Annotated in this window: 39 protein-coding genes, 1 rRNA gene, 1 pseudogene and 1 riboswitch; of the genes and pseudogenes, 36 read left to right on the top strand and 5 right to left on the bottom strand. The window is 42.6% G+C overall.

From position 1 onward, the window contains the following. The 16 genes from rrf to thiE all read left to right on the top strand — a co-directional run. Positions 1 to 101: ribosomal RNA gene (gene rrf / locus IEW82_RS17120) — 5S ribosomal RNA — on the top strand; the annotation flags it as partial. Positions 102 to 1,028: 927 nt separating this feature from the next. Then, the gene (gene gap, locus IEW82_RS17115; RefSeq protein ID WP_229672736.1) at positions 1,029 to 2,069 is read left to right on the top strand and encodes a type I glyceraldehyde-3-phosphate dehydrogenase; all 1,041 of its coding nucleotides are present in this window, start codon (positions 1,029 to 1,031) and stop codon (positions 2,067 to 2,069) included. Further along, positions 2,044 to 2,211: a GapA-binding peptide SR1P gene (locus IEW82_RS17110; RefSeq protein ID WP_229672727.1), complete on the top strand. Its 168-nt coding sequence runs from the start codon at positions 2,044 to 2,046 to the stop codon at positions 2,209 to 2,211. The genes gap and IEW82_RS17110 overlap by 26 nt, the downstream gene beginning before the upstream one ends. Further along, entirely contained in the window at positions 2,208 to 3,794 is a 1,587-nt protein-coding gene (pckA, locus tag IEW82_RS17105) for a phosphoenolpyruvate carboxykinase (ATP) (RefSeq protein ID WP_188697489.1), read from the top strand. The genes IEW82_RS17110 and pckA overlap by 4 nt, the downstream gene beginning before the upstream one ends. Positions 3,795 to 4,147: 353 nt before the next feature. Continuing rightward, entirely contained in the window at positions 4,148 to 5,935 is a 1,788-nt protein-coding gene (locus IEW82_RS17100; RefSeq protein ID WP_188697484.1) for a sigma-54-dependent Fis family transcriptional regulator, read from the top strand. Between the two features lie 156 nt (positions 5,936 to 6,091). After that, the gene (locus tag IEW82_RS17095) at positions 6,092 to 7,075 is read left to right on the top strand and encodes a 2-keto-3-deoxygluconate permease (protein ID WP_188697481.1); all 984 of its coding nucleotides are present in this window, start codon (positions 6,092 to 6,094) and stop codon (positions 7,073 to 7,075) included. Between the two features lie 29 nt (positions 7,076 to 7,104). Then, positions 7,105 to 8,394, top strand: a complete 1,290-nt coding sequence (locus IEW82_RS17090) for a four-carbon acid sugar kinase family protein (protein ID WP_188697478.1) — start codon at positions 7,105 to 7,107, stop codon at positions 8,392 to 8,394. 1 nt (position 8,395) lies between these two features. Continuing rightward, positions 8,396 to 9,391: a 4-hydroxythreonine-4-phosphate dehydrogenase PdxA gene (pdxA, locus tag IEW82_RS17085; RefSeq protein WP_188697475.1), complete on the top strand. Its 996-nt coding sequence runs from the start codon at positions 8,396 to 8,398 to the stop codon at positions 9,389 to 9,391. A 695-nt stretch (positions 9,392 to 10,086) separates the two neighbouring features. Next, a complete protein-coding gene (locus IEW82_RS17080) occupies positions 10,087 to 10,803 on the top strand; it encodes a FadR/GntR family transcriptional regulator (protein ID WP_188697473.1) in 717 nt (238 codons plus the stop codon). A gap of 123 nt (positions 10,804 to 10,926) precedes the next feature. Next, positions 10,927 to 11,694: a (Fe-S)-binding protein gene (locus IEW82_RS17075; RefSeq protein ID WP_188697470.1), complete on the top strand. Its 768-nt coding sequence runs from the start codon at positions 10,927 to 10,929 to the stop codon at positions 11,692 to 11,694. Next, positions 11,660 to 13,102, top strand: a complete 1,443-nt coding sequence (locus tag IEW82_RS17070) for a LutB/LldF family L-lactate oxidation iron-sulfur protein (protein WP_188697466.1) — start codon at positions 11,660 to 11,662, stop codon at positions 13,100 to 13,102. Before IEW82_RS17075 ends, IEW82_RS17070 begins: the two co-directional genes overlap by 35 nt. Next, positions 13,102 to 13,800: a LutC/YkgG family protein gene (locus IEW82_RS17065; RefSeq protein ID WP_373285734.1), complete on the top strand. Its 699-nt coding sequence runs from the start codon at positions 13,102 to 13,104 to the stop codon at positions 13,798 to 13,800. The genes IEW82_RS17070 and IEW82_RS17065 overlap by 1 nt, the downstream gene beginning before the upstream one ends. A 66-nt stretch (positions 13,801 to 13,866) precedes the next feature. After that, positions 13,867 to 13,979: riboswitch (TPP riboswitch) on the top strand. Positions 13,980 to 14,325: 346 nt separating this feature from the next. Further along, the gene (gene thiW / locus IEW82_RS17060) at positions 14,326 to 14,835 is read left to right on the top strand and encodes an energy coupling factor transporter S component ThiW (RefSeq protein WP_188697460.1); all 510 of its coding nucleotides are present in this window, start codon (positions 14,326 to 14,328) and stop codon (positions 14,833 to 14,835) included. Then, positions 14,832 to 15,635 (top strand): bifunctional hydroxymethylpyrimidine kinase/phosphomethylpyrimidine kinase, encoded by an 804-nt coding sequence (gene thiD, locus IEW82_RS17055; RefSeq protein ID WP_188697457.1) that lies wholly within the window; start codon positions 14,832 to 14,834, stop codon positions 15,633 to 15,635. Before thiW ends, thiD begins: the two co-directional genes overlap by 4 nt. Positions 15,636 to 15,707: 72 nt before the next feature. Then, complete coding sequence (thiM, locus tag IEW82_RS17050; RefSeq protein ID WP_188697452.1) at positions 15,708 to 16,523, top strand: hydroxyethylthiazole kinase; 816 nt, start codon at positions 15,708 to 15,710, stop codon at positions 16,521 to 16,523. After that, a complete protein-coding gene (thiE, locus tag IEW82_RS17045; protein ID WP_188697449.1) occupies positions 16,510 to 17,154 on the top strand; it encodes a thiamine phosphate synthase in 645 nt (214 codons plus the stop codon). The genes thiM and thiE overlap by 14 nt, the downstream gene beginning before the upstream one ends. A gap of 111 nt (positions 17,155 to 17,265) precedes the next feature. On the opposite strand, the gene IEW82_RS17040 is transcribed toward thiE, so the two are convergent. Further along, positions 17,266 to 17,583: a winged helix-turn-helix transcriptional regulator gene (locus IEW82_RS17040; protein WP_188697446.1), complete on the bottom strand. Its 318-nt coding sequence runs from the start codon at positions 17,581 to 17,583 to the stop codon at positions 17,266 to 17,268. Positions 17,584 to 17,750: 167 nt separating this feature from the next. Between IEW82_RS17040 and IEW82_RS17035 the strand changes: the two genes are divergently transcribed. The 4 genes from IEW82_RS17035 to IEW82_RS17020 all read left to right on the top strand — a co-directional run bounded on the left by IEW82_RS17035 (position 17,751) and on the right by IEW82_RS17020 (position 23,423). Continuing rightward, the gene (locus IEW82_RS17035; protein ID WP_188697443.1) at positions 17,751 to 18,611 is read left to right on the top strand and encodes an NAD-dependent epimerase/dehydratase family protein; all 861 of its coding nucleotides are present in this window, start codon (positions 17,751 to 17,753) and stop codon (positions 18,609 to 18,611) included. Between the two features lie 52 nt (positions 18,612 to 18,663). Then, entirely contained in the window at positions 18,664 to 19,641 is a 978-nt protein-coding gene (locus tag IEW82_RS17030) for an aldo/keto reductase family protein (protein WP_188697440.1), read from the top strand. A 609-nt stretch (positions 19,642 to 20,250) separates the two neighbouring features. Further along, a complete protein-coding gene (locus IEW82_RS17025) occupies positions 20,251 to 21,723 on the top strand; it encodes an MDR family MFS transporter (RefSeq protein WP_188697437.1) in 1,473 nt (490 codons plus the stop codon). Positions 21,724 to 21,938: 215 nt separating this feature from the next. After that, positions 21,939 to 23,423 (top strand): aldehyde dehydrogenase family protein, encoded by a 1,485-nt coding sequence (locus IEW82_RS17020; RefSeq protein WP_188697433.1) that lies wholly within the window; start codon positions 21,939 to 21,941, stop codon positions 23,421 to 23,423. Positions 23,424 to 23,541: 118 nt separating this feature from the next. On the opposite strand, the gene IEW82_RS17015 is transcribed toward IEW82_RS17020, so the two are convergent. After that, a complete protein-coding gene (locus IEW82_RS17015) occupies positions 23,542 to 24,789 on the bottom strand; it encodes a YeeE/YedE family protein (protein WP_188697429.1) in 1,248 nt (415 codons plus the stop codon). A 266-nt stretch (positions 24,790 to 25,055) separates the two neighbouring features. Here IEW82_RS17015 and IEW82_RS17010 point away from each other — a divergent pair, with 266 nt between their 5' ends. Then, positions 25,056 to 26,459 (top strand): DHA2 family efflux MFS transporter permease subunit, encoded by a 1,404-nt coding sequence (locus IEW82_RS17010; protein WP_188697426.1) that lies wholly within the window; start codon positions 25,056 to 25,058, stop codon positions 26,457 to 26,459. Positions 26,460 to 26,830: 371 nt separating this feature from the next. Here the strand turns inward: IEW82_RS17010 and IEW82_RS17005 are convergent. Together IEW82_RS17005 and IEW82_RS20455 are read right to left on the bottom strand one after the other, a co-directional pair. After that, a pseudogene (locus IEW82_RS17005) lies at positions 26,831 to 27,409 on the bottom strand (transposase). Beyond that, complete coding sequence (locus IEW82_RS20455) at positions 27,348 to 27,584, bottom strand: transposase (RefSeq protein WP_373285733.1); 237 nt, start codon at positions 27,582 to 27,584, stop codon at positions 27,348 to 27,350. Before IEW82_RS20455 ends, IEW82_RS17005 begins: the two are co-directional and overlap by 62 nt. Before the next feature lie 1,403 nt (positions 27,585 to 28,987). On the opposite strand from IEW82_RS20455, the gene corA reads away from it, so the two are divergent. Then, on the top strand, positions 28,988 to 29,926 hold the full coding sequence (gene corA / locus IEW82_RS17000) for a magnesium/cobalt transporter CorA (RefSeq protein WP_229672743.1): 939 nt from the start codon (positions 28,988 to 28,990) through the stop codon (positions 29,924 to 29,926). A 68-nt stretch (positions 29,927 to 29,994) separates the two neighbouring features. On the opposite strand, the gene IEW82_RS16995 is transcribed toward corA, so the two are convergent. Next, positions 29,995 to 32,673, bottom strand: coding sequence for an alpha-L-rhamnosidase (locus tag IEW82_RS16995; protein WP_188697421.1), 2,679 nt, complete (start codon positions 32,671 to 32,673; stop codon positions 29,995 to 29,997). Positions 32,674 to 32,894: 221 nt separating this feature from the next. On the opposite strand from IEW82_RS16995, the gene IEW82_RS16990 reads away from it, so the two are divergent. The 14 genes from IEW82_RS16990 to IEW82_RS16925 all read left to right on the top strand — a co-directional run bounded on the left by IEW82_RS16990 (position 32,895) and on the right by IEW82_RS16925 (position 55,010). Beyond that, on the top strand, positions 32,895 to 36,710 hold the full coding sequence (locus tag IEW82_RS16990) for a hypothetical protein (RefSeq protein ID WP_188697417.1): 3,816 nt from the start codon (positions 32,895 to 32,897) through the stop codon (positions 36,708 to 36,710). 13 nt (positions 36,711 to 36,723) lie between these two features. After that, positions 36,724 to 38,781 carry a beta-galactosidase gene (locus IEW82_RS16985; RefSeq protein WP_188697414.1) on the top strand — a complete coding sequence of 686 codons (2,058 nt, stop codon included), beginning with the start codon at positions 36,724 to 36,726 and terminating at the stop codon, positions 38,779 to 38,781. Between the two features lie 13 nt (positions 38,782 to 38,794). Next, positions 38,795 to 40,054: a ribulose-bisphosphate carboxylase large subunit family protein gene (locus tag IEW82_RS16980; RefSeq protein WP_188697410.1), complete on the top strand. Its 1,260-nt coding sequence runs from the start codon at positions 38,795 to 38,797 to the stop codon at positions 40,052 to 40,054. A 148-nt stretch (positions 40,055 to 40,202) separates the two neighbouring features. Beyond that, positions 40,203 to 41,186 carry an ABC transporter permease gene (locus IEW82_RS16975; RefSeq protein ID WP_229672721.1) on the top strand — a complete coding sequence of 328 codons (984 nt, stop codon included), beginning with the start codon at positions 40,203 to 40,205 and terminating at the stop codon, positions 41,184 to 41,186. Between the two features lie 21 nt (positions 41,187 to 41,207). Then, positions 41,208 to 42,095 (top strand): carbohydrate ABC transporter permease, encoded by an 888-nt coding sequence (locus IEW82_RS16970; protein ID WP_188697407.1) that lies wholly within the window; start codon positions 41,208 to 41,210, stop codon positions 42,093 to 42,095. Positions 42,096 to 42,185: 90 nt separating this feature from the next. Then, the gene (locus tag IEW82_RS16965) at positions 42,186 to 43,763 is read left to right on the top strand and encodes an extracellular solute-binding protein (RefSeq protein ID WP_188697404.1); all 1,578 of its coding nucleotides are present in this window, start codon (positions 42,186 to 42,188) and stop codon (positions 43,761 to 43,763) included. Between the two features lie 172 nt (positions 43,764 to 43,935). Continuing rightward, complete coding sequence (locus tag IEW82_RS16960) at positions 43,936 to 45,738, top strand: sensor histidine kinase (protein ID WP_229672719.1); 1,803 nt, start codon at positions 43,936 to 43,938, stop codon at positions 45,736 to 45,738. Beyond that, on the top strand, positions 45,713 to 46,498 hold the full coding sequence (locus IEW82_RS16955) for a response regulator transcription factor (RefSeq protein ID WP_188697388.1): 786 nt from the start codon (positions 45,713 to 45,715) through the stop codon (positions 46,496 to 46,498). Before IEW82_RS16960 ends, IEW82_RS16955 begins: the two co-directional genes overlap by 26 nt. Before the next feature lie 32 nt (positions 46,499 to 46,530). Then, entirely contained in the window at positions 46,531 to 48,894 is a 2,364-nt protein-coding gene (locus tag IEW82_RS16950) for a glycoside hydrolase family 95 protein (RefSeq protein WP_188697385.1), read from the top strand. A gap of 134 nt (positions 48,895 to 49,028) precedes the next feature. After that, on the top strand, positions 49,029 to 50,456 hold the full coding sequence (locus IEW82_RS16945; RefSeq protein WP_188697382.1) for a four-carbon acid sugar kinase family protein: 1,428 nt from the start codon (positions 49,029 to 49,031) through the stop codon (positions 50,454 to 50,456). Next, positions 50,456 to 51,127: an aspartate/glutamate racemase family protein gene (locus IEW82_RS16940; protein ID WP_188697381.1), complete on the top strand. Its 672-nt coding sequence runs from the start codon at positions 50,456 to 50,458 to the stop codon at positions 51,125 to 51,127. Before IEW82_RS16945 ends, IEW82_RS16940 begins: the two co-directional genes overlap by 1 nt. A 20-nt stretch (positions 51,128 to 51,147) precedes the next feature. Next, entirely contained in the window at positions 51,148 to 53,193 is a 2,046-nt protein-coding gene (locus IEW82_RS16935) for a beta-galactosidase (RefSeq protein WP_188697493.1), read from the top strand. A 70-nt stretch (positions 53,194 to 53,263) separates the two neighbouring features. Further along, entirely contained in the window at positions 53,264 to 53,962 is a 699-nt protein-coding gene (locus tag IEW82_RS16930; RefSeq protein ID WP_188697378.1) for a GDSL-type esterase/lipase family protein, read from the top strand. A 31-nt stretch (positions 53,963 to 53,993) separates the two neighbouring features. Then, the gene (locus tag IEW82_RS16925; RefSeq protein ID WP_188697375.1) at positions 53,994 to 55,010 is read left to right on the top strand and encodes a family 43 glycosylhydrolase; all 1,017 of its coding nucleotides are present in this window, start codon (positions 53,994 to 53,996) and stop codon (positions 55,008 to 55,010) included. The last annotated feature ends 133 nt before the right edge of the window (positions 55,011 to 55,143 follow it).

Here is a 55,143-nt window from a genome sequence, read left to right as displayed (position 1 = left end):
GAAGAGGTCACACCCGTTCCCATCCCGAACACGGCCGTTAAGCTCTTCTGCGCCGATGGTAATTGGGGGCTTCCCCCTGTGAGAGTAGGACGTTGCCGGGCACTAAAAAACACAGTCAGAAATGGCTGTGTTTTTTTTTGATGATGTTGTTTTCCGCTCCAGACTACAGCAGTTTAAATGATAATTAAAATAACGAGGTTGTGTGTCTGAATAGGGGTTAAAGCGTAACAAGTGAAGAGGACAAGCAACATATGCCGTTTTTAAGATAACAAATGGTAAGGAAAGGTTAACAAAACAAAAAAACATCCAACTTAACAAATAGAGAACAAATCACAGGGAGTAGTTTTCAAATCAAGGACTGGGCGCAACAAAAAGGAGGGTAAATAAACAAAAACTACCCTCAAAATAAGAGGTATGACCATTTTAACAAAAGCCCTCCTCAAAATAACAAAAAACTTGTCCTGAATCTCTCTTTATTTTGTTTAAAGCGCTAGCTATGCAATGAATAAATTGCTCTTACATGTGACTTGGATGTATAAAGATAACGAAGAGATCTGTAGTTCAGAGAAGTGGGAAGTTAATAGGAAGGGCTGTAAAGGTTGGGCGTCCGACTGTAATTAGGGGCTTCATCTTGTGAGTAGGGGAAACTGCCATCCAAATGGAAAACACAGTCAGAAATGGCTGTGTTTTTTTGTACGTACTATCAGAATTTATAAATAATCGCTTATGCTTTCTAAGAAAGAGAGTATGAGCGTGGGCTTTGACTTTTCCGCCAGCTGAGGCCTACGAGCACTTGAGTTGTGCAGATTTAAAATCACATCAGAAGTATTAGCCATACAGTTAAAGCAAATTATTTTTTACCTCTAGATAACGAACTGATAAATAAATAAAACATACTATATTATATTTTATATCCTTTTAAGTTTATGATTTAAAATGGTATATAATTATTTTGGTTTTTTTGACTAAATAATGTGCATTAAATGATAAATGTGTTATACTATTTTTGATAAAAGGAGGCGTGAAATTTGGGAAAAAGAATGGGCATAAGTGGGATGGGGAGGATTGGCCGGTTACTCGTTAGAAAAATGATGACGGATACAAAGACAAAGGATATGTTAAAGGCTATTAATAGTCTTTACCCTGCTGAAACGATTGCTCATTTATTAAAGTATGACTCGGTTCATGGGAGATGGGATGCAGAGATCGTGGCAGCAGGTGAAATGTTGTACATTGATGGCAGGATTATTAAGGTAACATATTGTCGTGATCCCGAAACCATTCCCTGGCAGCAGTTAGAGATTGACTTGGTTATTGATGCGACTGGAAAGTTCAATAATCGTGAAGGCATGACTAAACACATTAAAGCAGGAGCTTCTTCTGTCCTCATAACTGCTCCTGGAGAGGATGTAGATTTAACGGCTGTAATGGGGATCAATCATCAAGATTACGATCCAGAAAAACACACTTTTTTATCAGCCGCCTCTTGTACCACAAATTGTGTTGTCCCCCTATTGAAAATGCTTGACGATGAATGTCAAATTAAACAGGGCTGGGTGACAACGATTCATGCATTGACATCAGACCAGAATCATATGGATAACCCGCATGAAGACCTGCGGAGGGCACGCTCTTGTACACAATCGATTATTCCTACAACAACGGGAATCGGGAAAGCGCTAAAAGCTATTTTACCTCATCTAGCTCCGTCTATTGAAGGGACAGCAGTTCGTGTACCCATACATGATGTCTCACTCACCGATCTCACCGTTGAGGTCTCCAAGAATAAGTGTACAGTAGACAGTATTAAAAAAATCTTTAGTGATGCGATTGAAGAGAGATACTCTCATATTGTAGAGATGAGTAATGAGCCATTGGTTTCAAAGGACTACATTGGAAATGATAAATCCGCGGTAGTGGATGGCGCGTCAATTATGGTTAAGGGGAATCAAATTAAGGTGCTCGCTTGGTATGACAATGAGTGGGCTTATTCCTGTAGAGTGGCTGAGCTTGCTCATTATTTATTGGAAAGGAGGAGAACCCATGGAAAGCTCCAAAGGACTTCCTGATATGGGTGTCATCGTTTGCTCCCAGTGTGGGAATGAAATTGAGACGATTCCAACGATTAAGGTGGTTACTTTATATGGACTTTGCCAAGGACATGAATGTCCTTTAGACCAAGAAATGAAAGAGGAGGATAGGCGAGGATGAGCATTGCAAAAGAAATTTTTTCCGCTTTTGATAGAGAGAGTTTTAAAGGATTGGTCCATTATAATTTATCGGTTTCAGAGTTGCTGGAATTCGCAGTGATCAGAAATGAGGGGCTGCTTACGGAAACCGGTGCATTCCTTGCTTATACAGGAGAATTTACTGGACGTTCTCCTAAGGATAAATTTATTGTGGAGGATGCTTTGGTCCATGATCATATTGAATGGGGAAAAGTTAATCAGCCTTTATCCCAAAAGCACTTTGAACAATTATATCAAAAAGCAATGGCTTATATGACGGAGCGACAGTTATTTGTGTTCGATGGATATGCTGGTGCAAAAGAAGAGCATCAGCTTTCTATTCGAGTCATTAATGAATATGCTTGGCATAATTTATTTGCCCGGCAGTTGTTTATTCGTCAAACTCCCGAACCATTCGATCATGAACAGTCAGATTTTACAATCATTTCCTTACCCGGTTTAAAGGCTGATCCGCGGTATGACGGCACTAACTCAGAGACCTTTATTGTCATTTCTTTTGAAAAGAAAATCGTTTTGATCGGTGGAACAGAGTATGCTGGTGAAATTAAAAAATCTGTTTTTACTATCCTTAATTATCTATTGCCCTTTGAAGGCGTGTTACCAATGCATTGTTCGGCTAATGTTGGGGATAAGGGAGATGTCGCTTTATTTTTTGGACTTTCAGGAACAGGAAAAACCACATTATCAGCGACATCTGAGCGGAAGCTGATTGGCGATGATGAGCACGGATGGTCTGATGCTGGAGTATTCAATTTTGAAGGTGGCTGTTATGCAAAGTGTGTCGGTCTTACTGAGGAAAATGAGCCGCAAATCTGGAATGCTATCCAATATGGCTCCGTTTTAGAAAATGTCGCCATTGATAGGAAAACGCGGCAGTTGAATTATAAAGAAACTCAAATTACAGAAAACACCCGTGCCGCTTATCCGTTAGAGAAGATTCCGAATGCACTGATACCAAGTGTTGCGGGACATCCTCAGGTTATCATCTTTTTAACAGCCGATGCATTTGGTGTTCTTCCACCTATTGCAAAGCTCACTAAAGAACAGGCGATGTATCACTTTTTATCTGGTTACACGTCAAAGCTTGCGGGTACAGAACGTGGGATTACTGAGCCAGAAGCAACTTTTTCTGCTTGCTTTGGGGAGCCTTTTATGTCCCTTCAACCTCATGTCTATGCCGAAATGCTTGGTAAAAAAATTGATGAGCATCATTCGAAGGTCTACCTTATAAATACAGGGTGGTCAGGTGGTCCCTATGGCGTGGGAAAACGCATAAAACTCGATTACACGAGAGTGATGGTTGACGCGGCTATTACAGGAACGATTGAAGCCAATAATTTTAGGGAGGAGTCCACCTTTGGATTGTTCATCCCACAATCTCTTCCTCATGTCCCTGATAAATTATTGAATCCAAGCCAAGCATGGAAGGATACTAAAGCCTATAATCATATGGCTCAGGAATTAATGAAGCTTTTCCATCGCAACTTTAAAAGATTTCAAAATGTCTCCTCCTCTATTAGAGAGGCAGGACCCAAGTTGAAATAAGTCCACTCATGGTTCAAAGAGTTCAATTAAGGATATTTAAGGTCTCCCTGTTGCCCGGCAAAAGACTATGTACTATACCGATCAAGGCGTGGTTAATATATTATTTTTTCATAATCGGATTCATGAGATAGCCTCCAAGAAGCACTGGTAGGTTGATAGTTGCCATGCCAAACAGGGAGATGACGCTATGCTTGATGCATTAATGGCCCAACATAACAAGCTTTGACAGCACTCTATAATTCATTTATTATTTTATCCTATATTTCATTGATTAGAATTTAAGCCTGTGTTTATGATAAATTAGAGGTAGATTGGTTAATAATGCTTTTGATAACTATGAGAGGATTTCAAACATGAAGATCAAAGTACTTCTAATTGCACCATACTCAGGTTTAAAAGAACTGGCATTGCGATTGACGAAAGAGCAAGATGAGTTGGAAATAACGGTGAGAGAAGGGGACCTAGAAGAAGCGGTCGCCGTTGCTAATGAAATTGGAAGTGAACAGTTTGATATTGTGATCAGCCGAGGAGGAACGGCTAAGCTGTTGAGAGAGAATCTTGGTCAACCTGTAATTGAAATACCTTTATCAGGTTATGATATTTTAAGGACTTTGACATTGATTAAAGACTATAAGGGCAAGGTAGAGATGGTGGCTTTCCCAAACATTTGCCAAGGCGTCAATGCGGTTTCAAACCTTTTAGATATACATATACCTTATAGCGTGATTGAACATTCTGGAGATGTTGAGCGTTTAATTCTTGAGGCAAAGGCGAAGGGCGCCAAATTGATTGTTGGTGATACAGTCACAATTAAGGTGGCAAAACGCCATGGGCTACAAGGCATTCTTTTCACCTCTGGGCGGGAGTCCATACTAGAGGCCTTTCAACAGGCACGTCAGCTTTATTTAGTGTTGCATAAATATGAGAATCGTGGAAATATGTTGGAAAAGATAATGGACCAATCTGGTGAAGGCGTCGCTGTTATAAGTCTTAATGGTGAGCTTCATTATTGTAATACTCCATTTTTAAAAATGTGGCATATTGCAGATGACGTCACCACAGTTCCTTTATCATCAGGAACTTTATCTGGATTAAAGGCACTGAAACATATCATGGCATTTCAAACTATTGCCTTTAGAAAAGTAGTTCAGGGGCGGGAGCTACACTGCCAGATTCGCTATTTTGATGATGAGAAGTACTTATTGAAAACCGATGATACGTTTAATAAAGAAAGCAAAGACTTAACTGTCGAATATTTACGATCTTCTATTCATTCTTTTACTCAAATTCCTGGGACGAGCGTAGCGATTAGAAAAGTTATCAATCAGGCGAGGAAGCTAAAGAACGAAGGGCTAATGGCAATCTATGGTGAAAAGGGTGTTGAGAAAAAACCGATTGCTTTTGCCATGAGAGGAGAGTCTGTCTTTCATAATTGTCCATTTTTGGTTGTAACCATCACCCACCCCTCTGATAACGCCTATAATGCGCTCAAAAAGTTACTGGAAAAAAGCAAGGGAGTTATTTTATATATTCGTGGGACCCATAGACTTGATCCAGTTCAGCAGAGGGGATTAACTATGCTCAATCAACATCAAGAGAATAGACAGGTCATTTATGCCTTTTATGCTGACCCTAAGTCAACCTTGGAGCCTGAATTTCTAAAGATCTTTTCTACACGTCTTCTTCATATTCCTCCACTGCGCGAGCGAACCGAAGACCTCGGTGAACACATTCGGTTATTTATAGGGCAATTTAATGAAAAGTATGGAAAACAGGTGGCTGGGATTCATAGTGATGCCTTAGAGCTTTTATCAACATCGATATGGAAGGGCAATGTTCAAGAGTGTGAATCCATTGTTGAACGGCTTATACAGCATGTAAACGGAGAGTATATTCATTTGACAGATGTCGAGCAGGTGCTGGCTGATTCGACTATAAATTATAAGTCCGCAGTGATTAGTGGTGAGCGCACAATTCCTATTGACATTAATAAGCCATTAGAAGACATTGAAAACCAAATTATCATGCGCATATTAGAGCTCGAAAATATGAATCAGACTAAGACAGCTGAAAGGCTAGGGATTACAAGAGCAACGTTATGGAGAAAATTAAAGAAATATGAACAGTCTCAGAGAGGATAGTGTTTAAAAATTAAACATTATCCTCGTTTTTTGTAAAAATATCAAATAAATTGTTGCTTTATTAAACGATATGTTGTAAATTAATAGATGTAAACGCTGTTAAAAGCTATTATATGATTATTATTGTTTAATTATTAAACAAAAGGGGGAAGCATCATGAAAATTAAAGCAACTTTAGATCGTATTCCAGGCGGTATGATGGTCGTACCATTATTGTTAGCCGCTTTAATCAATACGTTCGCACCGAACCTATTAAGAATTGGTAATTTCACGCAGGCTTTATTTGTAGATGGCTCAAATACCTTGATTGCCCTTTTCCTATTATGCGCCGGTGCACAAATTAATGTGAGAAGTGTTGGTGTTTCATTAGGGAAAGGTGCTACTTTATTAGGAGTAAAGTGGCTTGTCGCTGCTATTATCGGCTGTATTGCCTATTTATTCGCAGGAGCGAATGGTCTATTTTTAGGCTTAGCGCCTATTGCAATTATTGCTGCTATGAGTAATAGTAACGGTGGCTTGTATATGGCGATTGTGGGTCAATATGGTAAAAGTGATGATAAAGCTGCGTATTCCATTTTAGCGCTTAATGACGGACCATTCTTGACTATGGTGGCCTTATCTATTTTTGGTGCTATGGGGTTTGTTGATGGTCTGTTCTCAGTACAATCCTTCATTTCTGTTCTTTTACCTATCGTTGTCGGAATGGTTTTAGGTAACCTAGATCATGATATGCGTGATTTTTTTGCAAAAGGTTCAGATATGCTGATTCCATTCTTTGCCTTTGCGTTAGGTATGAGCATTGACTTTAAGTCAATTGTTGACGGGGGTCTTGCAGGAATCTTATTAGGATTAATGACTGTTTTTATCACGGGTACAGCAGGTTATTTTGTCTTCAAACTCATTGGCTGGAACCCAATTGTCGGGGCATCAGAAGGTTCAACAGCGGGAAATGCTGTTGCAACACCAGCAGCTATAGCCACAGCGAATGCTGCCTTTTTACCACTTGCGAAAATAGCGACGGTACAGGTTGCGGCAAGTACAGTGACAACCGCTATTCTTTTACCACTATATATTGCCTTTCTTGTTAAACGATTAGAGAAAAAAGGAAAGCTTGCAAAATATATAGGTGAGAAAAATTAGATTGCAATGAATTATTGGAGGGAACTCTTGTGAAACTGGCAATGATTGCCGACGATTTAACGGGTGCAAATGACAGCGGTGTTCAACTTGCCAGATATGGTATTGATACGTCAGTATTATTTAAAAATGAAGTTGAAGCTCTCACGAAACACGAAGGCATTGTTATTGATACGGATAGTCGGTCCTTATCAAAAGAGGAAGCTTATAAAAAGGTGAGAGAAGCTGCCGAGTTCTTAAAACAGGGTATATTTGATGTCATATATAAAAAAGTTGATTCCACATTGAGAGGAAATGTAGGGGTCGAAATCAATGCCTTGTATGATAGTTTTCAACCGGATGTAGTCATTATTGCACCTGCTTTTCCAAAAAATCGTCGTTTTACCAAAGACGGGCATCATTATTTGAATGATAAACGTTTAAATGAAACGGAAATTGCGCTTGATCCGAAAACGCCTGTAAAGGAATCCTATATCCCTAAGCTATTAGAGGAGCAGACGGGAAGACGGATTGGCCTCATTAACTACAATGAATTGAATGGTGACAATCAGGACATTATTAAACAGATAAAGAACCATGTCCAAAATGGGATTCACTATATTGTATTTGATGCTGTACATGAAGAGGATCTTAAAAAGCTCGCAACAATCGGTGTTCAAAGCCAGTTAAAGGTCTGCTGGGTCGGCTCAGCAGGCCTAGCTAATTATTTACCTGAGGCCTATCATTTAAAACAACGCCAGATTGAGTCTAAAGCATTCAGCACGGAAAACCCGGTGATGCTGGTTGTTGGAAGTGTAAGTCAAGTGACTCGCACTCAGCTTGATAAGGTGTTGGAAGCCTCAGCGTTAGTTGGTTTAGAGCTTGATTCGGTTGCGATTGTAACAGATGCAGAGACAAGACAACGAGAAATTGAACGGATTATAAAAGAAGCAACTCTTGCTTTAGAGAATAAAAAGGATCTTGCTTTATATTCTTCTGGCAGTCGTGAGGATATTATCAAGGCTCAGGAAGTTGGTCATGCCCATGGCCTAGATGAACGTCAAGTCAGTAACGCGATTTCTGAAGCATTAGGCCATGTAGCGGCTGCTTTAGTTGAGACGTTTACTTTTAATGGATTGGTTTTGACAGGTGGAGATACTGCGAAACAAGTATGTAATCAATTAAATGTGGCTGGCTTTAATCTCATCGATGAGGTGGAGACAGGTATTCCATTAGGCTTAGCAATAGGTGAAAAGCAGTTTTTTGCCATCACCAAAGCAGGTGCTTTTGGAACAGACTATTCGTTGCTAAATTCAATTAAAAAGCTTCAAGGAGATGTATGATATGAAACCGGTAATCGGAATCACAATGGGAGATGCAGCAGGAATTGGACCAGAGATCATCGTCAAAGCATTGGACACGAAAGAGCTTTATGAAACATGTCGTCCGATTGTCATCGGTGATGCGAAGATATTAGAACGTGCTCGTGATATTGTGGAAGCTGATCTTCAGATCCATGTTATTAAGGAAGTGAGTGATGCCCAGTTCGCTTATGGTACGATTGATTGTATTGATTTAGACGTCTTACCAGCTGATCTTCCATTCGGACAAATCTCACCCGCAGCAGGAGATGCCGCCTTTCGTTTTATAGAGAAGGCTGTCGAGCTTGCTAAAAAGCATGAGATTCAGGCCATTTGCACAGCGCCACTTAATAAGGAGGCCTTGCACAAAGGCGGTCATATGTTCCCTGGACATACTGAGATTTTAGCTGAATTAACAGGAACGAAGGACTACTCCATGATGCTGTCCTCACCTAATCTTAAGGTCATTCATTTAACGACCCATGTTGGGTTGATAAAAGCCATCGAGAGCATTAATCCTGAACGTACCTATACTGTGATTAAGCTGGCTCATGATACACTAACACGTGCTGGAATGAAGCAGCCAAGCATTGCGGTCTGTGGTATTAACCCACATGCTGGTGAGCATGGATTGTTTGGGAATGGTGAAGAGGAAGAAAAATTGATTCCAGGTATTGAAAGAGCACAGGCTGAAGGAATTAATGCTTCAGGACCACACCCTGCGGATACATTATTCTTTAGAGCGGCTCGCGGTGATTTTGATATTGTGGTGGCCTGTTACCATGACCAAGGCCATGCGCCGATTAAAGTATTGGGCCTAGAGGCTGGGGTGAACATTACCGTTGGCTTAAAAGGCGGAGTTATCCGTACCTCTGTAGACCATGGAACGGCTTTTGACATTGCTGGTAAAAATATTGCGGATAAACGCAGCATGCTTGCAGCGATTGAATCAGCGATTGAACTGGCACCAAAAGAATAAACGTATCACTTACAAGAGGGGGCCTTCGGGCTCTCTTTTTTGGATAATGAGATGTGTGAAGTTTGGGTCATTGGAGCGGATAGTGCCCATTTCTATAGGACTCTCGTATCACACCGTGAGTCAGCAGTACTCGAGAATACACGACTTTAGAGTGTTCCCAATCTCTCGCGCTTTGCGCTCCCATCTTCTTGACTTTACCAATGAAGCACCTTCCTTCCATATATGATGATCTCTATACCCAGCCAAGGGCCGGGTGCCGGGCGACTTTGCACGGTTTTTCTTCCTTGCCTCAGCCTTTTGTTGTGCTCACTCTCTGATTCGGAAGCTTGCCCTCGCTATTTGGTTATTCCACTTGGGACTTTTGTTAGAATGGCAGGCCTTTTGCTCAATGGATATCTTCAAATAACCGCTGTCATTTGAATATAATAAGTGAGCCCGTCATATCCCGAAAGAATAAGATGGGCGTTATATTGATCCATGATACTGCTTAAAAGAATAAAGAGCAGGAGTAGACCTCCAAAATAAGCATTTGTCTTAATGACGGCATCTTTCCTCCGAAAGCTTCATTTTTTAATAAAATACACTTTTTTGATTGTTTTTAGAAAGCGATTTCTTTATACTTATAATCAACAGGTTATCAGATGACCTGTTGATTAAAGGAAGTATCCTAAAGAGCTTCCCTGAGGTGAGGATTGTTGAATTATAAAAAGATTAGGAGCAAGAAAATCTATGAGGTTGTCATAGATGAACTCTTGCAGATGATTCATTCGGGAAAGCTAAAGCCGGGTGAAAAGTTAGCCTCTGTCCAGCAGCTTGCTGAAAATTTTCAGGTTGGACGTTCAGCCATTCGAGAGGCTCTAAGTGCTTTGCGTGTGATGGGGCTTGTTGATATGCGCCAAGGCGAGGGAACTTATGTCACAGAGCATAATCCGGCAGCCTTATCCAAAGCCATGTTTAGTTCGCTTTTAATGGATGAAAAAGACATTAAGAATCTGCTAGAAGTCCGCAGAATTTTAGAGCTTGGTGCGGTAGAGGCGGCAGCCAATCACAGGACAAAGACGGATTTAGAACATTTAAAAGCAGCGCTGCTGGAAATGAAAGAGGCAGGGGATGAAGAATTAGGAGAGAAAGCTGATCTTGCCTTTCATATGGGGCTTGCTACTGCTACGCAGAATCAGCTACTTGTTCATCTGATGTCTAACGTATCTGAGATTATGGTTGAAGCGATGCGTGAAACACGCAAGCTGTGGTTGTTTTCCCAACACAATACGTTGGAACAGATTTTTTTAGAGCATAAAGAAATCTATGAAGCTGTAGAATTAAGAGATGGTGTCAAGGCTCGGCGCTGTTTGCTGAACCACTTAGAGAGAGTGGAGGCGACATTATTGAAATACCATCAGAAAAAGGAATAAAAACTCAAAATCGTAAGAGGAGCCGTCCCTAAAAAGGGTTCCTCTAGTTATGATTAAGTCATCAGATGACCTGATTAATAGGATGGGTGAAAAATTATAGAGGCTGAAAAGGAGAGAGGACTGTTGAAAGTATCTTTATTTGTAACCTGCTTATCTGAAATGTTCTATCCTCATGTAGCCAAGGATATGACAGAAGTATTGGAGCGTCTTAACTGTGACGTGGAGTTTCCTAAAGGACAAATCTGTTGCGGTCAGCCAGCATTTAATAGTGGGTATTTGGAGGATGCTAAAAAGGCAGCGAAGCAGATGATTACTGCATTTGATGGGGCAGAATACGTGGTCACCCCTTCCGGATCTTGTGCGGCTATGTTTAAAGAATACCCAAGCATGTTTGCAGATGATGCTACATGGAAACAGCAGGCGGAGGCACTTGCTGATAAAACCTATGAATTGTGCCAGTTCATCGTTAATGTGTTAGGTGTGGAGGATCTTGGTGCTTCATTTCCTGCTAAAGCGACCTATCATACTTCTTGTCACATGACCCGATTGTTGGGAGAAACGGAAGCCCCCTTTAAATTATTAAGTCATGTTAAGGGGCTAGAACTCGTCCCGCTTAAAAATAATTATGACTGCTGTGGATTTGGTGGTACATTTTCTGTAAAAATGGTCCCCATATCTGAACAGATGGTCGATGAGAAGATTAGACATGTCGAAGAGACAGAGGCAGAGGTCCTTATTGGCGCCGATAATGGGTGTTTGATGAATATCCAGGGGAGAATCAACCGTCAAGGCAAGCGGATCAAAGTGTTGCATATAGCTGAAATTCTGAATCATCAACAGAAAGGGGGCGCTGAATATGCCAATGAAAATAGGGACGGAGCCCTTCTTTGAGCGTGTCGATCGCAGCATTCACGATGATTTTATGCGGCAGGCAATGGCATCTGCTCAAGATCGCTTAAGAGGAAGAAAGCTTGAGGCAACGGTCGGTGATGACTCTTTAATCGATTGGGAGCTATGGAGAAATGCTGGAGAGGAGATTCGCCGCCATACACTTGAAAATCTTGATTTTTATCTTGAGCAATTAAGTGAAAGCTATGCGGCTAGAGGGGGACATGTCTTTTTTGCAGCAACGGCTGAAGAAGCTAATCGGTATATTCAGGAGGTTGTTCAAAAAAAACAAGCTAAGCATGTTGTCAAAGCCAAATCAATGGTCACTGAAGAAATTGGTTTAAATGAAGCGTTGGAAGCTGTAGGCTGCGATGTTCTTGAATCAGACCTTGCAGAATACATCTTACAGATTGATGACCATGACCGTCCTTCTCATATTGTTGTCCCATCCTTACACAAGAATAAAGAACAAATCCGTGATACTTTCAGGGAAAAGCGCGGGTATACAAAATCTGAAAAGCCAGAGGAACTGGCCGCCTTTGCTAGGGAGGAACTGCGCGAGGCTTTTTTAAAAGCCGAGGTTGGGATAACTGGATGCAATTTTGCTGTTGCTGACTCAGGAACAGTTGCTCTTGTGACCAATGAGGGAAATGCCAATATGGTCACAACCCTGCCAGACACGCAAATAACGGTGATGGGAATGGAGCGCATTGTCCCCTCTTGGGAAGAACTCGATGTGCTCGTCACGCTGCTCTGTCGAAGTGCTGTTGGACAAAAATTAACAACCTATGTGACAGGCTTATCTCCAGATCTTGAAGCAGATAGTGTGGATAGTCCAAAGGATTATCACCTGGTCATTGTTGACGGAGGGCGCTCTAAGGCATTAGGAACAGAATTTCAGTCGGCATTACACTGCATTCGCTGTGCGGCATGCGTCAATGTTTGTCCCGTTTATCGCCATATTGGCGGCCATGCTTATGGTTCGATCTATCAGGGGCCTATCGGGGCTGTGCTTTCCCCCATTCTAGGTGGTTATGAGGAGTATGGGGAATTGCCATATGCTTCAAGCTTATGTGCAGCATGTACAGAAGCCTGTCCCGTGAAAATTCCCTTACACGAGCTCTTGATTAAGCACCGTCAGCGCTATGTTTCAGGCGGGGGCCATCCGAAGGCCAGTGAAAAACTATCCATGAAGGTCTTCGGTATCGGGGCTAGTTCACCATCGCTTTTTCAAATGGCTAAGGGAATGGCTCCAGCAATGTTAAGCCCCTTTACAAAGGAGAAGCGCATTGAGAAAGGTCCTGGACCGATGAAGCCGTGGACTGAAATCCGAGATTTTCCTGCTCCTAGCCGAGATAATTTTCGCAAGTGGTTCGATGAGCATAAAAAGAAAGCAGGTGATGACCAGTGATGCAGGGAACGATTCAAAATCGTGAGGGCTTTTTGAATACCATTGCTGAAAGATTAGGAAGACAGCGTAAGCAAAGTGTCAACAAACCTGAATGGAACGATCAACCACAGTTTGACGTGTACAAAGGCGCAACTCAAGATCAATTGCTCGACCGCTTTAAGCAAGCGTGTGAGCCTGTCCATACAGAAGTAAGAGAGACCTCTGTAAGTGAACTTCCTAACCAACTTAAAGAAACAATCATGGACTACGGTTCCGGCTCAATTGTGATTGGGAAGGATCAGCGTTTTGTTGATTTCGGATTAATGCCGACTTTAAAGCCTTTCGATGTTCATGAATGGGATATACAATTGGGACAAGAAAATATTGATAAGGCAGCACAAGCTAATATCGGTATTTCTTTTAGCGATATATCACTGGCTGAGTCGGGGACAACGGTGTTCTTAAGTGATAAACATAAAGCGCGTTCGATCAATTTATTGCCTTATTGCTCAATTGTGATTGTTGCTAAAAGCACGCTCGTCCCCCGCATCACCCAAGCGATGCGGATCATTGATCAACGGGTTAAAGCGGGTGAAACCATTGAGCCCTATATCAATATGATCTCAGGGCCAAGCAATAGTGCAGATATTGAGATGAATTTAGTCGTTGGGGTACACGGTCCAGTCAAAGTTGTCTATTTGCTTGTTAGGGATTGTTGATGATAAAAGAGTTGAACTCATCGCAACAACATGCTACAGTTTATGTGTATTACAATTTAATAGAGAAATGAGCACTAGGGGAGCTGGTAAGGCCAGCTGAGATTAAGACCCATCGCAGTCTTTGACCCTTGGAACCTGATCTGGTTTAGACCAGCGTAGGGAAGTCGCGACTGATCCTTGTCTTTATTTAATAGAGTCATTCAGACGCAAGCCTATTCTGGGGCTTGCGTTTTTTATTTATACTGTATCAGAATGTATAACTTTGCTATCGCTCTCAAAGGATGAGAGTATAAGTCGGGCTTTGACATTCGCCATGTTTGGTGACCACCTTAATGTATGAGCGCGAAAGTATGAACATCATACGCTTAGCGAAGCGGTAAAGTATAAGCCAAGTTTTCTAATTTAAAAGCCCCAAGTTTATTTTGATTCTCGCCTTCTTTACCTAGAGAGCTTTGGGTGGTGTAAAGCACCCTGGTCCCCATCAACATCCCCTAGCTGCATTATTGAGAAAGGAGCTTATCGATTATGACAACGAGAAAGCTTGTCTTCACAGCTCTTTTTGTAGCGCTGGGGGTCGTCACTGGAGATATTATTTTTATTCCCATTGGTGTTTCGAAGATTTTTCCTGTACAGCATGTGATTAACGTATTAACAGCTGTTTTGCTTGGTCCGTGGTACAGCGTCATTTGTGCCTTTACAATTTCAATCATCCGCAATGGTCTAGGGACGGGGTCTTTACTGGCTTTTCCAGGCAGTATGATCGGCGCCTTTCTGGCAGGCTACCTTTTTAGAAAAACAAGAATCATAGGGCTGGCGGTTATTGGTGAGATCATTGGAACAGGATTCATTGGGGCGCTTGCAAGCTATCCAATAGCAAAGCTCTTGTATGGCATGGATGTGGCAGCTTTTTACTTTGTTACGCCTTTTTCACTTGCTACAATTGCGGGAAGTATTCTTGCTTATATTATTTTAAAAAGCCTTCAGCATTATCGGCCCTTTATGAAATGGATGGGAAAGGACGGGATGAACAAATGAAGACAGCATTGACGATTGCCGGATCAGATTCCTCTGGAGGTGCAGGTATTCAGGCAGACTTAAAAACCTTTTCAGCTTTAGGCGTATATGGAATGAGTGTGCTGACGGCTGTGACTGCCCAAAATACCCAAGAGGTATCCGATGTTGAAGAGCTTTCACCGAAAATCATTGCCGGACAGATCGATGCGATCTTTCAAGATATCGATGTGGATAGCATTAAAATAGGTATGCTTTCCAATGAACAAGCGATTCGGGTGATTGCTGAACGCTTAAATGTCTATCGGCCGTATCCGGTTGTTTTGGATCCTGTGATGGTGTCTAAAAGTGGTTATGATTTGTTACGTCCAGCGGCCAAGAACGCTCTTCTCACTGAGCTTTTGCCTATGGCTACCTTGATTACTCCTAATTTAAAGGAGACAGAAGCCCTGTTGGGTTACCCTGTTACAACACTAAGAGAAATGGAGGAAGCTGCTAAGGCACTCGTGCACTTAGGGCCAAGGGCGGCACTTGTTAAAGGGGGGCATCTTGAAGGAGAGGCAGTCGATGTATTATTTGATGGCACGGACCTTCATCATTTTTCAGGCGAACGCGTACAAACGAAAAACACGCATGGAACAGGATGTACGTTATCTTCAGCCATCGCTGCTTTTATGGCTAAAGGTCGTCCGTTAGCGGAAGCAGTTACGGAGGCCAAGTGTTATATACAAAGAGCGATTGCAGAAGGATTATCAATAGGACACGGGCATGGACCGACCCATCACTTCCATGAATGGTATACCAAAGAGGGAATCAAAAAGTAAGAGCGTTTACTGTTGAAAGCATTGCGCCTGTATAGTGTTTCTCCATATTTACCAGAAAGGGGTGTCTTTATAATGGAAGACCTCACAACAATTGAACAACTCCTTGAACAAATCAAAGCCCAAAAGCCCTTAATTCATCATATTACCAATAGTGTAACGATCAATGATTGTGCAAATATAACGTTAGCAATTGGGGCAAGTCCAGTTATGGCAGATGAAGTAGAAGAAGCTGCAGAAATGACAACACATGCTCAGGCTTTAGTCATTAACATTGGAACATTATCTACGCGGACTATACCCGCAATGATTGCTTCTGGAGAAAAGGCTAATCAAAAAGGAATTCCAGTGATCTTTGATCCAGTCGGTGTCGGTGCAACGCCATTTCGAATGAGGGTTGCTAAGGAACTTCTTGAAACGCTTCATTTCTCAGTGCTCCGTGGAAATATGTCTGAAATTAAGGCACTTGCTGGATTAGAGACCCATGCTAAAGGCGTGGATGCTGGAGATGATATGGATGATGCTGTAAGCATCGCCAAACAGCTTGCAAAGCGTTACGATTGCATTGTCGCGGTAACTGGTAAGGAAGATATCGTTTCCGATGGTATAAAAGTAGCGACCATCAAGGCTGGTCACCCACTGCTTGCACAGGTCTCGGGGACAGGCTGCATGAGCAATTCACTGATTGCCTCGTTTGCTGCAGTGACAAGTGATAGTTTTTCGGCAACGATAGCTGGCCTTTATGCGATGGGAAGATCAGGAGAAATCGCGTTTAATAATTTACGAGAATTTGAAGGGGCCGGAACCTTTCACATTCGGTTGCTCGATGCGATTTCTCTCTTGTCATCTAACACTCTATTGGAAGGAGGACGCATCTATGTCCATTCTTAAGCCCATAGATTATTCAGTCTACCTCGTGACACAGCCGTATCGTTTTGATCAGGAGGAAGCGTATTTTGCTAAATTAGAGGCTGCTCTAAGAGGTGGCGTCACGCTTGTGCAGCTTCGAGAAAAGAGTCTTTCTACACGGGAGCTTTTACAGCTGGCCCAAAAAGTAAAGCGAATGACGGGAAAATACAAGGTACCTCTTATCATTAATGACCGACTTGATATTGCACTGGCTGTTGAGGCGGACGGGCTTCATGTTGGTCAAGAGGATTTACCTGTTACCCTGGCCAGACGTTTTCTCGGCAAGGATAAAATCATCGGTGTTTCAGCAGAAACCGTTCAACAAGCTCAGCAAGCGGCAAAGGAAGGGGCGGACTATTTAGGTGTAGGCTCCATCTTTCCAACACAGTCAAAAAAAGATGCAACCCCCGTCTCTCTAGAGACTCTGCGTTTGATTAAGCAATCGGTTCCTCTTCCCATTGTGGCGATCGGCGGGATCTCTTTAAGTAACATCGATGGTTTAACAGATGAAGGGCTGGCAGGTGTCGCTGTGATTTCAGCAATTCTCTCAGCTGACAATCCAGAGCAAGCCGCGCGCGATTTGCTGGGAACAATGAAGCGAATAAACGCGTGATAAAATCCTCTTAAGGATTCAATAGCCATCACCCCCATGGACATTGTTACTCCATGGGGGTTTTTTTGTCTTAAGGACTATTTAGCAGCTAGTTTGCTGAAATCCCTTCAATTACGCCCATTTGGATCCCCAGATTTTCATTTCCTTAATCATTTTGTGAAGCGCTTGTCCCTTTTCAGTTAAGGAATATTCGACAGTTGCCGGTACGGTAGGGTAAATGGTTCGAATGACGATCGTATTCTTTTCTAGGTGGCGCAATGTACTTGTTAATGCTTTAGGGCTAATGCCATTGATGGCCCTTTTGAGTTCACTGAAACGACGCGTTCCTTCAAATAATTCCTTCAAGACAAGAAAGGACCATTTACCACCAATGATATTTAAAGCCTTTTCAATGGAACACTCAATGGTTTCCGTATTTAATGCCTCCACAACATCACCTCATGTATAATTTTAATATTTACTATAAAATTGATACTAAATGAGCTTGCCTTAATTATATGAAAATTATTTCAGTTCTTCAAATGATATGGACGAGACGTTATGATAGGAATACAGGGGTAATGAATGCGTTTGCTATATTTAAGGAGGAATGGGTTATGTCTAAAGTTGTTATTACAGGCGGAAGTGGTTTATTAGGGCCAGCGGTAATTCAGGAGTTTATTGATCACGGGTATGACGTTATAAATGCCGATCGTGTGAAGCCAAAAGAAGAGCTATGTCCAACGGTGATTACGGATTTGACTCAGCTTGGTGAAGTTTATGGTGTTTTAGCAGGTGCTGATGCGGTCGTTCATCTAGCAGCTATTCCGGTTGCTTATTCACATCCTAATGAGGTGACTTTTCGCAATAATGTTATGTCCACTTATAATATTTTGGAAGCAGCTGCCAATCTCGGCATTCAAAAAGCGGTCATTACATCTAGCGAATCTTCTTATGGTATTGTTTTTGCTCGTCGTCCGTTAGAGCCTCAATATGTCCCAATAGATGAAGAGCATCCAAGATTTCCACAGGATAGCTATGGCTTATCTAAGATTGTCAATGAGCAGACAGCTGAGATGATTCATCAACGGACGGGCATGCAAATTGTTTCGATGCGTTTGGGAAATGTGATTTCTCTAGCAAAATATAAAAATTTTCCTGGATTTATTTATGAACCAGAGGCGCGTAAAAATATTTTGTGGAGTTACATCGATACCCGTGATGCGGCGGTGGCTTATCGATTAGCGATTGAAACCGACGATCTAGGGTGTATAGCTCTCAATATTACGGCTGATGATTCGAGTATGGCCATTAAAAGTCGCGAGCTTATGGCTGAGTGCTATCCAAATGTTACAGACTTTAGGGAGCCTTTGGAAGGCTACGAGACACTACTAAGCAATAAGAAGGCTAAGAGCGTTCTTAATTGGCAGCCTGTTCATCAATGGCGTGATCATGTGGATATTGCGAATGTCAAATAACAGCACCGACAGATTTAAAGCAATGAAAAAGTGTTCAAGGAGTGAAACATAGATGAAGTATAGACGTTTGGGGAATAGTGGACTAAAGGTAAGTGAGATCGGTTTAGGGAGTTGGCTCACCTATGGTGAAACCGTTGATATAGACAATGCTAAAGCCATTATTCATAAGGCTTATGAATCCGGTATTAACTTTTTTGATACAGCAAATGCCTACAACCGCGGAGAGGCAGAACGTGTGGTCGGACCAATCTTGGCAGAATTTCCTAGAGAAAGCTATGTTTTAGCGACAAAAGTTTATTTTCCAATGGGGGATGGGCCAAATGATCGAGGCCTTTCACGAAAACACATTGTCGAACAATGTGAAGCCAGTTTAAAGCGGTTGGGTGTTGACTACATCGATTTATATCAGTGCCATCGCTTTGATGAAGAGTCTCCAACTGAGGAAACATTAATGGCATTAGATGATCTCGTCCGCCAAGGAAAAATTCTTTATTACGGTGTTAGTGAGTGGACTGCGGCCCAGATTACGGATGCTGTGCATATTACGAAACAACGCAATCTGCACCCCTTGGTATCTAATCAGCCAATTTATAATATGCTTGTGCGTTATATTGAGAAGGAGGTATTGCCTGTAAGTCAGAGAGAAGGCCTTGGTCAAGTTGTCTTTTCACCACTGGCCCAAGGTATTTTGACAGGGAAATATAAGCCAGGACAACAGGTTCCTGCGGAGAGCCGAGCGGCTAATGAGCGGATTAATGGCTTGATTAAAACCTATCTGAAGGATGAGATATTGGCGCGGGTTGCACGCTTGGAAGAAATCGCTAAGAATGCGTTTGATGCTAAGCTTTCACAGCTGGCCATTGCTTGGGTGTTAAGACAGCCAGGTGTAAGCTCCGCTATTGTGGGTGCCAGCCGTCCGGCTCAAATTGAGGAGAATGTTAAAGCGACAACACTTGAACTTTCTGACGATGTGTTAGCAGAGATTGCTGGCCTCTTAAAGGAAATTGATGATTTTGTGCCTAAATGGTAAGCATAAGAGATAGTGCGGTGAACCGTGCTATCTCTTTTTTTGTACTATCAGAATGTATAACTTCGCTGGCACTCTCAAAGGAAGAATGGTATAGGTCGGGCTTTGACTTTCGCCACCTAAGCTTAGCGCCAGCCTAAGTGTGTGATGTGCAAAAAAAAATCCCATCAGGAGTACCAGCGAAGCGGTACAGGCCAAGTTTCTAAAAGGATCATAACGTACTAAATGATGCACGTTTCCGCTCCAATCCACTTGACCTGGGAATGAAGCCTCTTCCATATATGATGCTCTATACCTGGACAAGAACTGGACGACTTTGTTCGGTTTTTCTTATATTAAAAAGAGAGACAGTGTGACGTTATAAATTTTGATAGTGTAACAATAAATAACACGAATATCATAGGGCATTGCTATGGGAGTTTCCTCTCATTACCCTCTAATTAAAAAGGATCGGGTATTGCCTGTTTTTTTTTCAGTCATGAATGGGGTCGCTCCACTTTTTGAGCGTGATTTATGGATGTTAGAAGTCTGAACAAAAATGTTGACGTGTGACCGACTGGTCATTTATACTTGTAGTTACTGACCGGCAAGTCTAGAAAGTGAGGAAAAAATATGACAGATACGGCTTCACATACAGAACAAAATTTCAAAAGAGCACCTATTGTCATGATCATGTTGATCGGCGCGTTTGTTGGCTTATTAAATGAGACGCTTCTCACCACAGCGCTCCCGCATATCATGGCTGCCTTTAATATTACAGAAAATACGGTGCAATGGCTGACGACGGCTTACTTATTAACCAATGGGATTATGATTCCTATCAGTGCCTTTTTAATCGTGAAATTTTCAACCCGCAGGCTTTTTATAACATCTATGGTGTTATTTACCCTTGGTACATTAATTGCTGCGCTCTCCCAATCCTTTGAAGTTCTACTTTTGGGAAGAATTGTGCAGGCGGCTGGGTCCGGTGTTATGATGCCCTTGATGATGAACGTCTTTCTAACGATTTTCCCTGAAGAGAAAAGGGGAGCAGCAATGGGGCTGTCTGGCATTGTCATCGCCTTTGCTCCAGCTATCGGGCCATCGTTATCAGGATGGTTGGTAGAGAATTATGCATGGCGCTCTCTTTTCTATGTCGTTTTACCTATTGCTATTATCGTTGTGATTCTTGCCATTGTTTATATGAAAAATGTTATTCCATTGACACGGCCCAAAATTGATATCTTATCGATTTTACTCTCTTCCGTAGGCTTTGGCGGCCTTCTGTATGGCTTTAGTAATGCAGGGAATAAAGGCTGGGGGAGTCCCTATGTTTACATCAGCTTGATCGTTGGTGGCATTGTATTAATGTTCTTTATCTGGCGCCAACTTGCGATGAAACAGCCTTTATTGGAGTTTAAAGTCTTTAAAATCGGTGTGTTCTCTCTAACTATTTGCCTTGGTATGGTCGTTATGATGTCCTTAATCGGGGCTGAAACCATACTCCCTATTTATATGCAAAATATGCGTAATTTTACAGCGTTTGATTCAGGATTAATGCTGTTGCCTGGTGCGATTGTCATGGGCATCATGTCTCCAGTTACAGGAATGGTTTTTGATAAGATTGGTGCAAGATGGCTGGCTGTCATTGGATTAGCTATAGTCGCCCTTGGCACGCTTCCCTTTGCATTTCTAGATCAATCGACGTCATTTGCCTTTTTATCTGTCATGTATGCCATCCGGATGTTTGGTTTATCGATGGCGATGATGCCAATCTTTACTGCAGGATTAAATCAATTGCCACAGAGCATGCATCCACATGGAACTGCGATGTTAAATACGCTCCAACAAGTAGCGGGCTCGATTGGAACAGCGGTACTATTTACAATTATGAGTAATGTATCAAAGCATCAGCTAAGTGACGCCAAAGCCTCGGGAGCGATTCCTAATCCGATTGAAGCGAGCATTCATGGTGTGAATATCTCGTTCATTGTTGTCACCTGTTTGGCAGTTGTTGCTTTAGTCATGGCCTTCTTCCTTAAAAATCCAAAGAAACAAGGGAAGGATTCGAAAGAACAAAAAGTTGTCCCTGTAACTGAAAATTAGTTGAAAAGTGATCACATCCCTTCATACCATTGAAGGGATGTTTTCTTTACCATGAGAAGTTGGAGAGAAAAGCCAAAAGTAAGGCCTCCCTACTAAAATGCTTATGTCGAGTCGAAGATTGTCGATAAAAAAATCAATAAATTCACTCATTATGAAAGGGTTTTCTTCATTAAATATAGAAGTAGTTTTACAAAACTTACTAAGGAGGTTTTTGTATGGTATTACCAGCTTTATCCATCTCGGAACGATTAGCAGAGTTTCTTAAAGGGAAAAAGAAAATGTATATCAATGGTCAATGGGTAGAATCGGCAACTGGTAAAACATTTGAAACCTTAAACCCTGCAACGGGAGAGGTCCTTGCTGAAGTGTATGAAGCCGGAGAAGAAGACGTGAATCGGGCCGTTGAGGCCGCTCGCTATGCCTTCGACGAGGGAGAATGGTCGCGACTTGGTACAGCGGATCGCAGTCGGCTGATCTATAAGCTTGCTGATCTCATGGAAGAGCACAAGGAAGAGCTTGCGCAGCTCGATACATTGGATAATGGTAAACCCATACGTGAAACAACCGCTGCGGATGTCCCGCTTGCCATCGAGCATTTCCGCTATTACGCTGGATGGGCAACAAAAATTGTTGGGCAAACCATCCCAGTTCAAGGTGACTTTTTTACTTATACAAGACATGAGCCCGTTGGCGTTGTCGGGCAAATCATTCCCTGGAATTTTCCACTTTTAATGGCAGCTTGGAAGCTTGGTGCCGCCCTTGCCTCTGGGTGTACAGTTGTTCTAAAGCCTGCCGAGCAAACTCCGTTATCAGCATTATACTTAGCACAACTGGCTGAAGAAGCAGGATTCCCTAAAGGTGTATTAAATGTATTGCCTGGATATGGTGAAACGGCTGGTGCTCCATTAGTTCAACATCCGCTAGTAAATAAAATTGCTTTTACCGGTTCTACTGAAGTTGGAAAGTCAATCATGGCTGAGGCCTCGAAATCTCTCAAACGGGTCACTTTGGAATTAGGCGGAAAGTCACCAAACATCATTCTCCCAGATGCGGATATGACTCGGGCAATACCGGGAGCACTGTCAGGCATTATGTTCAACCAAGGTCAGGTATGTTGTGCAGGCTCTCGGCTATTCATCCAAAAGAAATCGTTTGATAATGTTCTGGCAGATCTGGTTTCTCACTCTCAATCTATTAAACAGGGCGAAGGGTTGAATCAAGAGACAGAGATGGGACCGCTGGTTTCAAAAGAACAACAAAATCGTGTCATAAGTTATATCAATAAAGGCAAAGAAGAGGGGGCTGAACTGTTAACAGGGGGTAAATTTACTGAACAAGGTTATTTTGTAGAGCCAACAGTCTTTGCTGATGTTGATGATCGTATGACCATTGCTAAGGAAGAGATTTTCGGTCCAGTAGTGGCAGCGATGCCCTTTGAAGATTTAGATGAAGTGATTGAGCGGGCCAATCGAACAAATTATGGTTTGGCAGCGGGACTTTGGACGGAGAACGTGAAATCGGCTCATTATGTTGCCAAACGTATAAAAGCAGGAACAGTTTGGGTTAATTGCTACAATGTTTTTGATGCGGCAGCCCCATTTGGAGGCTATAAAGAGTCAGGAATGGGACGAGAAATGGGCTCTTACGCTTTGAACAATTATAATGAAGTCAAAACCGTTTGGATCAATATGGGTGAATAAGCACTGACCCAAACCCCAAAATCCCAAAATGCTTTACAAATGTCCAGACCTTTTATAAGGTGAATTGTGATCACTATAAAAAAGCGCCGGCAGTCATTCTACTGTCGGCGCTTTTGACTTAACAAAAACGATCGTCTGAGCTTGGTACTTTCATGCCAAATAATGGACGGATATAAAGGGCTGTGTACGAACCGAGCATCGCAAAGATCAACCAGACCCAACCGTGCAGGCTGAAGGAAGCTATGCCACTGAAATAGGCCCCGATATTACAGCCAAAGGCAATCCGTGCTCCATATCCCATTAAGATACCACCAATAAGTGCGCTTGCGATGAGCTTACCGGACATTTTTGTAAAGAAAAATAATCCACCTATTGTCGCTGCGATAAACGCTCCAATAATCACGCCAAAGTCCATTATTGACGTAGAGTCGGCAAAAACAGACTGGTGAAGCGCAGCGGTTTTACCTTGCCAATAAATCCAATGTTCTGGATGCATACCGAGTGCCTGGCTGATTTGCGATCCCCATAGTGCAAAAGCAGATGTGACTCCCCATGGCGAATTTCTTGTCATCAGCGTAAGCGCATTAAGAACGGCAAGAACAATGCCACCGACCATCATTGGCCAAGATCCGCGTAGGATGCGTGCAATCCCATGACTCGTTGGAAGGGGCGCCATTTTTGGAGAATGACGTTTTCTTTCGACAGCAAGGCTGATGAAAAAGATGGCAGCGAAAATGATCATCTGAATGACCCAGCCACCAAAATACCCTAGTCCTGTTGATGTAGCAAAAGAAAAAGGTTTAAAGGCGGGGAGATCATTCATCCAGAAGTTCCAATGCAATGCCCCAATAACGGAACCGATGACAAAGCCAATAATCGTAATATAATTCTCACTTTTGCCTCCACCAATATGGTAAAGTGTTCCTGATGCACAGCCTTCTCCCATTTGCATACCGATACCGAAAAGAAAGGAGCCGACAACAACACTGACGCCTACTGGTGAAACAGAAGCTGTTGGCGTCCCTCCGAAAAAGGAATAGCCGGTGCTGAGAATAATTGCAAACAAAGTACTTGCAACCGCAAGCATCACCATTTGTGCCCGAATGCCTTCCCCATTACCAACTGCTAAAAAGCGTCTAAAAGCAGATGTGAAGCCAAATCTTGAATGAAATAAAGCAAATCCAAGAGCAAGGCCAAGCCATAATTGTACGCCTAGGCTTGTGCCGCCATAATGAAAGGCCAGGATATCTATGAGTATAGCTAAAATAAGACCAAGACCGATCAATAAAGATTGAGGTCTGCCTAGTTTTTTTACTAGACCTTCTAACTTAGAAGTGGAAGAACCGTTTAAATTAGCTGTAGTCAACTAAAACACCTCATTTCTTATGTTTTTACTAGGAATTAATAAAGTCGACATTTAATGTACCACCATTAACAGGTGACGTCAATGGTTTTGCTGATTTTTGCGATAGCTTAACGCGTAGTCAGCATATGAAATAGGAGGAGCTGAGCGAATTCCTTTTTGCCTTTATATAAGTTTGGTACAATCAATGTTAAGTCCTTAGACAGGTTAGGGTGACAATATTGTCACTCTGTTTTTATTATGGTAAATGAGAAAGGAGAATGTTTTAAATGACGACGCAACAACAAGCGACCCCTGAGTTCAAAAGAGGTTTGATTGTCGCTGTTTTAATCTCAGGTGCCTTTGTTGCTATTTTGAATCAAACATTGCTGGCGACCGCCCTTCCTCATATAATGAAGGATTTAAGTCTAGACAATACAACGGTTCAGTGGTTACAAACAGTTTTTCTATTAGTCAATGGGATTATGATTCCCATTACGGCATTTTTGATCGGGAGTTTTTCAACGCGTAAGCTGTTTTTAACAGCTATCGCTTTGTTTGGGATTGGTACATTGATCTGTGCGGTGGCTCCTAATTTTGGCTTCTTGATCGTTGGACGCATTATTCAGGCATCGGGGGCAGGGATTATCATGCCACTTATGCAGACAATCTTTTTCGCCATCTTCCCTATCGAAAAACGCGGGGCAGCAATGGGGATGTTCGGCTTGGTTATTGCCTTTGCTCCAGCGATAGGTCCGACATTATCAGGATGGATCGTTACGAATCATTCATGGAGAGTGCTGTTTTACATTGTTCTTCCTATTGCAATTTTGGATTTTATTTTTGCCTTTTTTATTTTAAAGAATGTGACAAAGCTGACATATCCAAAACTCGATATTTTTTCTATTATATTATCGACAATAGGTTTCGGCGGGCTATTGTACGGATTTAGTACTGCGGGAACAAAAGGATGGGGAGACATCGAAGTCATTGTGACGCTGGCTGTCGGTGCCGTTGCGCTAATCCTATTTATCATCCGTCAATTGAAATTGCAACAGCCTATCCTTGAATTTAGAGTATTTAAGTATGGGACCTTCACTTTAACAACAGCTATTGGTATGATCGTTTTCTTAGTGATGATTTCAGGGGCGACTATTCTTCCTCTTTATATGCAGGATATGCTAGGCTATTCGCCGCTTAAATCAGGTGTGATGTTGCTCCCAGGTGCTATTGTGATGGGCGTTTTATCTCCGATCACAGGAAGAATCTTTGATAAAATAGGTGCGCGTTGGCTGGCGCTTGTCGGACTAATTATTACGACTATCACAACCTTTACCTTTACGAATCTATCAGCACATACTTCTTATACTTATTTGGCAACCATGTGGGCGATTCGCATGTTTGGTATAGCGATGGTCATGATGCCAGTTACAACAGCCGGTCTCAATCAATTGCCGCAAAAGCTCATCCCACATGGAACAGCGATGAATAATACGATGCGGCAAGTGGCAGGTTCTATTGGTACGGCGCTTATGTTCACCATTATGGCCAACACAGCATTAGATGTTAAAACACACGGTATTCAAGGGATAATCCACGGTGTGAATGTCGCATTTTTTGTCGCAGCATGTATCTGTATTATTGGCATTGCACTATCCTTCTTCATTAAAAAAACACGTCGCGTGGCGGAGTAACAGCAGATTAAATGAAGTGTTAGACTTTCTAATGAAGCATTCATTAGAAAGTCTATTTTTTGATCATTAAGAGACCTGATTTATTCATACCTGCAAAGAAAACGAGGTTTAAGTACAAAACCATACTTTTCATTCCTTTATTAGGAAAAGGACGGCGTTATACTGCGATGAAGAAATAAAAATAATTAGGCACTGTGCGATCACCTGTTTTTGGGCATACTCCACCCTTGGTGCCTAAAAAAGTTTTAAAAGCTCTTTCCTGAAAGGGAGTTTTCTATTTGCCCTCTGAAGTCAGGCATGGCATCAGCAGGTGATTTCCGCTCCTGGCACTCGCTTTCCGCGGGCGGTCTNTCTCGCGCCATACGCTCCAATCACTCGAGTTTTAATGCTTGAATGCGTTGAAGTATGTCCCAAAAAAACGTTTGATACACGAAACTGGAAGAACATTTGAAGTACAAAGATCGCCCTGACTTTACTCATTTGCTGGCCACTTTAATGATCCTTGTCCGTATGGGTTGGATTGGCATATTCTTTTGTCCCTCTGGAAAGCAATGCGTACGAAGCCAGTAGGTTGTACGCCAGCAGGCTTAAGCATCATTCTTACCTCATTAACTTGGAAGGAATGGCTGCACATTCTATCAAAGTTAAAACCATTCTTACTTCCTTGATGTAATTTTCCATCGTTCCTCTTTTCTGATAAGCGCGGACAATCGCCTTCGGTGAAAAAGCATCCATAGGTTTGTCACAAAGAAAGAATGGGTGAAAAACAATTCTCCAGCCGGCCGAACGGATTGGACAATCACATTTCGCGGTTTAGCCCATGACCGCGCTTGATAGTCCATCTCTTCATAATGCATTTCCGTCTTTGATACATCGGACGGCATTGAGTTAGGGTGTAGCTCTTTTGCGAGACTTTGTAAACTGGCGTTGGACTTCATTCGAGTGAACAAAGTAATGCCTTTCATCCTTTAGTTTGAGATGTTGAATCAAAGTTTGGGAGAAATCCACTTTTTCGTCGCATTCTCGGAAAATGAACTCACCGGTATCGGAGGAAAGTAATCCTCCATCATTTGACAATTTCATTTGGCGATTGAAATCAAGCGTTATTTGCGGTAAAGGAGCCAATATAAGAATCCTTTCCGGTGGTTATTTTGTGGTGATTTAACCTTATCAGAAATGGATTCTTTTTTCATTTATTTGATGCGTTGAAATACAGAATAAACCACTTGATAGATAAACCTTTTTACTGTGTTTTGGGAACTTCTATGAATAGTCTAGGTATAACTTTTCGTTGCTACCTTTTAGGGATAAGCTAATGGCATGTGTTAAAAGGTCTACATCTTCTGTTTCATTGAGGGAGAATTTGTTATTTTACCTCAGCTTTTTGTTACGCTCAGCCCTGGATTCGGAAGCCTGCCCCGCGGTTTTGTTCTCTTTTCGGAAAATTCAAGCATTATTTGTTATTTCGCCCGAGGCTTTTGTTAACAGGGCAGGACTTTTGTTCCTTTGAAACTGGCTTTTGTTAACTTGCCTCAGCCTTTTGTTGCACGCAGACTCTGATTCGGAAACTTACACCGGGGATTCGTTCTCTATTCGGAAACTTCAAGCATTATTTGTTAATTTAGTCGAGACTTTCGTTAAAAGGGGCTGGTCTTTCGTTAAGTTGTAATGCTTTTTGTTACGCCCACCCCTGGATTCGGAAACTTGAATCCCGGATTTGCTCGCTATTTGTTCACTTCGCGTTTTATTTGTTATTTTTGCTGAGGCATTTGTTAAAATGCCTACGGTTTTTGTTCAAAGATCAGAAAGTATAAAATTTCTGGTCACGAGACCGGTGCGCGATTCCGCTCCAGGCCGCTCGCTTTCCGCGGGGAAGCGGTAAGCCTCCTCGCGCCTTCTTACTGGTAAGGTCTTACCGATCTCCCACTTCCCGCAGGAGTCTTTTAGTCTCTGCATCATGAGTCAGCGGCGCCCGAGGAACACATGATTTTAGAGTGTTCCGAATCTCGAGCCTTGCGCTCCATTCCACTTGACCAGGCAATGAAGCCTAGTTCATATTGGATGATGCCCTATACTAAGGACAAAGACCGGGCATGCTTTTCGCCCGGTTTTTCTTATCTTTTCGGAAACTTCAAGCATTATTTGTTATTTCGCCCGAGGCTTTTGTTAAAAGGAGCTGGACTTTTGTTGCATTGAAACTGGCTTTTGTTCTCTTGCCTCGCCCTTTGTCGCGCTCGCGTCTTGATTCGGAAGCCTGTCTTCAGCTTTGGTCTTCAAATTGATAGGTCTCTCAAATAGATATTAAGAATAAGTGTAGCAGTGAGACATGCTGGAAGTGAGGAAATATCTTATTGTTTTAAATTTTAAAAAATGGGTCAGACGTGGTGATATCTATCCACTGTTCTAAAGTACAAAGTTTCGTTAAAATGGTGATGAAGCTTCTAATAGAATGAAGTTTAAATGCCACATTAAGAGGAAATATAAACAATACAATAAAAATAAAAGGAATGACAAGCGCCTTGATCAGAATGATGACCGATAAGGGAGAAATCCATCAGCCTGTGAATATCGGGGATGTGATGGCAGATAGCAGTGACAATCAGTGGGTTTGGGTAGATTTCTCTTTACCGACTGAAGCGGACATACGCTTATTAAGTGAAGTGTTTCACTTTCACCCACTGGCCATTGAGGATTGTCTGCATTTTCTACAGCGACCAAAACTGGATTATTATGATGGCTATAACTTTTATGTCTTGCATTCTCTAAACCAAGAAACATTAGGGGCAGAAGAAGTAGATCTCTTTGTTTCCGAGCGTTTTCTGGTTTCATTCCATCATGATCCTGTAGTCGAAATTGATGAGGTTTGGAATAGTATTCTCGTTTCTAAAAAGGTCGATTCCCCAGCACAATTGCTATATCATATTTTGGATAAAATCGTCGATATGTATTTTCCTGCAGCTTATAATATTGAAGACGCACTGAATGACTTAGAAGACAAGTTAGAAGAACGTATTAAGGGGGATCTCATTGATCAAATCTTTGACATGCGTAAGGATTTAATCAAATTGCGACGCTCCTTTCAATCCACGCGTGAGCTGGTGTACAGAATGCTGAATTCTGAGCGGCTCAAAGAAGTGACAGAGCGCAAGGTTTATTTTAATGATATCTATGATCATCTTATCCGGCTGACAGAAATCGTTGACTCAAGCCGTGAAATGACGGCAGATATGCGTGATAGCTATTTTTCTCTCAACTCTAATCGCATGAATTCCATTATGATGACGTTGACCGTCATTTCTTCTATTTTTATCCCACTGACCTTTATCGTTGGTGTGTATGGCATGAATTTTGATAACATGCCAGAGCTTCACTGGCATTATGGGTATTACGGCGTGATGGTGATCATGCTGGCGATTGGGGTAGGGATGGTCGCATGGTTTATTAAAAAAGGCTGGTTTAAATCATAAACAGACACCAAACAGCTTATTATCCGATCTGGAGGTAAAGTGCTCGGTGTCTTTTAGCACAAGGAGGATTACACTTCAGCGGTGAAATGATAATGGCCTGATGCCAGGGTGAAGAGTGCACGCCCATTCTCATATCCTTTTATACGAATGGCGGAAATATCCTGCAGGCTGTGTGCTTTTTCGTAAACGGATTGTAGCGATTTAGCAGGAAGGGAAACCGTGCAATGACAATTGACAGGAATGCGGACTTCCAGCTGAAAATGGGTGTTGCTCAGCCATTCCCATTTAACGCTCATAAGGCCACTCACAAGTCTATGCTGAGCCGATACGCGTTTCAGTTCCTTTTCAAGATAAGGTGCTAAAGTGATATGAGTGGTTCCCGTTATTGGATTCAATTCATAAGTAATGCCTGCAAGGCCTTTGTAGAACCATTCTTCAATATGCCCCAGCATAAAGTGATTTTGGGAGGTGCCAACAACGGGGCCATCCCATGCCTCAGTTAAGCTCGTTGCCCCGTTCAGAATTTGAAATCCATAGCTAGGGTGGTCTGTTTTTTGTGTCATTTTATAAATGATATCGGATCTTCCGTATTGTCTAAGCGTCGCTAAAACAAAACGAAAGCCGATATCTCCGGCAGTGGTATGATAGTCATGCTTAAGAATGTCTTGAACCAAGTGTTGAAAAACATGCTTTTGATTGGCTTTGTCAACTAAACCAAGGGCAAGCGGCATTGCCTGTGAGGTTTGACTGCCTGTTCCATATTGATGGGTGTTGGGATGATAAAAATGGTCATTAAATTGCTGCTTTATTTGCTTGGCAGTGTTTTGATAATAACGTGAATCCTCTCTTTGCCCCAATAGATCAGCAATTTGCTGAAAAAGCTGGACTACATGATACAGCATAGCAGTTTCTGGTAGTGCAACAGGGGTGTTTTGTGAAAAGCCAGGCCGCTCTTTCCCGACATCATACCAATCGCCTAACCCGTCTTGAATGATAAAATTGTCAGCTTTCGCTGTTAAATAGTCAATATATTTCTTCATTCCTTGGTAATGCTGCTTTAAAATTTGGGTTGTTCCGTAAATCTGATACAGGCGCCATGGTATGATGATATAAGTGGCTCCCCACGAGACAGAATGACGGAAGATATCCCATGGTTTTTTAAAAGCCACATACTCCGGGGCAATTGTTGGTATCATGCCATTATCAAGCTGACTATCGCTTATATCTGCAATGATTTTTTCAAGCAGCGGCTGGAGGGAGAAATTGTACATCAAAGACGGTCCCATTAAATGGACTTGTTCTAGCCAGCCAAGCTTCTCCCGATGCGGACAGTCGGTTAAGACGCTCTTCATATTGCTTACCATTGCCCAGTTAATCAGTTGATGGGTCTGGTTTATAAGTGTATTCGAACTCGAAAAGTCGCCAATTTTTTGTATATCTGGATAAATGATTTGTCCATGAACGTCAAGAAGCTGGGCCTGTTCATTTGATTTATCCTGTAACTCCTTAGGGATTGCCCCTTCAATCTGTAAGAAGCGAAACCCATAGTAGCTGAACCGTGGTTCCCAAACTTCTATTGTCTCACCTCTTAAAACATAATTAAATGTATAGGGAGCCCCACTCGCTTGTTGGTTGACCGTTCCGTCTTTATTTAATAATTCACCCGGACTTAGCTTGATGGTTTCCCCGCGCTTCCCCTTGACTTTAATCCTGACCCACCCCGAAAAATTTTGTCCAAAATCGATGATAAACACATGAGGTAAGGGCTCAGACACATTAACAGGCTTTAGGGTCTGCATTACTTTTAAAGGTGGATGTTTTTGGGCGGATAATTTGCCAAGCGGGGCTTGAACCTCGGTAGCCTTTTGCCATTTAGAATGCAGTGTGAAGCCAGGTTTGTCCCATCCGTCTTGCTCCAAACGCGCATCGTAATCCTCTCCGCCGTAAATACAGGAGAACGTTATCGGCCCCTGACTTGTCATCCATTCTCGATCACTGGTAATGGTATCAAAGCTACCATCCTTATACTCAATCTCTAGTTGAACGCGACATTTTGGTAAGCCAAAGGAATTTTTAAACTTAGTGTAGCGCCCGCCTGTTACATTATAAAAACCATTGCCTAATAAAACTCCTAGCACATTTTCATGGACTTGAAGCTGGGCGGTCACGTCATAGACTGAATAAAGACAAGTCTTATCATAATTTGTCCAGCCGGTGTCTAACACCCTTTCTCCCACTTTATTTCCATTTAATCGGAGCTCATAGTGTCCTAAACCGCATATATAAACCCGTGCCTTTTTGATGTCTTTTTTGACAGTGAAAGTCTGTCTAAACAAAGGCATCGCGGAACTGGAGCTGCCAATGCTTTGGGTGCTATGGCCTATCCATTGGCTGGTCCAATCCTCGGGGCAAAGGAGGCCCATTTCCCACCATGAAATAGGACTTTCCGATTGTTGCTGCTTTTGATCCCATGTTTGAACCTTCCAATAATAACGCTGACGGGACTGAAGTGTGGGGCCGCAATAAGTGATCCCGACATTTCGATTTGAACGGACCAGTCCAGTATCCCAGATCTCTCCAATATCCGCAGCGAGGTTTTGGCGTGTCTCGGATACAAGGATACGATAGGCGGTTTGGATAGTTCCTCTTTCCTCAGCTTCTGCAAAATCCCAGTGAAAGGTGGGAAGCAAGTTATCTATTCCTAAAGGCTGAATTTGTCCATCTACAAATATATTTTTTACCTTCAAATGCTCAGCTCCTTGCTTTTATTCTCACGCTTACTTAGTTAGTTAAAGAATAACACGCTTTGCTTGAGGCAAATATTCTTAAATTTTAAGAGTTTTAATTAAAAATAATCACTATTCACGACCTTAGTGGAAATTTAACATGGAGAGTGAAAGAGAAACGGTTAGATAGTGGGCAAGACTTTTTGAAAGCGGATTAATTTGAAGGGTAAAGGGTGAGGTGTATGAACGTAGAGCAATTACGGCACAGTTTTACGAAGGCTGATCCAAGATTTGGACCCGTTCCTTTTTGGTGGTGGAGTGCAGAAGAAATTACACCTGAACGTGTCCGTTGGCAATTGAAGAAGTTTAGAGAGGGTGGCTTGCGTAATATCGGTATCATCAATATTGCTCCGACTGGACCGCAGTATGGCAGTGTAAGTGATCAGCCGGCCTATTTTAGTGAGGCATGGTGGGAGATGTTTGAGGTGGCCTTGCGCGAGGCAGAGCGTCTAGGCATGCGGCTGTGGTTTTATGATCAAATTGGCTTTTCTGGTGCTAATTTTCCAGCACGCATTGTATCGGAGCATCCCGAATACTCAGGTTATGTTTTGAGAAGATTTCGGCAAGAAGAGGTCATTCCTGAAGGGGCTGATTTCTTAGGGCACATAGGGGATTATACCTATGTTGCGATGCGCCAAGGATTCAATTGGCTTGATGCAAGGGCAACGCATCTCTTATTAGATAAAATCCATGGTGAATTTGAACGGCGCTTTCCTTATGACCTAGGCAAAACCATTGCAGGGAGCTTTCAAGATGAGTTACCTCCATTGCCATTATGGACGAAGGAAATGCCAGAATTATATCAAGAGCGTTATCAGGATGATTTGCTTGCCAAATTGCCTTGTCTATTTGAAGAGCTGGAAGGCTTTTCGGAAGTAAGGAGACGGGTCTATAAAATTGCAGCGGAGTTAGCAGAAAAAGCATTTTTTATTCCCATTTCAGAGTGGCATGAAAAACACCATATGCTGATTGGGTGTGATCAGGCGGGACCAGCTAGAAAAGTTGATCCCCACGGAGCTCAGCGCCTCTACTTGAATTATTTTCGAACCCATCGCTGGTATAGCTCACCGGGGGCTGATATGGATGGCGAGATCAAACCCCATTCTTCGATGGTTCATCTACATGGTGGTAAGCGTGTATGGCTGGAAGCCTTTCATTCCAGTGGCTGGGGCGGGACACTGGAAGAGACGATGCATTGGCTTATTCCATGGTTTCAGGCTGGAGCGACTTTATATAGTCCCCATGCGGTATACTACAGTACGCGTGGTGGATGGTGGGAATGGGCACCACCAGATACGGGATGGCGACAGCCTTATTTTGAGCATTATTCAGTATTTGCAGATACAGTCAGTCGAGTCTGTGCTTTATTGAGTGAGGGCGATCATGTAGCTGACATTGCTATTCATTATCCTTCTTATGCAGCCAGTGGCTGGATGTCATTAAGCGATGGCACAAGCGCCGAGCATCCGATGCTGATTGCCAATCGATTGCCTAATGATGAACTTAAACATATTGAGAAGGTCTATAAATCGTTGACAGGGCGCTGGAATCGCAGAGAACTAACGGCAACTGGGGCACTTCGGCAAACACAAAGAGATTTCGATATCGTTGATGATTCGGCTCTTGTTAAAGCGGCGGTTGCTGGAAAGCGACTGCATATTGCAGGCGAGCAGTTCGCTGTTCTTCTCCTTTGCGGGACGACGATTATGGAGGAAGAAGCGCTCGATAAAGTACAGGCATGGATTCAGCAGGGAGGTCTTGTCATTGCCATTGAAGTCCCCGAGGCTCAGCAAACACTTGCGGGTGTTCATTATGTTAACTCCGCTGAGGCAGCGGTTGAGGTGATTGAAGGCCAGCTTCCGAAGCGAATTGAAGGGGGCGGGATGGCACTTCAGCGCCACGTGGAGGATGCTGACATTTTTCTGTTGCTCCCAGAACACGGAGAATTGCTCAATATGCATCAGCCAGCTGTACCGGGGAAGACACTGCAGAAAAGTACGGTGTATCGCTTAAGAACGTCTGGTGCCCCTGAGCTATGGGATCCTGTAACGGGCAAAAAGCTATCTCTTGATTACACACGGGATGGGGATTGGATAGAAGTGGAGGTTCCTTTTCATTCTTGGCCAGCAGCGCTGATTGTGTGTGCATGGGACACAAAGAAGCAATCAAGAGTGCAAGAAGATCTAGTGAGCCAGTTTTTGAATAGCGGAAAAGTGCAATTACTCCCCGATGATCAATGGCGTGTCCTGGCTATTTCAACGTTAGATAATCGGTATGGTGATTTTGATTTACATGGAAGGAATGCCTTTATGCCAATCGAACGCCGAATGGTAAAGGTGAAGCAGGAAACGTTCGCTTCTCAAGGCTTGAAGGAAGCATGGTTTCAGCTAGAGACAGAGGATGCCTCTTGGAAGGAGCGGCTTTGGAGTGAGGCGGCTTACTGGATGGCCTGTCACGGCAAGCACTTTGAGGAATCAGCGGCTTGGCCTGTCATTTATAGTCACACACTAGGAGATCAAGCGTTTAAGACGTGGGCGGGGCGGATGGGACGCGTTCCGCGAAGATTCCTTAACTTAGGGGAGGTTGAGAAGGGGGCCTCAGTTTGTGTCAGAACACATGTGATTGCTCCTAAAGAAGGACGGTATTGGATGCGTGTTGAATCAAACGCCAAGGTGACTGGAACAGTGAATCAACAAGCGATTCAATGGCAGGGAGGTCCTGAAGAACAAACGGCATGGATAGAGCTTGAACAAGGTGAAAATGAACTGATTTTAGTAGCGGAAGCCATTATCACGGGCTTAATTCGAGCTGGAGTAGAAGTCAATAGAATTGAAAGAGCGCCTTTACCAAAATGGTTACATGTCAAACATCCGCATGCTCAATCAGCGATAACAACCTCTCTTTATTATGATGGGGAGCAGCCTATCAAAAATGTGCGGATGGTGTTCGCTGCTAGAGGGCGGGTTGCTCTGTACGTTAATGGCAACAAGGTGACGGAGCATGGTGACTTTAATCCGTATATACGTCAGGGGCAAGAGGAAGTTGATGTTACCGGCTTGTGGCATAAAGGGGACAACGTCATTCGCTTTGAATTGCCAGAGGGTGAAGGAGAAGTGTTTGCTGACGGCGTTATTGAATACGCCGACGGTGAGACGTCTATATTTTGTACAACCGAAGCCTGGAAAGATGAACAAGGCGGCGCTTCTAAAGTGCTTCATGAGGCGGTCTTGCAATTTGCAGAAACAGAATCCTTATGGATGACCTCTCGTCCTCATCCCTTACCTGATGTGGGTTGGCTGATGCCTCATTCTGTTCCAGATCCCAAACCATTACCCTTTATCTATCAACCCAACCAATTGGGACAGGCTGTATGGTTAAGGCTGCCTATGCCTGTTGGCACAAAGAAAATCAAGATAGGCTGTAAAGGAGATCTGCGAATGTGGATTGATGGGAACGAGGTCGCAGTGCAGCATGGCGAGGCGACGTTCCCGGCTCAGAAAGCAGGAGCACTGGCCACTGTCCGTGTAGAGCCGAAGGGTCCTTATGCAGAGGCTGATGTTTTAAATGCTCCCATTCGTTTTGAGACGACTTATAGTCGAGGAGAATTAGGGGACTGGCGCACACAGCTGTGTTTACCTCATCATAGTGGCGCTGTAGAGTACGTGACGACATTCGAACTGTCGGAAGCAGCCCAAGTAGCGATTGATCTTGGTCATGTTAGAGGCACGGCAGAGCTATGGGTTGATGATGAGGCGTTGGGAATACGCGTCTGGAGACCTTATATTTTCACAGCAACTCAGGTCCTTAAAGAAGGACGTCATCAGCTACGGATTAGAGTGACCAATACGTTGGGGACGCATTATGAAGTCGGTCGCCCCAGTCATGTGGTTGGAGGGGAACCGTTATATTGGAATGAGAGCAATACCTCGGGAACCCCTCAGCAATTTGCTTCAGGAGGTCTTTTTGGACCAGTAAAGTTAATGAAGATGACACCATAATGAAAAAGAAAGGATGAGGCGGGTGAGTAATAAGTTTCCTACACTTTTATATGGGGGAGATTACAACCCTGAGCAATGGCCGAAAGAGATTTGGGATGAGGATATGCGCCTCTTTAAACTCGCTAATATTAATATTGCAACGATTAATGTGTTTACATGGGCGCTGAATCAACCGGATGAGGCAACCTATAATTTTGATTGGTTAGAAGAGATTATCGATAAGCTTTATGCTAATGGCATCCATGTTTGTTTGGCGACTGGTACAGCGGCACATCCGGCGTGGATGGCCAAACGCTATCCAGACGTGTTAAGTGTTGATTTTGAAGGGCGTAAGCGAAAATTTGGTTTTCGTCATAATAGCTGTCCGAATAGCCCGACCTACCAACTTTATTCAAAACGCTTAGTAGAGAACCTTGCTAAGCGTTTTGGGGATCATCCAGCTGTCATGCTATGGCATGTCAACAATGAGATGGGCTGTCAATGCTATTGTGAGCGCTGTGAGCGTGAATTTAGAAAATGGCTGCAGAAGCGGTATGGGTCTTTAGATGAACTGAATCAGGCATGGAATACACGCTTTTGGGGGCATACTTTCTATGATTGGGATGAAATTGTCCTGCCGAACTTGTTAAGTGAGCATATTGATAGAGACGATCCCAATCAAACGGTCTTTCAAGGTATTTCACTCGATTATTATCGCTTCAATTCAGACTGTGTGCTGGAGCGCTATTTGGATGAATATCACATCCTTAGAGAGATTACACCGGATATCCCGATCACAACTAACTATCATGGTCATGCAACCTACCAACCTCTTGATTATTTTAAATGGAGTAACTATGTCGATATTGTTGCCTGGGATAATTACCCGGCTTTTGATACGCCCATCAGCACAACGGCATTTCGTTTAGATTTGATGAGAGGAATGAAGCAGGGGGCTCCTTTTTTGATCATGGAGCAAACCCCTAGCCAGCAAAATTGGCAGCCCTATAACTCGTTAAAACGTCCAGGGGTGATGAGATTATGGAGCTATCAAGCACTGGCAAGGGGAGCAGATGCCATTCTCTTTTTCCAACTGCGTCGGTCTATCGGTGCTTCTGAAAAATTTCATGGTGCGGTCATTGAACATGCAGGGCATGAGCATACCCGGGTTTTTAGTGAAGTTTCCGAATTAGGCAAGGAGTTACAAACCTTGGGCAGCACGTTTATCCACTCTAGAATTCATGCGAAAGTAGCCATCATGTTTGATTGGGAAAACTGGTGGGCGGTGGACTTATCAAGTGGCCCAAGCGATCAGTTGAATTACGTTGCTGAAGTCCAAAAATATTACAATGCCTTTTATTCTCAAAATATCCCGGTAGATATTATTCACTCTGAATCCAATCTTAGTGATTATGATCTTGTTGTTGCTCCAGTCCTTTATATGGTTAGAGCTGGGGTCGCTCAAAGTCTTGAAGCCTTTGTTGCAGGTGGTGGGACTTTGGTTACAACATTTTTTAGCGGGATTGTTGATGAACATGATCGCGTGATCCTCGGTGGTTATCCAGGTGAGCTCAGAAAGCTATTAGGGATTTGGGTAGAAGAGATTGATGCGCTTTTTCCTGAGCAATCTAATCAAATGAGAATGGTTAAAGCAGTCAACGGTTTACAGTCAGCCTATAATTGTGGGATCCTATGTGATCTTCTTCATACTGAAACGGCTGAGGTGATGGCGGAATATGGGCAAGACTTTTATAAAGGCATGCCATGCTTCACGCGAAATTCATTTGGAGCAGGCGAAGCGTGGTATGTGGCGACAAGCCCTGAAGCGGCCTTTCTCGAACATTTTGTTCAGCATCTATGTGATAGCCGGGACATTCGGCCAGTCATGGAGGTTCCTGAAGGTGTTGAAGTTACCTGCCGCTCAAAAGCAAGCAAGGACTATATTTTCTTACTCAATCATGCCGATGAAATAAAACATATTGATTTAGGCGATAAATGCTACAAAGAATGGATCAATGGAGAGACAGTAAAATCTGAGCTTTATCTTCCTTCTAAAGGGGTTATGATCCTTGAGGAAGTTCAGATACATTGAGGGAGGCTGGAAAATGAACGAGGATCGATTACTAGCTACGTACCTAGTAGAAACCCCCTATTCTCTCAATTATGCTGCTGAAAAAATTGCTGGGGAGCAATCGACAGGCACCTTTGTTACCGTCCCCGGTGAAACCCACGCATTAAAAGAGAGGCATAGGGCACAAATCGTTAAGGTGACGCCACTAGAGGATGTCACCCACCCGAGTTTACCTGGAGGAAAAATCCCCTCCCATCATGATGGGGTGTACCATCGCGGGGAGGTGGTCATTGCATTTCCAGTCTGTAACTTCGGTATCTCTCTGCCCAATATCTTAGCAACAGTAGCTGGCAATCTCTTTGAATTGCAAGAGTTAACAGGAATCAGATTGATAGATCTTGAGTTTCCTAGAGGTTTTAGCGAGGGGTATAAAGGACCTAGATATGGGGTAGCGGGAACGCGAAAGCTCATAGGTGTCTATCGTCGTCCGATTATTGGGACGATTATCAAACCGAGTGTTGGCCTCACTTTAGAGGCCTTGCAGCAGCTTGTTTATGAGCTAGCCACGTCGGGATTAGATTTTATCAAGGATGATGAACTCAATGCGAATCCGCCTTATGCCCCGTTAGAAAAAAAGGTGAAGGCAGTTATGGAGGCGATTCATAGAGCTGCCGATAAAACAGGGAAAAAGGTCATGTATGCTTTTAATATTACAGGTGATATCGATCAGCTAAGAGCCCATCATGATTGCGTTGTGAGTGCAGGCGGTAATTGCGTTATGGTCAGTATCAATAGCATAGGTCTTTCTGGCTTGAGCTATCTTAGCAGGTTTAGTGAGGTCCCCATTCATGGGCATCGGAATCAGTGGGGGATGTACACCCGTGCTCCTTTCTTAGGCATGGACTTCAATGTCTATCAAAAGCTATGTCGGCTTGCTGGGGCTGACCATCTTCATGTGAATGGACTTAATAGCAAATTTTACGAGAGCAATGCTTCAGTTGTTCACTCTATCCAGTCGACCTTGAAGCCATTCTTAGGAGGCTATGAGACGATGCCTGTCATTTCTTCTGGTCAATGGGCAGGAACTGTTCAAGAAACCTACAGCAATATAAAATCGATTGATGTGATGCATTTGGCAGGGGGGGGAATATTGGCTCATCCTAATGGTGTGGCAGCAGGATGTGAGAGTATGAAATATGCATGGGAGGCTGCGACTCAAGGAATTGAGTTACATCATTATGCAGAAAAATATCCAGTGCTGCAAGCAGCTATAGACCATTTTTCGACTAAATAGTGGGTTGAAATGTTCCAAGAATCTAAAAATTGAACACTTATATCTTAAATATAGACAATTTCGCAGCGTGTTTAATCAGTCGTACAATAAATATAGTGAAAGTTCAAAAATAAGTCAGACCACTTCTTTTGAAAGGGGAGAGTGCGCCTTGAAGCCGAAAGTGCAAGATACGAGATTACCCATATATTCTGTTTCTAAGCCTTCTGTTTGGAAGCGCTTAAGAAAACAGGCCTCTCCACAACTCTTCGTGATCGTAGGGCTCATCGTTCTCTTTATTTTTCAATATCTGCCGATGTTCGGTATATTGATGGCCTTTAAAGACTATTCGATAACAGATGGAATCTCAGGCATTTTTACAAGTCATTGGGTGGGATTTAAATATTTTATTCAGTTTTTTCATGACTATCAATTTAAAACGATTGTAACGAATACCTTAGCTATAAGCTTTTTAAAGTTGATTTTTACTTTCCCGATTCCTATTATTCTTGCACTCATGCTGAATGAAGTTCGTATCAGTGTTGTCAAAAGGATTGTACAGACAACCAGCTATTTTCCTCATTTTATTTCTTGGGTTGTTGTTGCGGGTCTTGCTTCTGTCTTTTTATCTACTGACACAGGATTATTTAACGATTTTCTCATGAAATTAGGGATTATTCATCATCCGATCGACTTTCTCTCAGATCCTCATCATTTTTGGGGGCTTGCGGTTGGGACCGCGATGTGGAAGGAAACGGGCTGGTGGACGATTATTTTTCTAGCCGCTGTAAGTGGCATCGATCCAACCTTGTATGAAGCAGCACAGATTGATGGGGCTGGTCGCTTAAAACGGATCTGGCATATCACACTTCCTGCTATACGAGGCACCATTGTGGTTGTGCTTATTTTAGCCATTGGCAGTTTGCTTGGCGGCGGTTTAGTGGGCTCCAATTTTGAGCAATCGTTCCTTTTGGGTAATTCAGTTAACTCGGGACGATCAGAGATATTACAAACGTACGCTTTTCAAATGGGACTTGCTCAAGGACGTTATTCCTATGCGACAGCTATCGACCTCTTACAGTCTGTGATATCGGTCATCTTGATCTTTGGAAGCAACTGGATTGCTAAAAAGACAACGAAAACGGGCTTATTTTAACAGTTAGAAAGGAGGTCCATTATGAAACGAAGGACATTAGAAGATTATCTTGTAGATGGTATTAACTACTTTCTATTAGCGCTTATTTTTATCGCTACTTTTTATCCCTTTTACTATTTGATTGTGATTTCTTTTAATAATGGATTAGATTCATCTCTCGGAGGCATTTATTTTTGGCCGAGGCATTTCACGCTGGTCAATTACAAAACGCTCGTCACCGATCCTTCTTGGATCCTAGCATTTTTTGTTAGCGTCGCTCGAACCGTTGTAGGCACATTTCTTGGCGTAGGCTTTACAAGTCTTGTCGCTTATGGCTTAGCTTATAAACAGCTCATGTTTAAAAAAGTGTATTTTGCTATCTTTATTATTGGTATGTATGTTTCGGGAGGCATTATCCCTCTATATGTCATTCTTAGACAGATTCATTTATTGAATACATTTTGGGTGTATGTTCTGCCTTCTATGTTAAACATCTTCTTACTTTTTATCGCGATTTCCTTTTTTCGAGAAATTCCCTCAGAATTGGAGGAATCTGCACGAATAGATGGTGCAAGTGAACTGAGAATTTTTTTGAAGATTATCCTGCCCATCTCTAAGCCTGTATTAGCGACGATGGCTCTATTTATTGGAGTCACACAATGGAATTCGTGGCTCGATTCCGCCTATTATGTACAAAATGAGCATCTTAGAACACTGACCTATAAAATGATCCAGGTCATTAATCAGGCCTCTATTCCTACAAATATTCAGGGACCAGGTGCCGAATATGCAGCCAAAGTTGCCCAAGCCACGCCTTTTTCACTTGAGGTTACGGCCATGGTAGTATCGATTATTCCCATCATCTGTGTCTATCCATTTTTGCAGAAATATTTTGTCAAAGGTGCAATGATTGGGGCCGTAAAAGGTTAAAGGTTAAAACGCTATTCATCGTTTACTAGAAGCCCAGATGCTTTTAGTAAACGATTGATTAGATGAATAAATATTAAGGGAGGATTTTACATGAAAAGAAAACTGCGCATGCGCCTTAACTTGTTGGCTATCATTATTGTTGCTTTATCTCTTTTGGTTGCTTGTGACAGCGGTAACAAAACGTCAAAGTCAGCCTCTGATAATGCTTCAAGTTCTAAAAAATCATCAGATGGGACACAGACACTTTCCATATTTGTAGATCAAAGCTATTGGCCATTAGATAAATGGAAAGGAGAAATTCCTGAAGAAATCACAAAAGAAACAGGGATAAAGCTTAAAGTCCAGGTTGCTACCGACAGTCAGCAATTGCCATTGATGATCTCCTCTGGGGATTTACCCGATTTGGTTTTCACCTCTGATCATTTTCAGCAGATGTCAGATCCTAAGATCTCTTATACTTGGGATGAACTCATTAAGAAATATAATGTAAAGGATTTTAATATTGATCCATTGGCAAGAGTGCTTAATCAGGCGAGTGATGGCAAGCTTTACTCTGTAAAGAATGGCTTTACTAATCCTGAAGAATTTAAGTCCACACCTAAGGCGCTTGGCAACGTACCTGCGCTTTCCATACGAACAGATATTATGAAAGAGCTTGGCAATCCAAAACTAGAGTCTCTTGATGATTTGGTAAATCTTTTAAAAGAAGTGAAAGCAAAATATCCAAAAATGACCCCGTTGGTCTTAAGCCCAGTCGCTCTTAGTCACTATTTTCGTGTAAATTTTGGCGTAGGCTACCAAGGGTTCACGAAGGTTGATGGTAAAGCAGCCTACTATATTGCTGATCCTAAGCAATACGACTATTATATGTTTATGAATAAATTGTATCGTGAGGGTCTGATTTCTGCAGAGAATTTTACTTGGAAGGATGCAAATAAAGATAAAGAAATGATAGAAAACGGGCAAGCCTTTGCGATTTGTAATAATACCGATATGGCGACCATTAATGCAGAGATTAAGGCGGCAGGTAAGGATTTTCAGATCGATCAAGTGCCACAGTTGTTAGGAGATAACGCGGAACTGACCACAAATAGTGCAGGTTGGTCAGGGTTATTTATTACCAAAAATGCTAAAAATCCAAAAGCTGCGATTAAATTCCTTCAATTTATGCATAGTGAAAAAGGTCAGCAGCTGGGCTTGTGGGGAATTAAAGGGAAGGACTGGACATTAGATCAACCCATTGCTGACGGCGGTTATCCTAAATTTAAGTATGATTCACAAAGTGCATCAGAGCAGAAGAAAAAAGGTGCTGTTTGGTGGGGACTTTTGGCCGACAATGGTATAAATGAACAAGTGCAACGTTACGTACCGGGAACGTCGGTCACAAAAGCGATGATGGATGCTAAAAAGTATACAAAAAATGATCCGATTTTAGGTGCGATTGATCCGCCTGTTGGTTCAGAAGAGCAGGTGACTAAAGCCAACTTAGATAATATGATTCAAAATGAAGAAGCTAAAATCTACTTAGCCAATTCAGCTTCAGCAGCGAAAAAAGCCTATAACAATATGATGAAAACAGCAAAGCAAATTGGTTTAACGAAACTAGATAACTATGCGAATAGCCAATATAATAAGCTGATAGACGAGTATAATAAGGTCAAGAACTAAATAAGAGACGCAAATCAAGGCATAAAAAACTAAAATTTTGGGAGGTCTATTGATCTACCAAAATTTTAGTGCTTCTATCAGAAGCATCATGTTGTTATTATCAGGGTAAAGAGAAGCAGTAAATGGCGAATTTCTTAAAGTAGGGATATGGATGGGTAGATGGGTGCGATGGTTGAAGGAGAAAAGGACCAAGATAACAGGACGAATTTTACCAAAAATGATAATTGGTTATATCTTTCTTGTCTTTATACCTGTTGTGTTGTTTGGGGTGATTCTTTATGAGCGCTCCTACAACAATATTATGCAAAATTATTCACAGTCTAATCAAAGCCTAATCAATCAAGCAGCGAATAACTTACGGATTGGCTTGGCTCAAGTGAATTCGATTTACTCTTTATTTCAGTACAATCCCAGTGTCACTGGCTATCTGAATGGTCAATATCAGACTGTTTCCAATCAAGTATACACCTATCTTAAAAATATCCGCCCTATGCTGACCTTTGCTTATTCAGGTGACAAGGCGATTGAATCTATTAAGCTCTTTAAAATGAAGAAAAATGTTTTCCCGATTGAAAATGAGATTGAAGATATGGATGCCATTCATTCTCCAGCCATTAAGAGGCTTGTTACAGGATTAAAGGTGGGGCAGGGCGAGTGGCGTCCAAGCCCAAAGGGCAATCAAAGGCAATTACCTCAACTTACCTACTATAAGAAAATCTATAATGACATATATACAGAAGAGCTTGCTGTCATGCAAGTGACTTTTAATGATAATCTCTTAAACAAATTTTTGAAGGCGGTTAACGTTAACCATGACTCCCATGTTCTAATTGTTGCAAATGGCAAGCCTATATATAAAAGCACGAAGTTTCCTTTCACTAACCAAGAGGTAAAGACAGTGATGCATCAACTGCATGCCTCTAAGCAGCCCAATTGGATTTGGAAGCAAAAAGAATTACTTGTTAACTCATTAAATCTGGAAGATTTGCATCTTAACATCTACTTTTTTAGCCCCACTGACCAAGTGTTTAAGGACATCCGCCAAAAGGCGTTTATCTATGGTTTTGTCTTTCTCATGCTTCTTGGCTTATTATCGAGTATTTATTATATGATAGCATCGGTGTTAACCAAGCGGGTGCTCAATCTTGCGAGACATATGCGTAAAGTAGATGAAAATAAACTGAGTATCTATAAAGGGGATAAAGGAAACGACGAAATCGGATTTTTAACCGAGTCTTATAATGCGCTGATTCAGAGAATCGACGAATTAATTAATAAAGTCCATCGTGCTGAGCTTAGGAAGAAAGAAGCAGATTATCTCGTTTTACAAGCGCAGGTGAATCCCCATTTTTTATATAATACGTTGGAAGCGATTCGAATGCTTGCAGAAATGAATGATGATCATGAAGTGGTTGAAGCCATGTATACGTTGAGTAAGCTATTAAGATATAGTTTATCCTCAGGCGGAAATATTACAACCCTTGAGAAAGAGATAGAGAATATCAGAGATTATCTCAAGATTCATAAGCTGCGCATGATGGATCGTCTCCAATATGAGATCGTCATAGATGCAGCTATCCATGAGGTGCACTGTCCTCGTTTTATCTTACAGCCGTTAGTAGAAAATTGTATTCATCATGGGCTTTCAACTTTAAGAAAACCAGGTCAAATTAAAGTGATGATTACAGAAAAAGGGGAAGACCTGAAAATAGAAATAGCAGATAACGGGAAGGGGATCACAGAGGAGCGGCTGGCGGTGATTCATGGGGTGATGAACAATACACTGGAGAGAAGCTTGCTCGAAACGAAGCATACTGGATTGGGAATATACAATGTAAGTGAAAGGGTAAAGGCGTATTTTGGGGTGGGGTCGACATTAGACATTGTAAGCGAACCGGGTCAAGGGACTTCCTATATCATGCTGATAAAAAGGGATAGGGGGAAAGCACATGTTGAAGCTCATGATTGTAGATGATGAACCGCTTATCGTTAGAGGTCTTAAGAAAATCATTGATAAAGGAAACACGCCCTGGACGGATATTGTAAGTGCTGGGGATGGTGTAGATGCCTTAGAAAAGCTCAATTCCTTTAAGCCAGATCTCTTAATTACCGATATTCAGATGCCAGAGATGAATGGCTTTGAATTAATTCATGAGGTTCGCGGTCGTGGGCTGTGTGAAAACTTTGTGATTTTAACAGGCTATGATGAAAAGATGTATTTACATCAAGCGATTCGCTGCCGGACGCTCGATTATCTATTAAAACCTGTTAATAAGACGGAGCTGTTTAATATTCTTTCAAATGTCTCTATCGATTTATTAAGGGAGACAAAGCATCACCATCAGACAGTGCCATTAAAAGAATCCCATATTCTAAAGATTGAAAGCGCGAACATCTCTAAAAATATTAAAAAGATTATTGCTCATATTGATGAACACTATGATCAAGATTTGTCCTTAGATCAGATTGCTGATTATGTGTATTTGCATCCAAATTATATTAGCTCGCTCTTTAAAAAGGAAACAGGCCTTACCTTTATTCAATATTTACATTTGTATCGCATCAAAAAGGCAAAAGAGCTGATGTTAAAGGAACCTGACCTTTCATTTAACGTCATTTCGGAAAAGGTAGGATATGAGAATGTGCGCCACTTTTTCAGTGTTTTTAAAAAGTATAGCGGCGTTACTCCAGGCGATTTTAGAGCGCATTATAAGTACACCTTGCATTATGAATGATGATGAAATGAATCTGCTTAAAGGAGAAAACAATGGAACTGAAATTTTATTCACCAGCGAAAGCATGGACAGAAGCACTGCCCATTGGTAATGGGCGTTTAGGCGCAATGGTTTTTGGGAGAGTGGAGGATGAAATCCTACAATTGAACGAGGATACCTTATGGTCTGGACAGCCGACAAGCTGGGAATGCCCCGACGCTAAGGCGCATTTGGAGACATTGCGACACCTCATAAAGAAAGGACGCTATCAGGAGGCAGATAAGTATAGCAAACATTTAATGGGTCCCTATACAGAATCATTTATGCCTTTCGGGGAATTGCGACTTCGCTTCGAACATGGCAATCTCTATCAATCCTATACCCGCAGACTCGATTTAGATAAAGGCATGAGTCAAGTGAATTATCGCATTGGCAATGTCGATTATACGAGGGAAATCTGGGCCTCTTATCCTGATCAAGTCATTGTCCTCCATCTCAAAGCAAGTGAAAAAGGGTGTCTATCCTTTCATGCCACATTAGATAGCTTGCTTAGACATAAAACGAAACAGAAGGAGAAGAGTTTCGTCGTGCAGGGCCAAGCGCCTCTTTATTCTGCCCCTAATCATCAACCGATCGGAAATCCTATCCGATATGATGATCCGAAGGCCTCTCAAGCGTTGCAATTTGCCGGTGCGCTGACTGCCAAGACTGTGGATGGCACATTACATGTTGACCAGGATGGGCTACATGTCATCGAGGCGACTGAGGCGGTCTTGTTTTTCAGTGCAGCTACAAATTTTCAGTCATTTAATTGCCCACCAAAAGCCTCTGATAAGCGGCCAGTGCTGCTTGCCTGTCATCACCTTAAAATAGCGCTAGGCACCCCCTATCAAGTTTTGCGTGAGAGACATTTATCTGATTATCAATCCCTGTATCATCGCGTGACATTACATTTAGGGGAGAGTGCTGGAGGAGAAGAGTTAGCCACAAATGAACGTTTACAGCACTATGGAGCCAGTGATCCTAAGCTCATAGAATTACTTTTTCAATATGGGCGCTATTTGATGATTGCCAGTTCACGGCAAGGAACGCAGCCAGCGCATTTACAAGGTTTGTGGAATAAGGAAACACGACCTCCATGGAGCAGTAACTATACTTTGAATATTAATACACCAATGAATTATTGGTTAACAGAAAGCTGTCACTTGGAGGAATGTCATGCTCCGTTTTTAGATTTTATAGGGCATCTAGCTGAAAATGGCAAAAGGACGGCGGAAATTTACGGGGTCAAGGGATGGATGGTGCATCACTGCACGGATATTTGGTGTCAGACTGCCCCGAGCGGTGGATATGGGGACGGGGATGCAGTTTGGGCCATTTGGCCGGTTGGGAGTGCCTGGTTGTCTCAACATTTATGGGAGCACTATGCCTTTAGTAAAAATGAATCCTTTCTTCGAGAAAAGGCCTATCCCATAATGAGAGCGGCAGCCGAATTCTGTTTGGATTGGCTCATTGAAGGGGAGGACGGCTATTTGGTCACAGCCCCAGCAACCTCTCCAGAAAATTTATTTATAGCCGAAGAAGGCCCTGCGGCCATTAGTCAAGCAACGACTATGGACATGTCTGTCATTTGGGATCTCTTTACCAATTGTATTGAAGCGGCACAAATATTAAAGGTAGACGAAGCGATGGTCGCTCAACTACAAAAAGCAAAATCACGGCTTCATCCAATGAGGATTGGCAAATATGGACAACTTCAAGAGTGGTTTCAGGATTTTGAGGAAGCCGATCCCCAGCATCGTCATATGGCGCATATGTTTGCTGTCCTGCCAGGACGTCAAATTACCAAGGATGAGACACCGGAATTTTATGAAGCGGCAAAATCGACGCTTAATCGTCGTGGAGATGAAGGAACGGGTTGGAGTTTGGCCTGGAAGATCGGGCTATGGGCGCGCTTGGGAGATGGAAACCGCGCTTTTAAGCTTTTGTCAAAATTGCTCATGCTGGTCACTGAAAATAAGGAAGCTTTTCATAAAGGGGGGTTGTATCCTAATTTATTTGATGCCCACCCTCCCTTCCAGATCGATGGGAATTTTGGGGTGACTGCAGGAATCGCCGAGCTCCTCCTACAATCTCATGAAGGCTTTCTGCGTTTATTACCCGCTCTCCCTGAAGCATGGCCTTCTGGAAATGTAAAGGGCTTAAGAGCGCGCGAGGGATTTGAAGTGACTATAAAATGGGACAATCATCAGCTTGTTCAAGCAGAGATTCTTTCTCATGCGGGAGAAATCTGTCGTGTCTATAGCCAATGCCCACTTAGAGTAGAAACCAATGGAAAAGTGCTGCAGACGAATCGGGACAGCAAAGGAAGAGTAGTGTTTCAAACAGAGAAGGGCGAGCGATACTTCCTGACATAATTTGTTCAATCTACTATAAACTAGCGATCTTTAAAATGAACATCTCATGCTTAGATTTGTTCATTTTTTTTTAATCAGGATCATGGGAGAATAGCATTGCGAGCGCTTACTTATTGAAGATAGGATGAGGAAATATGAGTGATCAAAAAGCAGCTTTTTTCGAAGAGGGAATGCCAAGGCCATTACTTGCCTTTTATGGCGATGATTTTACAGGATCAACCGATGTCATGGAGGCCCTTACTTGTGGGGGAATGCCAACGGTTCTTTTCTTAAAGCCTCCTTCCAGCGATCTTCTCAAAAAAGCCTTTCCACATATTCAAGCCTTTGGGATTGCCGGTGTCAGTCGGTCATTGTCACCAGAAGAGATGGAACAGGAACTTTTAGAAGCCTTTTCTTTCATCCAAGCCTCCCAAGCCCGTGTTTGCCACTATAAAATCTGTTCCACCTTCGATTCATCACCAGAGGTTGGAAGTATAGGAAGAGCGATCGATATCGCCTTAAAATGCTTTTCAGAGCAACGCTTTATTCCAATTGTTGCAGGTGTACCTGCTTTAAAACGCTATACGCTATTTGGACATCATTTTGCTACGTTGAATCAAGAAACCTATCGTTTAGATCGGCATCCTATCATGTCTCAGCATCCCATGACACCCATGAAGGAGTCCGACTTAAGGCTGCATCTGTCCTATCAAACCGATTTACAGTTTTCATCCGTTAATATATTAGAATTATCGAGCGAGCTTCAGATGATAAAACAAATCGTTGATCAAAAGGTCATCAGTCACCCTATGGGACTCTTATTTGACGTGTTAGATGAAGACAGGTTAAAAAAGGTTGGTCAGTTGATATGGGAAGAGGCTGCGGATTTGGATACACCCCTTTTTGTTGTTGGGTCTTCGGGGATTGAATACGGTCTAACAGAAGCATGGCAGGCCTCTGATGCCATCCCTTTGGCAATGCCCTCATTTAATGTCACTCCATCCATTGATCCACTCCTTGTTATTTCTGGGAGCTGTTCAATGCTTACTCAAAGTCAAATTGATTATGCGCTTGACCATGGCTTTAAAGGCCTCAAGGTTTCGGGTGAGCAATGCATTGACCCGCTAACGTGCGCCGATTATTGTTTGGAGATCATTCATCAAGCGACAAAGCTGATTGAGCAAGGAAATAGCGTGGTGATATACAGCGCGCATGGTCCAGCAGATGCGAGTATTGCAAGGATAAAGCAAAGGTTAGTGTCGAGTGGTCTTAAATCCACAGATACCAGTCCGCTTATTGGACAAGCGTTAGGAAGCATGTGTCGAGAGATCCTTAGGCAAACAGGGATCGGTCGGCTTGTTGTGGCTGGTGGGGATACTTCTGGCTTTGTTTTAAAGGAACTCGAGATCTATGCGTTAGAAATGGTCACACCACTGACGCCCGGTGGCCCCTTATGTAAAGCTTACTCTGAGCATTTGACGTTCGATGGCCTTGAATTGTGTTTAAAAGGAGGCCAAGTGGGGCCGGTAGATTTTTTTCAGGTGTGTAAGAATAATGGCACGGATCAAAAGGAGAGATTGTAATGAAAACTGTAGTAGCGGTTTATACAGGTCAAGGCCTCGATGAAATGGTGAAAAAAGCATTTGCCCAACACCTCCCAAACCAGCGGTTAGTGAATATTATCGATGACAGTTTGATATATGATGTTGTGAAAGCAGGGGAGGTAACAGCCTCTGTAAAAAAAAGACTGCTTCAATATTATCAACATGCTGTTGACATGGGAGCGGATGCGATACTGAATACCTGTTCTTCGGTCGGGGAAGTTGCGGATATAGCTCGTGCATTGATTGATACACCCATCATAAAAATCGATGAACAAATGGCTCAAGAAGCGGTTGAGCATTATCAAACGATTGGTGTATTAGCAACATTACCGACAACTTTACAGCCTACCATGCGTTTGATCGAAAGACAGGCTGCAAACAGCGGAAGGAAGGTTCAGCTCATCGATGGCTTAGCCGAAGGGGCTTATGCTGCTTTAGTGAGTGGGCGTCCGGAGGAACATGATCGCTTACTATTAGCCACAGCGAGACATGTTGCTCAAAAAGCGGATGTTTTAGTCCTCGCTCAAGGCTCTATGGCAAGAATGGAGGACACACTTAGTCAAGAAACCGGTCGGCCTGTTCTATCTAGTCCAGTGAGAGGAATTCAAGAGTTAAAACGTGTAGTCACTGAGGGAAAGCGCAGGAGATAGAAAGGGATGTGTTAAAGATAATGTTTAAGCAAGCACTTACAAAAATACCATACGGTGGCGATTATAACCCAGATCAGTGGCCGAAGGATATCTGGGATGAGGACATGAGACTGTTTCAATTAGCAGGCATTGATATTGCGACAATAAATGTCTTTTCCTGGGCGCTCAATCAGCCTGATGAAAAGACGTACAGCTTTGACTGGCTGGATGAAGTCATGGATTATCTTCATAAGCATCAGATCAAGGTATGCCTAGGAACGGGTACGGCTGCACATCCCGCTTGGATGGCTAAACGTTATCCAGATGTGTTAACAGTAGATTTCGAAGGAAGGAAGAGAAAATTTGGTAGGCGTCATAATTCCTGTCCAAATAGTCCGACCTATCGGAAATATGCTAGGGAAATGGTACAGCGATTAGCAGAACGCTATAAAGCTCATCCTGCGCTTTTGCTATGGCATGTGAATAATGAATATGGTGTGCAATGCTATTGTGATCAGTGCCAAACGGCTTTTCAAGAGTGGCTGCAGCGAAAATATGGGACATTAGATGCTTTGAATACAGCCTGGAATACAAGATTCTGGGGACATATGTTTTATGACTGGGATGAAATTGTGCTGCCTAATCGATTGAGTGAGCATATTGATAGCCGGCGGCCGGAGGTGACTGTTTTTCAGGGGATCTCTTTGGATTATACTCGCTTTAATTCTGATAGCCTTTTAGATTGCTATCTTCTAGAGCGGGATGCCATAAAAGCGGTTATTCCTGAGGCGATAGTAACGACGAATTTTCAAAGCAACGGCACTTATAAGCCACTTGATTATTTTAAATGGGCAAAGGCATTGGACGTGGTCGCTTTAGACTGTTATCCGACCAATGATATGCCCATGAGTCACACAGCCATGCGTCATGATTTGATGAGAGGGCTAAAGGACGGCATGCCGTATATGTTAATGGAATCCTGCCCGAGTCAGCTTAATTGGAAGCCGCAAAATCCGCTGAAGCGGCCGGGGATTACAAAGCTATGGAGCTACCAAGCCATCGCTCATGGAGCGGATAGCGTCATGTATTTTCAACTGAGGCGTTCTATCGGAGCTTTTGAAAAATTTCACGGGGCTTTGATTGATCATGCGGGACATGAGCATACCCGCGTGTTTCGTGAAGCGGCGGAATTAGGCAAGGAATTGGAGAGGATTGGAGACAGGCTTTTGGATAGTCGCATCAAGACTAGAGTTGGCTTGCTATTTGATTGGGAAAATTGGTGGGCGATAGACTATTCAAGTGGTCCAAGTGTTGACTTGAACTATCTTAATGAAATCCAAAACTATTATGATGCGCTTTATGAACAAAACATTCAAGTGGACCTTATTGGGGTTGACACAGATTTTAGTCGTTATGATCTAATTTTGGCACCGGTATTATATATGGTTAAAGCAGGGCTAAAAGAAAAGCTTGAACAGTTTGTTGGAAGAGGAGGGACCTTTGTTACCACGTTTTTCAGCGGGATTGTCAATGAAAGTGATTTGGTAACGACAGGAGGCTATCCAGGAGAGCTCCGACACCTGCTCGGCATTTGGGTAGAGGAGATTGATGCCCTTTTTCCGGAGCAAAAGAATACGATGGTTATGGTCGAAGAGCTTGAGGGGTTTAAAGCTTCCTATGATTGTGGGCTCTTATGTGATTTAATTCACGCAGAAGGTGCAGAGGTCCTCGCTCAATATGGCCAGGATTTTTATCAGGGTATTCCTGTTCTCACCTGTAATCGCTTTGAAAAGGGTCAGGCCTGGTACGTTGGAACAAGTCCAGAACCAGAATTCTTAAAACATTTTGTTCGAAAGCTTACCCAAGAAAAACATATTTATCCCATTCTAAACGCACCTGAAAATATAGAGGTGAGTGTTCGGGAAAAGGACGGCAAGCAGTTTATGTTTCTTTTAAATCATAATAAAGAGCGTGCTCAAGTCATCCTTGACTCAGAATCTCAGGAGGATGTGCTGAGTGGTGAGGCCGTCTCTGGAAGGATAGAAATTCCTGCAAAGGGTGTACGCATTTTACAACTGCCCATTTAAGTGTAGATATTAACATGAGGTGAGCGTTAACAAAAACAGTTAGATGACGAGATGAGAAAGGTGTGAAGGCATGAAACGCCCGTCAATGATTAGACCAGGGATGTTCGGTGGCGTCATTTCCGCAGATACGCGACGTCAGGTTTTTGATTATCATAATGAAGTGATTATTGCTCATCAGGCCCCCATTGATTTTGTGTTTATTGGCGATTCCATAACGGATATGTGGGATTTGGACACCTATTTTGGAGGAAGAGGAAGGCGGATCGTTAATCGGGGGATCGGTGGCGATATGACGCCATATGTGTTACGGAGATTTCCCGCAGATGTTGTGCAGCTCCATCCTAAATATACCGTAATTAAAGTTGGGGTCAACAATACATGGGCATTAGATGCGTGGCAACAGAAGGACCTAAAAACGCCGCAAAGCATCCATGATGAAGTGGTGACGGAGACTGTTGAGATGGTGCAATTAGCCAAACAAGCAGATATTTTGCCGATTGTCTCATCTCTTCTCCCGACATGTATTGCAACCAATAAGCAGACGGCCATCCGCAATGAACTGATTCTTGATATTAATCGAAGCTTAAGGAAAAAGATGGAAGCATTAGGTGGGATATTTGTCGATGATCATTCTGCCATGACTGATCATACTGGAAAACAATTAAGGTCGGAGCTTGCTGACGATGGTCTTCATCCTAATGTGCTTGGATATACCATCATGGCTCAAGAACTTCGGGAGCAATTGAAGCGAGTGGGCATCGAAATTTAATGATTCAACAAAAGAGTGAGGGGTGGAAGTGATGACTATTGAATCTTATGTTACACCATATAAGCTTGGTCAGCCTGTCTTAGTGGGTTCGGGCCAGCCTGGCACGTTTGATGAGCGGGCGGTTGATTGCCCTTTTGTGTTTCAACATCATGACACCTTCTATATGATGTATGTCGGGTTTGATGGGGAAGGTTATCAGACTGCGCTTGCGACGAGTGATGATTTAGTGCATTGGGAACCAAAAGGATTAATTTTAAAAAGAGATGAAGGGTCAGATTGGGACGCCAAGAGCATTGCTGGAACTTGGATATTAAAAGAAAATCGAATAGATGCGCCGCCTGTTTTGAAAAAATGGGAAAATAAATATTGGCTTGTCTATCATGCCTATCCTGAAGTGGGATATGAGGAAGGGGCAGCTCAAATTGGTCTTGCCTGGACAGAGGATGAAGAGTTATTAGACTGGCATCGCATTGAAAAGCCTATTCTTATCCCCTCAGAGGGAGCAGAATGGGAACAAGCAGGGCTGTATAAAGAGTGTTTAATTGAACATGAAGGAACCTTTTACCTCTTTTATAATGCCAAAAATCAAAAGGAGAAATGGATAGAGCAGACGGGTGTTGCCTTTTCTAATGATTTGATTCATTGGGACCGCTATAAGCACAATCCAATCCTTCCCGTAACCGAAGGAGCGTGGGATAGCAAATTTGCCAGCGACCCTTGTGTGCTCAAAAATGGTGAAGAATGGGCGATGTTTTACTTCGGATATGACTACAAAAAAGCGCAGGAAGGGCTAGCACTATCGAAAGACCTTTTGCATTGGACAAAATACCCCGAGCCAATCCTTCGAGTTGGAGAAGAAGGCGAGATCGATGCGGTATTCGCTCACAAACCAGCAGTCATCACCCATAATGGGGTGCTGTATCACTTTTATTGTTCTTGTAGAAGGTCCAAAGAGGGGGATCGCACACGCAATTTTGGCAATGAGTTTCGCACCATCACTGTCGCTGCCTCACACGATGTGTTTAATAAAAATAGTACCTTAAAATAAGGTTGAGTGAAGAGGCCGGGACAAAACTCAGTAAATTAAGAGTGGTACCTACCAAAATGATATGCTCCCCTTACGGTAGACAGATTAAAAAACAAAAATCTGTTTTACCGTAAGGGGAGTTTTTCTGTGTCTA

The sequence above is a fragment of the Pullulanibacillus camelliae genome (assembly GCF_014642655.1).
Lineage (GTDB): Bacteria > Bacillota > Bacilli > Bacillales > Sporolactobacillaceae > Pullulanibacillus > Pullulanibacillus camelliae.
This window is presented reverse-complemented; position numbering and strand designations above follow the sequence as displayed.

Bases quoted from the DNA above. Each gene is read 5' to 3' on its own strand.
- IEW82_RS17110 (WP_229672727.1), top strand. From the start codon at position 2,044: ATGGAAAGCTCCAAAGGACTTCCTGATATGGGTGTCATCGTTTGCTCC.
- pckA (WP_188697489.1), top strand. From the start codon at position 2,208: ATGAGCATTGCAAAAGAAATTTTTTCCGCTTTTGATAGAGAGAGTTTT.
- IEW82_RS17100 (WP_188697484.1), top strand. From the start codon at position 4,148: ATGAAGATCAAAGTACTTCTAATTGCACCATACTCAGGTTTAAAAGAA.
- IEW82_RS17095 (WP_188697481.1), top strand. From the start codon at position 6,092: ATGAAAATTAAAGCAACTTTAGATCGTATTCCAGGCGGTATGATGGTC.
- pdxA (WP_188697475.1), top strand. From the start codon at position 8,396: ATGAAACCGGTAATCGGAATCACAATGGGAGATGCAGCAGGAATTGGA.
- IEW82_RS17070 (WP_188697466.1), top strand. From the start codon at position 11,660: ATGCCAATGAAAATAGGGACGGAGCCCTTCTTTGAGCGTGTCGATCGC.
- IEW82_RS17065 (WP_373285734.1), top strand. From the start codon at position 13,102: ATGCAGGGAACGATTCAAAATCGTGAGGGCTTTTTGAATACCATTGCT.
- thiW (WP_188697460.1), top strand. From the start codon at position 14,326: ATGACAACGAGAAAGCTTGTCTTCACAGCTCTTTTTGTAGCGCTGGGG.
- thiD (WP_188697457.1), top strand. From the start codon at position 14,832: ATGAAGACAGCATTGACGATTGCCGGATCAGATTCCTCTGGAGGTGCA.
- thiM (WP_188697452.1), top strand. From the start codon at position 15,708: ATGGAAGACCTCACAACAATTGAACAACTCCTTGAACAAATCAAAGCC.
- thiE (WP_188697449.1), top strand. From the start codon at position 16,510: ATGTCCATTCTTAAGCCCATAGATTATTCAGTCTACCTCGTGACACAG.
- IEW82_RS17035 (WP_188697443.1), top strand. From the start codon at position 17,751: ATGTCTAAAGTTGTTATTACAGGCGGAAGTGGTTTATTAGGGCCAGCG.
- IEW82_RS17030 (WP_188697440.1), top strand. From the start codon at position 18,664: ATGAAGTATAGACGTTTGGGGAATAGTGGACTAAAGGTAAGTGAGATC.
- IEW82_RS17025 (WP_188697437.1), top strand. From the start codon at position 20,251: ATGACAGATACGGCTTCACATACAGAACAAAATTTCAAAAGAGCACCT.
- IEW82_RS17020 (WP_188697433.1), top strand. From the start codon at position 21,939: ATGGTATTACCAGCTTTATCCATCTCGGAACGATTAGCAGAGTTTCTT.
- IEW82_RS17010 (WP_188697426.1), top strand. From the start codon at position 25,056: ATGACGACGCAACAACAAGCGACCCCTGAGTTCAAAAGAGGTTTGATT.
- corA (WP_229672743.1), top strand. From the start codon at position 28,988: ATGATGACCGATAAGGGAGAAATCCATCAGCCTGTGAATATCGGGGAT.
- IEW82_RS16990 (WP_188697417.1), top strand. From the start codon at position 32,895: ATGAACGTAGAGCAATTACGGCACAGTTTTACGAAGGCTGATCCAAGA.
- IEW82_RS16985 (WP_188697414.1), top strand. From the start codon at position 36,724: ATGAGGCGGGTGAGTAATAAGTTTCCTACACTTTTATATGGGGGAGAT.
- IEW82_RS16980 (WP_188697410.1), top strand. From the start codon at position 38,795: ATGAACGAGGATCGATTACTAGCTACGTACCTAGTAGAAACCCCCTAT.
- IEW82_RS16970 (WP_188697407.1), top strand. From the start codon at position 41,208: ATGAAACGAAGGACATTAGAAGATTATCTTGTAGATGGTATTAACTAC.
- IEW82_RS16965 (WP_188697404.1), top strand. From the start codon at position 42,186: ATGAAAAGAAAACTGCGCATGCGCCTTAACTTGTTGGCTATCATTATT.
- IEW82_RS16955 (WP_188697388.1), top strand. From the start codon at position 45,713: ATGTTGAAGCTCATGATTGTAGATGATGAACCGCTTATCGTTAGAGGT.
- IEW82_RS16950 (WP_188697385.1), top strand. From the start codon at position 46,531: ATGGAACTGAAATTTTATTCACCAGCGAAAGCATGGACAGAAGCACTG.
- IEW82_RS16945 (WP_188697382.1), top strand. From the start codon at position 49,029: ATGAGTGATCAAAAAGCAGCTTTTTTCGAAGAGGGAATGCCAAGGCCA.
- IEW82_RS16940 (WP_188697381.1), top strand. From the start codon at position 50,456: ATGAAAACTGTAGTAGCGGTTTATACAGGTCAAGGCCTCGATGAAATG.
- IEW82_RS16935 (WP_188697493.1), top strand. From the start codon at position 51,148: ATGTTTAAGCAAGCACTTACAAAAATACCATACGGTGGCGATTATAAC.
- IEW82_RS16930 (WP_188697378.1), top strand. From the start codon at position 53,264: ATGAAACGCCCGTCAATGATTAGACCAGGGATGTTCGGTGGCGTCATT.
- IEW82_RS16925 (WP_188697375.1), top strand. From the start codon at position 53,994: ATGACTATTGAATCTTATGTTACACCATATAAGCTTGGTCAGCCTGTC.